We start from the raw sequence: 51,582 nt of genomic DNA on the forward strand, positions 1-51,582 counted from the left end.
AGGCCGAGGTGTTCGGCTCGACCGATGGCAACGCGTTCTTCGTGCGTGAGTTCGTGAAGGCCTGGGACAAGGTGATGAACGCCGACCGCATGGACGTCGGCCATCCCGCCGACACCTTCAGTCAGAAGCTGTCGGCGTAACCGCAGGGGCGGTCGGCGCTTTCCGGCCGGCCGCCGATGCGGCTTGCATGATGTTTCGTCTGGCGGCCGAGGGGCCGTCACTCACGAGGCGGCTGCATCAGCGGATGCCGCTGGAAGAGCAGCGCGACGGTCACCGCGATCAGCGTGGCAAAGGTGCAGAAGGTGCACAGCGCGGCGCTCATGCCCCAATGGTCGGCAATCCAGCCGATGCCCATCATCGGCACCATGCTGCCGATGTAACCGATCACCAGGTAGCTGGAAAACAGGCCGGCGCGGGTATCCGGTGTGGCGATGCGGCCCACCATGTTCATGCCGGCCAGCTGGCTCAGGCCGTGGCCGATGGCGGTGAGCGCCACACCCAAGGCAAACAGACTGGCCGATCCCGCCCACAGGTTCGCCATCAGCAGAAGATTGCTCACGCCCAGTGCGACCAAACCCAGGCTGCCGCCCCAGTGGGTGGACAGGCGCCCGCTGAGAATCTGGGTAAACGCCGAGCCGAACAGGATCGCGGCGATGGCGGTGCCGCTGACCACCGGGCCGTGCCAGGGCACCAGCTGGTCAAGGAATAGCGGCGACAGGGACGCGTACAGGCCGAAGCTGGCGAAGGCCAGGAAGGCCAGGCAACTGGTGAGGATGAAGGCGAAGGAAGCGCTGGGGGCGGGCCAGGTCAGCCGCGGCAGGGCGTCTCGCCACTGGAAGGGCTGGCCGGCGTCATCAGGCAGTTCCAGGCGGAGGAAGATGGCCAGGGCCAGGCTGCCCAGCACCAGGGTGGGCAGGTAGGTGGTGATCAGCGGATGCGGCACCCACTGCCCGAACAGGCCGCCCACCAGCGGCCCCAGGCCGAAGCCGAACACCATCACGATGCTGGTGATCATCGCCAGGCGCGGCTTGCGGTGCGCCGGCACTAGCCGGGCCAGGCCCAGCGTGGCGCTGGTGGTCAGCAGGCTGGACGCGATGCCGACCACGAAACGCCCGGCGCACAGGCTGACCAGGTCCCAGGCGGCGAGGGTGATGAGGGTGCCCAGCAGGGCGAGGATCAGCCCCAGCCGCAGCATGGGGCGAAAGCCCAGGCGATCGGGCAGGCGCCCCAGAAACAGCAGGCCACAGAGCGCGCCGGCCATGTAGATCACATAGATCAGCGAGATATCGCTGGCCTTGAGCTGCCAGGCGTCCTGGTAAAGGGCGTAGAGCGGGCTGATGAGCGCGGTGCCCATCACACCCACGACCATGGCGAAGCTGACCCAGAAGAAGGGTGAAGCCTTTACTCTCATTGGCGATCCGTGGCGGCTGATCTGTTTGCGTGCGAATTATTGTGCGCCTAATCACTGCACCGAAATAGCCAGCTTCGCGTCGCGGCCGTACGCCGTTACAGCGGCTGGCTGATGAACAACGCGTAGCTCTCGATGCCCTCGTTGGGCATCTTCAAGCCGGCGTTGGAGTAGTGGATGGCCCGCACGCCCAGACGGGTACCGCTGGCCAGCTGCACGCCGGCGCCCAGGCGGTCTTCGAAATGGAAGCCCGAGCTCATGTTGCGGTGACCGACCCGGGTGCTGGAAAACAGCGAGACACCCACACCCGCTTCGATGAACGGGCGGGCGCCTTCGCCGGTGAACTGGTAGACGAACACCGGGCTGAAGGACAGGGTATGCGCTGCGCGGTGCTCGCCGGCTGACCAGTGGGTGTAGCCGGCATCCCAATAGCCGGTCAGGGACCCCGTTTCGCTGGCCAGCCATTGCCGATTCCAGTCCCGGGACATGCCCAGGCGATAGGTCAGCTCGCCCTGCGCGGTGGTGCCCAGGGCAGCGGACAGGTCCAGCGCGAACGCCGACGGCGCGAGCAACGTGGTGGCCAGGGAGGCGGACAAAAGCAGGCGGGTCATTTCGGCTCCTTCACATCGCAGCGCCGAGGCGCAAGCATGTATCACTATGCAGGTCGCTGTATCATGATGCGGAATTTAATGACCCGGATGGCCGAGCGTCAACCGCCTGCTCTGCGCCGAGGGTTTGCCGGAACGCCTGAAGGGTTATTACAGTAGGCGCCCTATCAGTACCCGTATGTGAACCAGCATGAATGTTTCCGATGAGGCCTCGGACTGCGGCCGGCAGTCTGGGATCCAGGTCATCGCACGCTCCGCAGCCATCATGCGCGCCCTCGGCGAAAACCCGCAGGGGCTCAGCCTGGCCGCCATCGCCCAGCGCGTGGGGCTGCCGCGCTCCACGGTGCAGCGCATCATCAACGCGCTGCAGGAGGAACTGCTGGTCGAGCCCATGGGACCCGCCGGCGGCTTTCGCCTGGGCCCGGCGCTGGGGCACCTGATCAACAAGACCCAGTGCGACATCATCAGCCACACCCGGCCCCTGCTGGTGGAGCTCTCCGACCAGTTGGGCGAAACGGTCTGCCTGTGCCGGCGTTCCTACGATCAGGTGCAGATCATCGAGCGCATCGTGGCCGAGCGGGAGTTGCGGGTGGTGGTACCCATCGGCGCCCATGGCCCGGCGGTGCAGACCGCCTCCGGCCAGGTGTTGCTCGCCCTGGAAGCGCCTGAATGCGTGGAAGCGCTGGTCGGCGACATGAACGTGGAGTGGCGAGCGCGGCTGGGCACCATACGCGCCCAAGGCTGGGCCAGCGGGTTCGATGAGGTGGTGCCCGGCATCAGTTCCTGCGCCATGGCGGTGGATACCTACCTGGGCATGTTTGCCATTGCGGTGGTTGCGCCGACGGTGCGGGCCCGTGATCACCAGGACGCCTTCCGCGCTGCGCTGCAGGCCTGCAAGCGCGGCATCGAGCGCGCCATAGGCCGCCAGGGCTGAGCAGCGAATCACCCCGGCGCAAGGCCGGGGTTGTCCATTACGACTTGCGCACCGTCCATTCCACCAGCTTGCCGACGATGGGACGTACCAGCAGTACGCTGCAGAACGCCACTGGCATGGTCATCGCGTACACCTTCAGCACCGTTTCCAGGTAACCCGCGCCGAGGCCGCGGTTCAGCGCGGTGATCACGCAGGTCATCACCGCAGCCATCAGGCCAGACATGTAAAAGGCGAACACATAGGGGGCAAGGCGCAGGGGAAGCTTGGGAAGTTTCATGGCGGACAGCTACGTGAAAAAAGGCGCGACAGGGTAGCAGAAGCTCGCCCCGAGCCGAGCAGTCAGGGGACGTCGAAGGACGGGAGAGGCGGCAGGCGCCGATCGAAGCGCCTGCCTGGAAGGGATTACTCGATGGTCAGCTGCTGGGACGAGCCGTTCTGCTTTTTCGGCAGGCTCAGCTTCAGCACGCCATTCTCGTAGCGCGCCTTGCACTGGCTCGTGTCAATCTCCGCCGGCAGCTGGAAGCTGCGCGACACCGAGCCGAAATAGCGTTCCGAGCGCAGTACCTTCTCGCCTTCCTTCTGCTCGTCGAGCTGCTGGACCTCGGCGCGCAGGCTGACCTGGTTGCCTTCCACGGACACCTGGATGTTGTCCTTGCTGACGCCGGGAATCTCCGCCTCGACGTTGTAGCCTTCGGCGGTCTCCTTCACGTCGACCTTGATTTGCGAGGGGGAGGGGAGCGCGTCCCCGTGCAGCGGCTGGACGAAGTAGCCGGGGGATGCGAACTCCTTGAAGAACTCATCGAACAGGTTTCCGCGTGTCATCAGTGATTTCATGCTGGAGCCTCCTCTGTCGGTGGGATGCGGCCCGCTCGCTGAACAGTCCGGGCCTGCATTCCATATGAGCCTGGTTTGGCGCAATTCAAGGGCCGATCCGACGGGCGACCCGACCCCACCAGAATGGAGTGAACCTCAGTCCAGCCCCAGCTTCTTCAGCCGGTAGCGCATCGAGCGGAAGGTCAGGCCCAGGCGCTGGGCGGCGGCGGTGCGGTTCCAGCGGGTTTCCTCCAGGGCCTGGAGGATCAGGGTGCGCTCGATGGTTTCCAGGTAGTCTTCCAGGTCGGTCACCTGGGCCAGACTGCCGCCGACGGGGTCCGTCGCGGCGGGGGCGTCGGCGAAGCGCAGGTCGCTGGCGCGGATCGCATCGGCCTCGCAGAGGGTGTAGGCGCGCTCGAGGATGTTCTCCAGTTCGCGCACGTTGCCCGGGAAGCGATAGCCGCGCAGTTTTTCCAGCGCGTCCGGATGCAGGCGCGGGGGCTGGCCGCTGCCTTCGGCCAGGCGCTGCAGCATGCTGTCGGCCAGCAGGCCGATGTCCTCGCGGCGCTCGCGCAGGGGCGGCACGCGTTGTTCGATGACGTTGAGGCGGTAGTACAGATCCTGGCGGAAACGTCCGGCGGCGACTTCGGCGGCCAGGTCCTTGTGGGTGGCGCTGAGGATACGCACGTCCACCGCGATCTCCTGCTGGCCACCCACCGGGCGCACGGCCTTTTCCTGGATGGCGCGCAGCAGCTTGACCTGCATGGCCAGCGGCAGGTCGGCCACTTCGTCGAGGAACAGGGTGCCTCCGTTGGCGGCCTGGAACAGGCCCTGTTTGTCCTCGATGGCACCGGTGAAGCTGCCCTTGCGATGGCCGAAGAATTCACTCTCCATCAGCTCGCTGGGGATGGCGCCACAGTTGACCGGCACGAACGGCCGGTCGGCCCGCGGCCCCAGGTCGTGGATCTGCCGGGCCACCAGCTCCTTGCCGCTGCCCGATTCGCCGCTGATGTACACCGGCGCCTGGCTGCGCGCGAGTTTTTCGATCTGCCGGCGCAAGGCCTTCATGGGCGGCGAATCGCCGAGCAGGCGGGTGTCCACCGGGCGCTCGGCCGGGGCGGCCTGCAGGCGAAGCGCAGTGTTCACCAGCTCGCGCAGGCGAGCCAGGTCCACCGGCTTGGTCAGGTAGTCGAAGGCACCGGCCTTGAGGGCGTTGATGGCGGTGTCCAGGCTGCCGTAGGCCGTGATCATGGCTACCGGCACCTGCGGGTGACGCTGCTGGATGTACTGCACCAGCTCCATGCCGGTGCCGTCCGGCAGGCGCATGTCGGTCAGGCACAGGTCGATCCGCTCGCGGGCCAGGCAGTCGCGGGCTTCCTTGAGGTTGCGCGCACTGCAGGTGTCGAGCTTCATGCGCCCGAGGGTGATCTCGAGCAGCTCGCGGATATCGGGTTCGTCGTCGACGATCAGGGCTTTCTGGCGACTCATGGACTGGTCTGGCTCTTGTTGTTAAGGCTGGGCGTTGGCGTCCAGCTCATCTTGCGGGGATGGGCAAAGGTGATTCGGAAACAGCTACCCCCCTCGGGGCGCGGGTAGTAGGCGAGGTGGGCCTGGTTGCTCTCGCAGAGTTCGCGGGAGATGTACAGGCCCAGCCCGGTGCCCTTGCTGTCGGTGGTGAAGAAGGGTTCGAAGATGTGCAGTTGCTGGTCGCTGCCCACGCCGGGACCGTCGTCGAGCACGTCCAGCACCGGCAGGTCGCTGTCCGGGTCGCGGTACAGGCGCATCCACACCTGGCCCTGCGGGTTGTGCCGGGCACTGTAGCGCAGGCCATTCTGCACCAGGTTACTGAGGATCTGTGTCAGTTGATGGGGATCGAAGCGGGTCTGGATGCTGCCGCTGGCGGTTTGCAGGTGCAACTGCTGTTCGGATGTAGCGCTTTGGCGGAATTCGCTGGCGAAACGGTGCAGCCAGTACTTGAGGTCCAGCAGCTGCGGCGCGGCCTGGCGGCGCCGCGACAGCTGCAGCACGTTCTCGATCACGTGGTTCATGCGCCGCGACTGGTCCTGGACGATCTGCGCCAGGCGTCGGTCGGGCGGCGGCAGCTCCTCGGATTCGAGCAGCAGTTGCGCGGCGTGGCTGATAGCACCCAGCGGATTGCGGATCTCGTGGGCGATGCCGGCGGTCAGGCGGCCGAGGGAGACCAGTTTCATTTCCTGGGCGTGCTGGGTGATCTCGGAAATGTCCTCTATGAACACCAGGGTGTTCAGCGCCTGGCCGTGTTGCAGGCTGGCGAAGCTCGGCTGCAGGGTGCGTGCGTCCTCGCCGAGGCACAGGCTCTGCGGGCGGCGGGTGGGGTTGTAGCTCCACTGGCGAAGGCGTTCCAGCAGCTCGGGGCAGATATCCGCCAGGGGCTGGCCGGCGGCTGACTGGCCGAGCATCTGCGTGGCGGCGGGGTTGGCCAGCAGCACCTGATGCTGTGGGTCGAGCACCAGGATGCCGGTGCGCATGCGTTGCAGGATAAGACTGTTGAGCGCTTCCAGGTTGGCCACGTCGTCGGCGCGCTGGCGGGCCAGCCGTTCGCTGATCTGCAGGCGGCGGACCAGGCTTTGCACGGTGAGCGCAACGGCGAAACACAGGGCGCCCAGCGCGCCGGCCTGGATGAACTGGCTGCTGGCCGCCGGCTGGCTGAGGCTCAGCTGGAAGGTCAGGAGCACGGTGGACAGCGCGGCCACGGCGGCGATCAGCAGCCCGCTGCGGCCATTGAGCAGCAGGTTGGCGATGGCCACGGCGATGATCATCAGGCTGGCCAGGCCGCTGGGCATGCCACCGGCGGCGTAGAACAGCGCCCCCAGCAGCAGGATGTCGAGCAGCGCCAGGGCAAAGAACTGCTTGCCCCGGGCACGTTGGATCAGCAACGTGGCGACGATGTTGATGATCAGGTAGGTCCAGCTGCCGAAGCGGAACAGCCGCACGTGGGCCAGGTCCAGCAGACGGTCGTCCAGGTTGCTGGAGATCAGCAGCACCAGCAGCAACCCGACGCTCAGGCGATAGAAGTGGTACAGGCGTAGCGCCCGTTGGCCGGGGTCAAGGCCAAGCGTGACGCCAAGCGCAATCACGGCTGACGGCGATCCTGTTCCAGGTGGGCCTGGCTGCAGAACCAGCGGTCACCGTCCTGCAGCGCCTGGGACTGCGGCACATGCGTCTGGCAATGGGCGCAGCGCACCATGGGGCGGGGATCGGGAGAAGGCGGCGTCTGCTTCTGTGCACGCAGGGCGGGGCGGATGTAGCGACGCCACAGCCAGAAGGCCGCGATGAGCAGGGCAACGAACAACAACAGGCGAACCAGACCCATGAACTTTCTCGATGAACGCGGAAGGCGTGAAGTGTATCCAAGCTGAAGGTGCAGGCACAGCGGCCAATGGCCACGTTGTGCGTTGTTTCCAGGGTCGGCGTTGCGGGACAATGCCGGCCACGGCGCCGGCCGGTGCCGGGATCTTTGGATGGAGACGGCCATGAGCCAAACCCTGCGGGTCGTGATGGCCCAGCTGAACCTGCGCGTGGGTGATATCCACGGCAATGTCGAACGCATCATCGAGGCGGCAATCAGCGCCCGCGACCAGCGTCAGGCGGACGTCATCCTGTTTCCCGAGCTGACGCTGTGCGGTTATCCGCCGGAGGACCTGCTGCTGCGCTCGAGCATGCAGCTGCGCATCGAGGCGGGCCTGCGCCGCCTGCGCGACGAGGTGCGCGGCATCTACCTGGTGGTCGGTTATCCCTGGCTGGAAGACGACAAGCGCTACAACGCGGCGGCGGTGATCGCCGACGGCGAGCTGCTGGCCACCTACTACAAGCAGCAGTTGCCCAATTACCGGGTGTTCGACGAGAAGCGCTACTTCGAACCGGGCCAAGAGGCCTGCGTGGTGGACATCAAGGGCGTGCCGGTGGCCGTCAGCATCTGCGAGGACATCTGGTTCCCGGAGCCAATGGCCCAGGCGCGCGAGGCCGGCGCGCAGCTGATGCTCAGCCTGAATGCCTCGCCGTTCCACCTCGACAAGCAGCGCGAGCGCGAGGAGATCCTCGCCCAGCGCGCCCGCGAGGGTGGCATGCCGGTGGTCTATGTGAACCAGGTGGGTGGCCAGGACGAGCTGGTGTTCGATGGCGGCAGCTGCGTGGTGGATGCCGATGGTCGCGTCTGCCAGCGCGCGCAGATGTACGAGGAATGCCTGTTCCCGGCGGACCTGCGCTGGGACGGCACCGGCGTGGCGGTGCACCAGAGCCATCCGGCGCCGCTGCCGGAGCTGGAGGCCAGCGTCTACCAGGCACTGGTGGTCGGCGTGCGCGACTACGTGGCCAAGAACGGTTTCAAGGGCGTGGTGCTGGGGCTGTCGGGCGGCATCGACTCGGCGCTGACCCTGGCGGTGGCGGTGGACGCGCTGGGCGCCGAGCGGGTCGAGGCGGTGATGATGCCCTACCACTACACCGCGCAGATGAGCCTGGAGGACGCCGAACAGCAGGCGCGCACCCTGGGCGTCACCTATCGCGTGCTGCCCATCGCGCCGATGGTCGAGGCCTTCATGGCTGGCCTGGCACCCGTGTTTGCCGGGCTGGGTCGCGACACCACCGAGGAGAACCTGCAGGCGCGTTGTCGCGGCACGCTGCTGATGGCGATCTCCAACAAGAAGGGCAGCCTGGTGTTGACCACCGGCAACAAGAGCGAGGTGGCGGTCGGTTACTGCACGCTGTACGGCGACATGGCCGGCGGTTTCGATGTGCTCAAGGACGTGCCCAAGACCCTGGTGTTCCGCCTGTGCGAGTACCGCAACAGTCTGGGGCAGGGCGAGATCATCCCGCAGCGGGTCATCGACCGGCCGCCGTCAGCGGAGCTCGCGCCCGGGCAGAAGGACGAGGATTCGCTGCCGCCCTATCCGGTGCTCGACGAGATCCTCAAGCTGTACATCGAGTACGACCTGTCGGCCAACGCCATCATCGCCGAGGGCTTCGACGCCGACACGGTGCGGCGCGTGCTGCGCCTGGTCGACCTCAACGAGTACAAGCGCCGTCAGGCCGCCGTCGGCCCGCGCATCACCCAGCGCGGCTTCGGCCGTGACCGGCGTTACCCGATCACGTCGGGGTGGCGGCTGGGGGATTAGTCGCCCAGAAGCTCGCGAATGAATTCGCTCCCACAAGGTGCCGGTTCTGTTCCTGTGGGAGCGAGGGCCTGCCGTCAGGCCCAGTTCGCCTTGTCGTTGACCACATCCAGCAGCTCGCGCAGGCGGCCGTGGTCGCGGGCGTTGAAGGTGAACACCAGGCGCGGCAGGCGGCACAGCTCGGCGTCGTCCTCGTCGGTCTGGCAACCGTCCTGCTGTTCGAAGCCGCCGCTCAGGCACAGGTCGGCGAACTCCTCGTGCAGGCGGCCCAGCGCCGCGTCGCTCAGGGCGTGGTTCATGCGCAGGATGTACTGCCCCTTGAGCCAGCGGCTGGAATGGTAGTTGCCGTAGAAACGGGCGATTTCCTCCACCGCGTCCTCGGCACTGTGCACCAGGCGCATCAGGTGCATGTCGCTGGGCAGGATGTAGCGATGCCCCAGCAGCTGGCGCTGCATGAAGCCCATGGCGTCCTGCCAGTAGGTACCGCCCGGCTCGTCGAGCAGGATCACCGGCACCAACGGGCTCTTGCCGGTCTGGATCAGGGTGAGCACCTCCAGCGCCTCGTCCAGGGTGCCGAAGCCGCCGGGGCAGAGCACCAGTGCATCGGCTTCCTTGACGAAGAACAGCTTGCGGGTGAAGAAGAAGTGGAACGACAGCAGGTTGTCGGTGCCATCCACCGTAGCGTTGGCGTGCTGCTCGAAGGGCAGGGTGATGTTCAGGCCAATGCTGTTTTCCAGCCCGGCGCCCTCATGGGCAGCGGCCATGATGCCGCCGCCGGCGCCGGTGATCACCATCAGGTCGCGCTTGGCCAGCAGCTCGCCCAGCTTCACCGCCAGGGCGTACAGCGGGTGGTCGACCGGCGTGCGCGCCGAGCCGAACACGGTGACCTTGCGGCGTCGCTTGAACTTGTCCAGCACGCTGAACGAGCGCTCCAGCTCACGCAGCGTCTGGGCCATGATCTTGGCGTCCCAGCGGTTGCGGTCGGCCTGCGCCATGCGCATCACGGTGGTGAGCATGCCCTTGTACAGCTCCAGGTTGGGACTGGACTCGGGCACGATCAGGCGGGTCAGTTCATCCACCTTGGCACTCAGGTCGATGCCGCTGGCGCGGAACGGGCGGGACAGGTAATCGTCCGATTCGAAAGCCATTGAAACTCTCCGTTGCGAATTCGGGTGGGGCCGTTAAAGGGCGATGCGGTCGCCGGGTTCGGGAATGCTGGCCTCCCAGCCCAGGCGATGACGCAGCGCGCCCTGTAGGGCCAGCATCTTTTCCAGCTCGCCGTGCACCAGGTGCAGTTCCGGCCGCTGGCTGAAATGGCTGGCCCAGTTCAGCAGTTGCGACTGGCCGGCGTGGGCGGAGAAGCCGCCCAGGGTGTGTACCTTGGCCTTGACCATGATTTGCTGGTGCAGCAGGCGCACGCGGTCGGCGCCGTCGACGATGGCGCGACCCAGGGTGCCGCGCGCCTGGAAGCCGGTGAACACCACGTGGCATTCCGGGCGCCAGAGGTTGTGCTTGAAGTGGTGCAGGATGCGTCCGCCGTTGCACATGCCGCTGCCGGCGATGATGATCGCGCCGCTGGTCACTCGGTTGATGGCCATGGACTCCTCGGGCGTGGCCGTCGAGCGCAGGATCGGCAGCAGATCGGCGACCTTGTGCACGCCCATGCCACGCAGGCGCTCCAGTTCTACGGGGTCGAGCTGTTCGAGGTAGCGACTGTAGATGGCGTTGGCGCGGATCGCCATCGGGCTGTCGAGGAACACCGCCTGCTGCGGCAGGCGGCCTTCGTGGTAGAAGCGCCCCAGGTGGTAGATCAGGTCCTGGGTGCGGCCGATGGCGAAGGCCGGGATCAGCACGTTGCCGCCATCCTTGTGGGCCTGTTGCAGGACGCCGAGAAATTCTTCGAGCGTGTCGTCGCTGCAGCGGTGGTCGCGGTCGCCGTAGGTGGACTCCATCAGCAGCACGTCGGCCTGTTCGAGAACCGCCGGGCTGCGCATCAGCGGCGTGCAGTCGTTGCCCAGGTCGCCGGAGAACACCAGGCGCCGAGTGCGGCCCAGGTCGTTGACATCCAGCTGGACGATGGCCGAGCCGAGGATGTGGCCGGCGTCGTGAAAGGTCAGGCGCACGCCGGGCACCACCTCCTCGCTCTGCTGGTAGCTCAGCGGGCGGCACTGGCGCAGCACCTGGTCGGCGTCATCGCCGGTGTACAGCGGGGCGATGGGCTTCTGGCCGCGCCGGGCGCGCCACTTGTTCTCCCACTCGGCGTCCTTTTCCTGCAGGTGCGCGGCATCGTGCAGCATCAGCTCAAGCAGCGCGCAGCTGGCCTCGGTGGCGAAGATCGGGCCGCGATAGCCTTCCTTGGTCAGGCGCGGCAGCAGTCCGCTATGGTCGATATGGGCGTGGGAAATCACCACCGCGTCGATGTCTTTCGGACGAAAGGGAAAGGCTCGCCGGTTGTTGCTTTCCTCCTCGCGCCTGCCCTGGTGCATGCCGCACTCAAGCAGGACACGCTTGCCTTCGTGGGTTTCCAGCAGGTAGCAGGAACCGGTGACCTGCCGGATGGCGCCGAGAAAACTGAGTAAAGCCATGATGTGAACCTATTCCTTGCCTACAGGGTTACAGTCTGTGCGGAGCGAGGCCGGGCGGTCTTGATACATGTCAGCCCCTCCGGCGCGGGCGCCCCTTACACTAACCGAACTTGACGAGATGACGGAGCCTGTTGCCATGCATCAACTTCTGCCGAGCCCTGCCGAGCTGGCCGAGCATGCCCGGAACGAGCCGGAATTCGCCCGCTGGAGCGAGGGTTATGGTCCCTTCACGCACAGCGATGAAACCCGCGCAGCGGCCTTCCGGATGGCCCATCAGCTGGTGCAGGCCGGCCTGCAGCCGGACCTGGCCAGCGTATACCGGCTGCTGCAGGGCCTGGACCGGCTGAGCGCCGCCGGGCTGTGGCTGGTGGTGCACATGACCTACGCCCGCCGCGTGCGCCTGGACGGTACGCCGCTGGGCGAGGACGATTTCAAGGCGCAGCCCGAAGGCCATACCGGCGGCGCGCTGAACATGGTGCCGGCCTATGCCGGCTATCTGGGCCTGAACGCGCTGACCGGCCAGACCCGCGGCTGGATGATGGGCCAGGGCCACTGCGTGGCCGCCATCGAGGCGATAAACCTGCTGGTGGGCAACCAGCACCCCGAGCAGGCCGAGCGCTACAGCTTCGACGAGGCGGGCATGAGCCGTCTGGCTGCCGACTTCTACAGCTATGCGCAGACCCCCGAGGGCCTGCCGGGCGTGCCGCTGGGCAGCCACGTCAACCCGCACACTGCCGGCGGCATCGCCGAGGGCGGCTACCTGGGCTTTGCCGAGCTGCAGTACGCGCACATGCCGCTGCCGGGCGAGACGCTGGTGACCTTCCTCTCCGACGGCGCCGCCGAAGAGCAGCGCGGCAGCGACTGGATTCCGCGCTGGTGGCGCGCCGAGGACTGCGGCACCGCCCTGCCGGTGATGATCGCCAACGGCCGGCGCATCGAGCAGCGCACCGAGCTGGGCACCCACGAGGGCCTGGAAGGCTTCGTCCAGCACCTGCGCCGCTGCGGCTTCGACCCCATGCGCCTGGACGGCCGCGACCCGGCCGCCTTCGTCTGCACTCTGTGGGAAATGGAGCAGCGCCTGGCGCGCCGCGTGGACGAGAAGAACCGGGGCATCCTGCGCTACCCGCTGCCGATTCCCTATGCCATCGCCGAAACCACCAAGGGCTTCGGTTTCTACGGCGCGGCCAGCAACGCGGCCCACAACCTGCCGTTGCCGGGCAACCCATCCCGCGACGAAGCCGCCCGCGCGCTGTTCAACGCGCATGCCGCGCCGCTGCATGTGCCCTTCGACGAGCTGGACCAGGTCCGCGCACTGTTCGCCGCACGTGGCCAGCGCCCGCTGGAGCGCGACCACGCCCTGGCAGTGCGCCATCCGGCGACCCCGACGATCCCCGAATTGCACTACCGCGACGACACCTGTTCGCCGATGGCCGCGCTGGATCGCTTCTTCGTCGACCTGACCGCCGCCAACCCGCAGCTGCGCCCGCGCGTCGGCAACCCGGACGAGCTGGCCAGCAACCGCCTGGGCGGTGTGCTCAAGGCGCTCAAGCACCGGGTCAGCGAGCCGGAAGGCGAGCTGGAGGCGGTGGACGGCAAGATCATCACCGCCCTCAACGAGGAGGCCGTGGTTTCCGCCTGCCTGGCCAACCAGGGCGGCCTGAACCTGGTGGCCAGCTACGAGGCGTTCTGCGTGAAGATGCTTGGCGCGGTGCGCCAGAGCCTGATCTATGCGCGCCAGCAGAAGGAAATCGGCCGCCCCGCCGGCTGGCTGGGCTTCCCGGTGGTGGCCACCTCGCACACCTGGGAAAACGGCAAGAACCAGCAATCGCACCAGGACACCACCTTCTGCGAGGCGCTGCTGGGCGAGATGAGCGACGTGTCCCGAGTGCTGTTCCCGGCCGATCACAACAGCGCCCTGGCGCTGCTGCCCGGCATCTATCAATCGCGTGGCCAGCTGGCCTGCATGGTCATTCCCAAGCGTGACCGGCCGACCTACTTCAGTCGCGCCCAGGCCGAGCAGTTGGCCCGTGACGGCGCCATCGTCGTCGAGGAGGTTACCGGCAACGATCCGCTGCTGCTGATTGCCAATGGTAGCTACCAGCTGGGCGAGATGCTGCGCGCCTGCCAACGCCTCAAGGAAGCGGACTGCGCCTATCGGCTGGTCTATCTGCAGGAACCGGGACGCTTCCGCGCGCCCAGGGATTCCTGGGAACTGGAGGCCATGGCCGACGCCGAGCTGTTCGAGCAGCTGTTCCCGGAAAGTCACCCGCGGCGCATCCTGCTCACCCACATGCGCCCGGAAGTGGCGCGCGGGGTACTCTGGCCGCTGTTCCCGGACACCCGCCTGAGCGGCGTGCTGGGCTACCGCAACCGCGGCGGCACCTTCGACGAGCCCGGCATGCTGTTCGCCAACCGCAGCACCTGGGCCAACGTGCTGGCCTCCTGCGCCCGGGTGCTGAACATGCCGCGTACCGCACTGCTGACCAGCGAGGAAGCGGCGACCCTGGCCGGCAAGGGCGATCCGCAGGTGCTGCGCCCGAACTGATGCACGACCTGCAGGAGCGGTCAGCCGCGATGCCTTTTGGCCGCGCGGCTAACGCCCCTCCTGCCGATCGGCGCAATCCTCGGCCATGAAGCTTTCGCTGGCCACCGGCCAGTTGCTGCCGTCCTCGCTGAACTGGTAGCGCAGCACGGCGCCGTGGGACAGCAGCAGGCGGAAGTTGGCATTGGTGCAGACACTGGTCGCCAGCTGGCGCCGCACCGCGGCCGGATTGCGGCGCATCTGTTCGGCATGCGCCGGACGCACACTCAGGTGGTTGATCAGCGTGCGCCCGTCCACGGTGAAGCCCTGGTCGGTGATGTCCGGACTGATCACCCGCGGTGTGCCCTGGTTGCTGTCGCGGGCAATGCGCTGCAAATCGCGGATCAGGCGCTCCTCCGCAGGCGTGGCGGCCTGGGCAGGCAACCACGCGGCCAGCAGCAGAACCATCAGCAGGACAGGCATCGCACAGCTCCTCGACCGGACCCGCTCATTCGACCCGGGCGGACAACGGGCGTTCGGCACCATCTGGTAGACTGCGCGCCCTTCGAACCCAGCGATAGCCGATCCCCACCCATGCATGCCGTAGCCCGACTGCGTGCCGAGCGCCTGGCGCGCAGCCTGAAACCCTTCGTCGCGCGCGGCTCGCGCATCGAGCGCTGCCCGCGCTGCCGGGTCGCCCCCGCATACTGCCTTTGTCCCTGGACGCCGCACGTCGCGACCCAGGCCGGCATGTGTCTGGTGATGCACGACATCGAGGCGCTCAAGCCGACCAACACCGGCTGGCTGATCGCCGACGTGGTGCCGGACACCTTTGCCTACGGCTGGTCGCGGGTGGACGTGGATGCACGCCTGGAAGCGTTGCTGGCCGATCCCCAGTGGCAACCCTACGTGGTGTTCCCCGGTGAATATGCCGAGCCGGGCAGGGTGGTCGAGGCGGTGGAGCTGCAGCCCGGCAAGCGACCGCTGTTCATCCTGCTGGATGCCACCTGGACCGAGGCGCGCAAGATGTTCCGCAAGAGCCCGTATCTGGACCACCTGCCGGTGCTCAGCCTGCAGCCGGAGCAGCTGTCACGCTACCGGCTGCGCCGTTCGACGCGCGCGGAGCACCTGTGCACCGCCGAGGTGGCGGCGCTGTGCCTGGAACTGTCCGGGGATTCGGCGGCCGCCGAGGCGTTGGGCGACCACTTCGAGCTGTTCACCGAGCATTACCTGGCGGCCAAGCATCACCGGGGGGTGAACCCCGATGATGCGTTGCATCGCCGCCTGCGCGAACGCTAGCGGGCGTCGGCCGTACCGGCGATGGCTTGCTGCGGCTTGTGGTGCGGCCAGAGCTGTGCCAGCAGCATGCCGGCCAGCATGATGGCGGCACCCAGGTAGCTCTTGAGGGTCAGGCTTTCATCCAGGAACAGCCAGCCGGCAATGGCGGCGAACACCGCCTCCAGTGACAGGATGATGGCCGCGTGGGAGGGAATCGCGTCCTTCTGCGCCACCACCTGCAGGGTGTAGCCGACGGCGACCGCGAAGCAGCCGCCATACAGTACGGCCGGCGCGGCGGCGACGATGGATGCCCAGACGATCGGCTCCAGCGCCAGGGCCAGCAGCAGGCTGACCACGGCACAGACCAGGAACTGCAGGATGGACAGGCGCAGCGGGTCGTAGCGGCTGGCGAAGAAGCCCACCAGCAGCACGTGCACGCCCCAGACGAAGGCGCCGGCCAGTTGCAGCCAGTCGCCGGAGGCCACTTGGAAGTCCTCGCCTACGCTGAGCAGGAACATGCCGAACACGGCCAGCAGCGCGCCCAGCCAGATGCCCAATCCGGCGCGCTGGCCAATGAACAGGCCGAGTAGCGGGACCACGATCACGTACAGCCCGGTGATGAAGCCGGAGTTGGTCACCGAGGTGAACAGCAGGCCGACCTGCTGCAGGTTGATGCCCACAGTCAGGGCCAGGCCCATCAGCACACCGCCCAGCAACAGTGGCCGGTGTGCGAAACCCGGCCCCCGGACCTGGCCGAGCGATCGCCGTTGCAGAAGCAGCAGGGGCATCAGCACCAGCGCCCCCAGCAGGAAGCGCAGGCCGGTAAAAAGGAAGGGTCCGATGTTGTCCATGCCCACGCGCTGTGCGACGAAGGCGGTTCCCCAGATCATGGCAGTGATCAGCATCAACAAATCGGCGCGCAGGGCTTTGGATTGCATACGGACATCTCGAAAAAAAAGGCGCAAACTTTGCCGCAAAGTGTGACGCTTGACCACTCCCCCCGGGGGCGGCATGCTTCCCGCCTGCCCGAACCAGCATAAAAAATAGGGACTTGCAGTGGCTGCCTACGACATTCTCATTGCTGATGATCACCCGCTGTTCAGGAGCGCACTGCACCAGGCTCTTTCGCTCGGACTGGGTAGCGAGGCCCGGCTGGTGGAGGCGGCCAGCATTGCCGAGCTGGAAGCCCAGCTCTCGGCCAAGTCCGACTGGGATCTGGTGCTGCTCGATCTGAACATGCCCGGCGCCTATGGCTTCTCCGGTCTGGTGCTGCTCCGCGGCCAATACCCTCAGGTGCCTGTGGTGATGATTTCCGCGCAGGAGGAGGCCGCCGTGGTTGCCCGCTCGCGCGAGTTCGGCGCCAGCGGCTTCATCCCCAAGTCCAGCTCCCTGGAAACCATCCAGGAAGCCGTGCGTGCGGTCCTTGATGGCGATGTGTGGTGGCCGAACCTCGGCGAGGAGCCGGTGGCCGTCTCCGCCGAGGAGCGCGAGGCCAGCGCCGGCCTGGCGAGCCTGACGCCCCAGCAGTTCCGGGTGCTGACCATGGTCTGCGAAGGCCTGCTGAACAAGCAGATCGCCTACCAGCTCAACGTTTCCGAGGCCACGGTGAAGGCCCACGTCACCGCCATCTTCCGCAAGCTCGGCGTGCGTACCCGCACCCAGGCGGCGCTGTTGCTGCAGCAGCTGGAAACCCTGCCGGGACAGTAGTCCGGCGACTCCTCGCCTCAGGCGACCGGCGGCAGCTGAATCAGGTCGCTGCGGGCCACGCCTTCGGTCAGCTCTCGGCACTGCTCGATGAATTCGCGCATCGCCGCGCTCTGGTGCTTCTGGCGATGCCAGACGAAGCAGAACTGCCGGCGCAGGTCCAGCTCCGGCACCTCCACCGCCACCAGGCTTCCGCGCCGGAAGGCATCGCGCAGGGCCAGGCGCGAGATGCAGCCGATGCCCAGCCCGGATTCCACCGCGCGCTTGATCGCCTCGGTATGTTCCAGCTCCAGGCGCACGTTCAGATTGCCGTGCTGCTGGCGCAGCGCCCGGTCGAAGCTGGTGCGCGTCCCCGAGCCCTTTTCGCGCAGGATCCACGCCTCGCCGCGCAGGTCTTCCAGCGTGGCCTGGCCGCGGCGCGCCAGCGGGTGGCTGGGGGCGCAGAACACCACCAGCTCGTCCTCTACCCAGGGAGTGACTTCCAGGTCCGGGTGTTGGCAGTCGCCCTCGATCAGGCCGAGATCCAGCTCGAAATGGGCGACCATCTGCACGATCTGCACGGTGTTGTGCACGTGCAGGGCCGCGCGGCATTCCGGATGGCGCTGCAGGAAGCGCCCGAGCAGCAGGGTGGCCAGGTAGTTGCCGACCGTCAGGGTGGCGCCCACCTCCAGCGAGCCGAAACCGGTGTTGCCGTTGAGCAGGCTCTCGATTTCCTGCGCGCGCGAGAGCAGCGCCACCGCCTGGGGCAGCAGGGTGTGGCCCAGGGCATTGAGTTTCAGGCGTTTGCCCAGGCGGTCGAACAGCTGACAGTCGAACTGGCGTTCCAGCTCGGTCAGCGAGGTGCTGGCCGCCGACTGGGACAGGGCCAGCGATTCGGCTGCACGGGACACGCTCTCGTGCTGGGCAACCGCCACGAAGACTTCCATTTGCCGCAATGTGAAGCGCATATCTATATAACCAATAAGGGTTATCTCGATAATCAATTTAACAGATATTTGCGGCGTCGCTAGAATCCCGCGCATTCCTGCCCGCCTGGCTGTCGGCATCACTTCGAGGAAGACCATGAGCAATCTGAACGTCGAGCGTGTGCTCAGTGTTCATCACTGGAACGAAACCCTGTTCAGCTTCAAGACCACCCGTGACCCCGGGTTGCGCTTCGAGAACGGCCAGTTCGTGATGATCGGCCTCGAAGTGGAGGGCCGCCCGCTGATGCGCGCCTACTCCATCGCCAGCCCCAACTACGAGGAGCAGCTGGAGTTCTTCAGCATCAAGGTGGAAAACGGCCCGCTGACCTCGCGCCTCCAGCATCTGAAGGAAGGCGACAGCATCATGATCAGCAAGAAGCCGACCGGCACCCTGGTCCTCGATGACCTGCGCCCCGGCAAGCACTTGTATCTGCTGAGCACCGGCACCGGCCTGGCGCCGTTCATGAGCGTGATCCAGGACCCGCAGACCTACGAGCGTTTCGAGAAGGTCATTCTGGTGCACGGCGTGCGCTACGTGAGCGAAGTGGCCTACGAAGACTTCATCACCCAGCAACTGCCGGAGAACGAGTACTTCGGCGATGCCGTGCGCGAGAAGCTGATCTACTACCCCACCGTGACCCGCGAGCCGTTCCGCAACCAGGGCCGCCTGACCGACCTGATGCGCAGCGGCAAGCTGTTCGCCGACATCGGCCTGCCGCCCATCAATCCGCAGGATGACCGCGCGATGATCTGTGGCAGCCCGAGCATGCTCGAGGAAACCAGCCAGGTACTGGACAGCTTCGGCCTGCAGGTTTCCCCGCGCATGGGCGAGCCCGGCGACTACCTGATCGAGCGTGCCTTCGTCGAGAAGTGACGGACGCGGCGGCCCTCGCCGAGGGCCGCCACGCCTGCCTACAGCGGGGCGCGATCCAGCGCCGAGAGCTCCACGTTCACCTCGAACAGCTTGGCGTTGATCTTCACGAAGCCTTCGGCGGCGAGCCGCTCGCGGTGTTTCTCCAGGTACATCTCCGCCGCATCCAGCGTCTCGAACAGGTAGATGCCGCCGGCCTCGCCCAGCTCGCGACTCTCCGTCCATATCTTCCACTTCAGGCCCGGCTCGACCGAGATGTTCTCCGCCATGTGGCGGAAGTCGGCGGTCATTTTCGCGCCCCAGGGGCCGGGGTAGGGAAAGTCGATCTGCAGCAGCACGGGCATGGGGACATCCTCCGGAAACGGGTTGCCCCCCAAGCGTAGTCGCTACGCCGTGGGTACCACCTCGAGCACCCGGATCAGTCCTGGTTGCGGGTAATGCCAGCGCACCTGCACGTCCCACAGGCCCACGCCGTAAAGCCGTTCGGGCTGGGGCTGCTGGTAGGCGGGGCGGGGGTCCTGTGCCAGGCACTGCTCGATCAGCGCCGCCAGCGGTTCCGCCAGGCGCTGCCCGTGCCATTCGGCCTGCTGGCGCGCTTCGGGCGTCCAACGCACTTCGATGGTGGCGGGCGCGTCGGCGGCAATGGCGTTCACCGCTTCGGGCCGGCTGTCGGCGTAGGGTACGTAGGGTTTGATGTCCAGCACCGGCGTGCCGTCCAGCAGGTCGATGCCGGACAGCCACAACCGCCCTGGCTCCACCTTGTCCAGTCGCACTACCGACTGACCGATGCCGTTGGGGCGGTGCGTGGCGCGCGTGGCGAACACGCCGAGGCTGCGGTTGCCGCCCAGGCGTGGCGGTCGCACCTTCAGGCGCGGCGTGTCTTCCAGCGCCTGATGGAACAGGAACAGCAGCCAGACATGGCTGACCTGTTCCAGGCCATCGACCGCTTCCGGCTGATCGAACGGCGGCAGCAGCTCCAGCACCCCGCGGGCAGCCGGCGCCAGGTGGGGCTGGCGCGGAATGGCGAATTTCTCCCGGAAGCAGGAACGCAGGATGCCGACGGGGCTGACCTGGTAGGACATGGGCGGACTCATCGCGTCGGATAGGGCGCCGCGCGACAGGCGGCGTTGCGGTAGGGTCCGGCGACCTTGCGCCAGGCTGCGCCCGGACTGGTCTGCGCACAGACCCGGTGCTCACTGGACGGGCTGGCCCAGACGTACCAGGGCGCCGGAGCAGCCTCGACGGGCGGGACCGCCAGGGCGAAGAGCAAGGACAGGGCGAACAGCATGACGGTATCCGGTGGGTGCGACCGGGCGATGATACCAGCCGGCTCGCCCGGACCGTTCGCCCCATGCCGGGAATTCCGCGCGCCGGCGAGGCTCTGAGCTGAACCCGCCAGGCCGATCCGACCTGCGGTCATCGTTCCGAATGCCGGGAGGAGGGCGTCATGATCCTGAACCGTTTTCCGCCAGTGACCCTGGGCGATCCGGAGGAACCTGGCAAGCCGCCGTTGCCCAACCAGCCGGGGGAGCCCGGCGAGCCGACCCTGCCCGACCGCGCGCCGCCCGACCCGGTGGCCTGACAGTCCGGCGGGAGCAACTAGTCTTGTCAGGCATCCTGTCGTGCATCCACCAAGGAGATCTGCCATGACACGTTGGGTCATCACCTACAACAAGGACAACAACACCTCGACGTTGGAAATCGAAAGCCCGAACAAGCCCAGCATGGAACAGGCCGTGCGCCACACCCTGAAGATGGCCCGCCAGCGCTATGAAGAACAGGAGCCCAGTGAAGTGGATGAGGACCTGCGCGGGCCTGCCGTACTCCTGGCTGAACGCTTCGGCATCACCATAACCGGCATTACCCAGGCGTGACCCGCCGACCGGCTCCTGCCCGTGCGGGAGTCGGCCGGATGCGGGTGCGGCCACTGACGAGGAGTCGTGCATGTTCGGTCTGGATGCACTAGAGCTCGCGCGAATCCAGTTCGCGTTTACCGTGTCCTTCCACATCCTGTTCCCCGCCATCACCATCGGTCTGGCCAGCTACCTGACCGTCCTCGAGGCGCTGTGGCTGAAGACAGGACAGACCGTCTATCGCGACCTCTATCATTTCTGGCTGAAGATCTTCGCGGTGAATTTCGGCATGGGCGTGGTGTCCGGCTTGGTCATGGCTTACCAGTTCGGCACCAACTGGAGCGTCTTTTCCGACTTCGCCGGCAGCATCACCGGACCGCTGCTGACCTACGAGGTGCTGACCGCCTTCTTCCTCGAAGCCGGCTTCCTGGGCGTGATGCTGTTCGGCTGGAACCGCGTGGGGCCGGGGCTGCATTTCTTCTCGACCGCCATGGTGGCGCTGGGCACGCTGGTGTCCACCTTCTGGATCCTGGCTTCCAACAGCTGGATGCACACGCCCCAGGGCCACGAGATCGTCGATGGTCGGGTGATTCCGGTGGACTGGCTGGCGGTGATCTTCAACCCTTCGTTTCCCTACCGCCTGACCCACATGGTCATTGCCGCCTTCCTGGCCACCGCCTTCTTCGTCGGCGCCTCGGCCGCCTGGCACCTGTTGCGCGGCAACAACACCCCGGAAACCCGCACCATGCTGTCCATGGCCATGTGGATGGCACTGATCGTCGCCCCGATCCAGGCGTTGGTAGGCGACTTTCACGGCCTCAATACCCTGGAGCACCAGCCGGCCAAGATCGCCGCCATCGAGGGCAACTGGGAAAGTACGCCGGGCGAGCCCTCCGGCTTGGCGCTGATCGGCTGGCCGGACATGCAGCGCGAGGAAACCCGTTTCAAGGTCGAGGTGCCCTACCTGGGCAGCCTGATCCTGCGCCACAGCCTCAGCGAGCCGATTCCGGCGCTCAAGGACTACCCGCCCGAAGACCGCGCCAATTCCACCCTGGTGTTCTGGACGTTCCGGCTGATGGTAGGCCTCGGCGTTCTGATGATCGTTGCCGGCGTGTGGAGCCTGGTCCTGCGCCGGCGCGGGCGGCTCTACGATTCGCGTCCCTTCCTGCGCTTCGTGCTCTGGATGGGCGCGTCCGGGCTAGTGGCCATCCTGGCCGGCTGGTTCACCACGGAGGTGGGGCGCCAGCCGTGGGTCGTGCAGGGACTGCTGCGCACGGCGGATGCCGTGTCGCCCCACGGCGTGGCGCAGATGAGCCTGTCGCTTGCCCTGTTCGTCGTCATTTATTTCGCGGTGTTCGGCGTGGGCTTGCTGTACGTGCTGCGCCTGGTGGCGCGCGGCCCGGTCAGCGACACGGGCCGCCCGGCCGAGGGCGGTGGCCCCGGCCGGCCCCGCACGCCGGCGCGCCCCTTGTCGGCCGCCGACCAGGCCTTGCCGGGCGGGCGCGATCAATTGGGCGAGGGGGGCTGAATCATGGGTATCGATTACTCGCTGATCTGGGCGGTGATCATCATCTTCGGCGTGATGATGTACGTGGTGATGGACGGCTTCGACCTGGGCATCGGCATCCTCTTCCCGTTCGTACCCGGCAAGCAGGACCGCGACCTGATGATGAACACCGTGGCACCGGTCTGGGATGGCAACGAGACCTGGCTGGTCCTTGGCGGGGCGGGCCTGTTCGCGGCCTTCCCGCTGGCCTATGCGGTGGTGCTGTCGGCCCTTTATTTGCCCATCGTGTTCATGCTCATCGGTCTGATCTTTCGGGGTGTGGCCTTCGAGTTCCGTTTCAAGGCGGACGAACGGCATCGGCCTTTCTGGGACTGGGCCTTCATTGGCGGCTCGCTGACCGCGACCTTCTTCCAGGGGGTGGTACTGGGCGCCTTCATCAGTGGCTTGCCGGTGGAAAACCGCGGCTACGCCGGTGGCCCGCTGGACTGGCTGACCCCCTTCGCGGTGTTCTGCGGGCTGGGGTTGATCGCCGCCTATGCGCTGCTGGGCTGCACCTGGTTGATCATGAAGACTGGCGGCGAACTGCAGCGGCGCATGCACGACATCGGCATCCCGCTGCTGGGCGTGTTGCTGGCGGTGATCGGCATAGTAAGCCTGTGGACGCCGCTGGCCCATGAGCGCATCGCGGAGCGCTGGTTCAGCCTGCCGAACCTGTTCTGGTTCCTGCCGGTGCCAATCCTGGTGCTGTTGTGCAGCTGGGCGTTGTATCGGGCGATCCAGCGTTACGCCCACTACTCGCCGTTCCTGCTTACCCTGGCGCTGATCTTTCTGGGTTACAGCGGGCTGGGCATCAGCCTGTGGCCGAACATCATTCCGCCAGCGATCAGCATCTGGGACGCCGCCGCGCCGCCGCAAAGCCAGGGCTTCGCGCTGGTGGGCGCGCTGTTCATCCTGCCGTTCGTGCTGATCTACACCGCCTGGAGCTACTACGTGTTCCGCGGCAAGATCACCCCGGACAGTGGTTACCACTGATGGCGGAGCGTGCCTGGTGGCGGCGTCTGGCCTGGCTGGCCGGCCTGTGGACGGCCAGCGTGCTGGCGCTGGCGCTGCTGGCCTGGCTGCTGCGTCTGTTGATGAGCGCGGCGGGGTTGAGTACGCCGTAGCGTGCCGGTGGCCTTAGCGGCAATCGCGCGCACTCGCCTCGCGGTACTCGAGCACTTCTTCAAGGTGGAGGCTGCCGGGGAAATCGCGGCACCAGGGACAGTCCAGCGCGGGGCCTACCGTACCGCGCACCCGGGCGAAGGCTTCTTCGCCGGGCTCATCCACCAGCTCGGCGTAACGCGTCTCCAAGCGCTCGCGCAGGGCATCGTCCGCCACGACCCACAACGGTTCCTCGGCCTGGCAGCCAATGAACACCTGCATGCGTGGGGCCATCACCAGATGACCCGCCAGCGTGTCGGCGGGCTGTTGCGGGGGCGGTGCGGCGCAACCGGCCAGCGCGCCGAGCAGCAGGGCGAGTGACGAGCGTTGCATGGGCAGCTCCGTAAGGCCGGTCAGGCCGGATCAGAAGGAGAAGTTGACCCCGAAGCTCATCAGATCGACCTCATCCACCAGGTTGATCCATTCCATGCTGGCGCTGAGATTCGGTGCCAGGTGCAGATCGACCCCCAGGCCGGCGCTGAAATCGTGTTCGGACCAGGTATGCACCGGGCTGACGCGGTTGTAGATCTTGCCTTCCGCACGGGAATAACCACCGATGATGTAGGCGGAGAACTGTGGGTTGAAGGGCATGAGCAGCTTGGCGTAAGCACCGACGTAGTTGTCGATCTCGTAGGTCAGGCCGTTGATGCTGTCATCGGTCAGGCCGGTACCCAGGCGGGCTTCCAGGGCGAGGTTCTGGCTGGCCTGGAAGCCCAGCTTGTAGCCGAGGGAGGTCAGGTCGGTATGGTCGATTTCCGCGCGGGAAATCATCACCCCGCCGTAGGGGCCGATCTGGGCCTGGGCAAGGGTGGTGGCGGCGAATGTCGACAGCCCGACAGCGAATACGGCGACTTTCAAAGCGCTTTTCATAACGGCCTCATGAATAGAAAACCCGCGGATCATAGCGTGGGGCCATTAAGCGCTTCAATGAACGGCTGCCGATTCGCTCAGGTCAGCACCCGATAACGGTTCTGTACAAAGCCGAATGGATAGGATTGCGAGGCTTCCAGCTGCAGGCTGGCCGCCACACCGGAGCGTCCGAACAGCGAAACGCCATTGCCCAGCAGCACGGGCACGGTGGTGAGGGTGATGGTGTCGATGAGCCCCTGACGCAGGCAGCCGCGAATCAGCGATTCGTCGTCCAGAAAGGCGTGGCCGAAGCCCTGCTTTTCCAGTAGCCGCGCCAGCTCCCTGGGTGAACGATTGGTCAGCGACACGCTGGCCGGCACTCCGTCGGGCAGGCTCGCCCACTCCGGACACACCACGAAGACCGGCTTGACGCCGTAGGGCCATTCGGGGAAGCACAGCGCCTGCTCCAGGGCGCGGCGCCCGAAGACCAGCGCATCCATGCCGGCAAGAAACTCCTGATAACCGCAATCTTCACCCTCCGGCACCTGGCGGGTGAGATCGAGCAGCCAGCCGATGCCGCCATGGGCATCGGCGACGTAGCCATCGAGACTGGTGGCAACAAAGACGGAAAATTTCACGATCACTCCCCGGTGGGTGGACACGCGAATCAGCGTAGCCGTCGATTCGCCAGGGAGCGTTCGCCGAAAGGCGGGGCGCATCAGGGGACCGTCGGACGGCCCCCGAGATCCATTACAGACCCAGCTTCTGCGCCACGTAGTCGGCGTCCTTGTCGCCGCGACCCGAGAGGTTGACCAGGATGTGCTGGTCCTTCGGCAGCTTCGGTGCGGCGCGCATGGCCCAGGCCACCGCGTGTGCGCTTTCCAGCGCCGGGATGATGCCCTCGGTACGCGACAAGGTCATGAAGGCGTCCAGGCATTCCTGGTCGGTGACCGATTGGTAGTCCACCCGGCCGATGTCCTTCAGGTAGCTGTGTTGCGGGCCGACGCCGGGATAATCGAGGCCGGAGGCGATGGAGTGCACGGCGGCCGGGTTGCCCTCGGCGTCTTCCAGGACGTAGCAGGCCATGCCGTGGATCTCGCCGGGCTTGCCGACCGACAGGGTGGCGGCGTGCCGACCGGGCTTGTCCACGCCTTCACCGGCCGGCTCGACGCCTACCAGATGCACGCCCTCGTCACCCAGGAAGGCGGTGAACAGGCCCATGGCGTTGGAGCCGCCGCCGACACAGGCGGCCGCATGATCGGGCAAGCGGCCATGCTTGGCGAGGAACTGCTCGCGGGCCTCGCGGCCGATGATCGACTGGAAGTCGCGGACCATCTTCGGGAACGGGTGCGGGCCAACCACCGAGCCAATGGCGTAGATGTAGTTCTGCGGGTCCTTGAGGTATTCCTCGAAGGCGCTGTCCACGGCTTCCTTGAGGGTCGCGGCGCCACGGGTCACCGGCACCAGCTTGCAGCCGAGGATCTTCATCTTGGTGACGTTGGGGTGTTCCTTCTCGATGTCCACCTGGCCCATGTGGATCTCGCAGGGAATGCCCACCAGCGCGCAGGCGGTGGCCAGGGCCACGCCGTGCTGGCCGGCGCCGGTTTCGGCGATCACCTTCTTCTTGCCCATGAACTTGGCCAGCAGCGCCTCGCCCAGGCAGTGGTTGATCTTGTGCGCGCCGGTGTGGTTCAGGTCTTCGCGCTTGAGGTGGATCTGCGCGCCGCCCAGTTTTTCCGACAGGCGCCTGGCATGGAAGATCGGGCTCGGCCGGCCGACGTAGTCGGCGAACAGGCTGGCCAGTTCCTCCTGGAAGTCCGCGCGCTGGCGGATTTCCTCGTAGGCGGCGTCGATGTCGTCCATCGCCTGCTTGAGGTGCGGCGGCACCAGTTGGCCACCGTAGGGGCCGAAATAGCCGCGGGCGTCGGGCATGGGGGCGAAGCGCGAGTCTTGGGTCATTGGCAGAGGTCCAGGTTGAGGTCGTATGGGTGTGGCAGTTTATCGGGCGAGCTGCCGCGCCGGTCTGCGGCAAATCAGCATGCGGGCAACTCCTGCGCATCGGCGCTGGCGATTGCCAGGCCGCGCGGATCGTCCGGCAGTGAACGCAGGCTGACCGGCATCCGGCTCAGCCGCTCCAGCAGCCGGCTTTCGCGGCGCAGCGGCCACCAGTCGTACAGGTACATTTCCACCGGGCGCCAGAGCGCGACCCAGCCGATCACCATCAGCCCTTCGGCGAGGGTCTGGGCCAGCAGGTTGTCGAGGACGCCGATCAGGTTGTACAGCAGCATGCACACGGCCATGAAACACAGGCCCAGCAGGGTGGTGCGGTGGGCCATGCGCAGGTGCTCGCGCAGGCGGCGCTGGCTGTTCTCGGCTTGCCAGGCGAAGTGGAAGCACACGGTGTGGCGCGCGCGCTCCGCAGTTTCGGCGGACAGCTCGTGGGCGGGCAGCCAGAGGTTCAGGGCCAGCGGTTCATGCGCCGGCAGCTCGCGGCAGGCGTCGAGGATGTAGCGTTCGGCGTCCGGGGCCAGGTCACGCCGGCTGAAGGGCGACGGATCGCGCGTATCGGCCAGCTGTTGCAGGCGATCCAGGCGCAGGTCGATCTGCCAGGTGTCGCCTTCGCGGCGATAAGGCGTGTTCATGGAGGGTTCCGGTCGGGGGTCTGGGTGAATTCTACGTCGGCGGACCCCGGCCACAGCAATTCGCGGATGGTCAGAGGCAATCCTGATGCGCGCGATTGCCCATGAAAAAGCCCCGCACAGGCGGGGCTTCCTTGTAGCGGCGACGCTTAGATTCGCTCGGCCCACAGGTCATATTCATCAGCATCGACCACCCGTACGCGCACCTTGTCGCCGGGCTTGAGGGTCGGGTCGGCGATGAACACGCTGCCATCGATCTCCGGCGCGTCGGCCCAGGAGCGCGCCACCGCGCCTTCATGGTCGACCTCATCGACCAGCACCTCGATCTCGGTGCCGATCTTGCGTTGCAGGCGTGCGGCGGAGATTGCCTGCTGGTGCGCCATGAAGCGCTCCCAGCGCTCCTGCTTGACCTCGTCCGGCACCGGCTCCAGGCCCAGTTCCTCGGCTGGCGCGCCTTCCACGGGCGAGTACTGGAAGCAGCCAACACGGTCGAGCTGGGCTTCGGTCAGCCAGTCGAGCAGGTACTGGAAGTCTTCCTCGGTCTCACCGGGGAAGCCGACGATAAAGGTGGAGCGGATGGTCAGCTCGGGGCAGATCTCGCGCCAGGCCTTGATGCGCGCCAGGGTCTTGTCCTCGAACGCCGGGCGCTTCATGGCCTTGAGCACCTTCGGGCTGGCGTGCTGGAAGGGGATATCCAGGTAGGGCAGCAGCTTGCCGGCGGCCATCAGCGGGATCACGTCGTCGACGTTCGGGTACGGGTAGACGTAATGCAGGCGCACCCACACGCCCATCGCCGAAAGCGCCTCGCACAGCTCGAGCATGCGGGTCTTCACCGGGCGGCCGTCCCAGAAGTCGGTCTTGTACTTGAGGTCCACGCCGTAGGCGCTGGTGTCCTGGGAAATCACCAGGATCTCCTTGACGCCGGCCTTGACCAGGCGCTGCGCCTCGGACAGCACATCGCCCACCGGGCGGCTGACCAGCTTGCCGCGCATGGACGGGATGATGCAGAAGCTGCAGCTGTGGTTGCAGCCTTCGGAAATCTTCAGATAGGCGTAGTGGCGCGGGGTGAGCTTGATGCCCTGCGGCGGCACCAGGTCGACGAACGGATCGTGGTCCTTCTTCGGCGGGATCACCTCGTGCACGGCATTGACCACCTGCTCGTACTGCTGCGGACCGGTGACGGCCAGCACGCTGGGGTGCACGTTGCGAATGCTGTCCTCGTTGACGCCCATGCAGCCGGTGACGATCACCTTGCCGTTCTCGGCAATCGCCTCGCCGATGGTGTCCAGCGACTCGGCCTTGGCACTGTCGATGAAGCCGCAGGTGTTGACCACCACCACGTCGGCGTCTTCGTAGGTGGGCACGATCTCGTACCCTTCCATGCGCAGCTGGGTAAGGATGCGTTCGCTATCGACGGTTGCTTTCGGGCACCCGAGCGACACCCAACCTACACTAGGATTCTTTTGTGACATAGTAGGGGCTCCCCCCGGGTGCAGAGCTCTGAGACGTGGAAAAAAAAGGCGCGCGAGTATACAGCTATTTGCGGTTTTCCGACCCTCGGCAATCGTCGGGTCACAGTGCTGAAAGGCAGGTGCAATATGCCCGCACCTGGGCAGCCGACCGGGGGCTGCAACTGGATGAGTCGCTATCGCTACGCGACGAGGGTCTTTCGGCCTACCACCAGCGGCACGTCAAACAGGGCGCCCTGGGTGTCTTCCTCAAGGCGGTGGACGAAGGCCGCATCCCGCCAGGCTCCGTCCTGGTCGTCGAAGGCCTCGACCGTCTCAGCCGCGCAGAGCCCATCCAGGCGCAGGCGCAGCTCGCGCAGATCATCAACGCCGGCATCACCGTGGTCACGGCCAGCGATGGCCGCGAGTACAACCGCGCCTCCCTCAAGGCCCAGCCGATGGACCTGGTCTACTCGCTCCTGGTGATGATCCGCGCCCACGAGGAAAGCGACACCAAGAGCAAGCGCGTGAAGGCCTCGATCCGCCGCCAGTGCGAAGGCTGGGTGGCCGGCACCTACCGGGGCCTGATCCGCAATGGCAAGGATCCGCAGTGGCTACGCTGGACGGGCGAGGACTGGGAGCTGATCCCGGAGCGCGTCGAAGCAGTGCATTACGCGCTGCGGCTGTACCGCCAGGGCATGGGCGCAGTGCGCGCGTACCGGCTGATGCGTGACGAGGGTTATGTGCTCAGCGACTGGGGCATCAGCGGCCAGCAGATCTACCGTCTGGTGCAGCTGCCCGCGCTCAAGGGCGCCAAGCGCATCGAGGTCGATGGCGAGCCATTCCTGCTTGAGGACTACTATCCGCGGCTGCTCAGCGATGCTGACTTCGACGAGCTCCAGGACCTGGTCGGCCAGCGCTTCCGGCGCCGTGGCAAGGGCGAGATCCCCGGCATCGTCACCGGCATGGGCATCACCTGGTGCGGCTACTGCGGCACGGCCATCGTCGGGCAGAACATGATGGGTCGGGCCAAGGCCGACGGAAAAATCTCGGATGGCCACCGCCGCCTGCACTGCACCGCCTACAGCACAAACGCCGGTTGCAAGGCGGGCGGCACCTGCAGCGTGGCTCCGATCGAGCGGGCCCTGATGTCGTACTGCTCCGACCAGATGAACCTGCAGCGCCTGCAGGAGCCCACCTCGGACGGTCAGCTGCTGCGCGATCGCGTGGCCAGTGCCCGGCAGCGTGTGGCCGACACCGACCAGCAGTTGGCCCGGGTCACCGACGCCCTGCTGGCCGACGACAGCGGTGCCGCGCCGCTGGTGTTCGTGCGCAAGGCCCGCGAGCTCGAGCAGCAACTGGCGGAGCGGCAGGCCGACCTGCAGCAGGCCGAGCGGGAGCTGGCCAGCGCCGCGACGATTCAGGCGCCGGCCGATGCTCATCGCTGGGCCGAACTAGCCGCCGGTGTCGAGGCGCTGGATACCGAGGCGCGCGACCAGGTGCGGCAATTGGTCATGGATACCTTCGAGCGCATCGTGATTTATATGCGGAGTATCAGTGCGCAAGACCGATCCAGTGAGTTCATTGATGTCCTGTTGGTATCTAAAGCCGGGCAACGTAGATTGCTGCGTATCAATCGACGAACGGGTGCATGGGAAGCAAGTGAGGAAATGGCTGATGTTTAAAGATAGATCTGGCATCTTTTTTGCGGTAGGAGTGTGGGGGTATGTGGCTCTAGGATGTGTTCTTGGATTGGTGGTCTCTCCGTTATTAGGCTCGGACGATTTGGATAGTATTGCGGGTATTGTCAGTGCTCTCTCGGCGCTAACTGTTTCGGTGTGTGCGATGTGTGCATTGGGGGACTGGAAGCGTTCCCTGCAGTATGGACGGAGACTAGATCATGTGCAGAAGGTGAAGCTTTTGGTAATGAGGCTTCAAGACGAAATTCAAGCCTATTTATCATGGCAAAGCCGACGCACAAAAGTTCAAGCTTCACTCGAGTCGGTTAAAGCAATCGGCGGTGTAGCGGTTGGGTATTTTAAGGCAGAGGCTAAGGAGATTGATTTAAGTATAGTGGAAGTGCGGAAGAATATTGAATTGACTCTGGCTGAGTATAAAGCTGCTTTTGAGCTGGTGAAGCCATTGCTTACTGATCGTGAATCCAATTCTATAGCTCATGGAAGGGTTTCTGGAATTTGGCTTAACATTAGTAATGAAATCACCAAATGCAAAGATCCCGGGGATTTCTGGGCTTTTAATAAGGAAGCAGTGGTTGCTCCACTTGACGATGTACAAAAGGACATAGATGCCCTGCTGTAGCCAGGGCGGTAACTTGCGGACCGTTCGGCCACTTGTCATACTGGATTTATATCCAGTAGTACAGGGATGCACCCCCCGATGTCGCAGCACGCAGTACCCCTCCAGACCTCCTACGAACACCTGTTCCTTCGCGTCCTTCGCCAGATCAACCGACCGTCGTCGCAGTTGCAGCGCCGGACGGTGATCGAGCGCGGGCCTGACGAATCCCTGGACGATTGGGATCAGCTGCTGTGCATGCTGGAGGAGGACGAGAACGTGCAGGTGGTGCGGCTGGATGATGGTGTCGTCCAGTTGAGCTGGAGAAATCAGCATCCGACGTTTTAAGCGCGGCTAACGATATTAGCCGGCGGCGTTGACATGAAATTAGCCATCGGCTAATTTGCTCTTCGTAGCGATTCATCGCAGAACGGAGAGCGCCATGCCCACCATCACCCTCGCACCCGATTCCCGCGACCTGCTGGTCGCCCAGGTTGCCCAGAACGGCACCTTTATCCATGGCCTGTGCAATGCCCAGGGCCTGACCGTCGCCATCGTCTATGTGCTCATCGAGCAGTGCGACGCCGCCGTCCACCTGCGCGTGGAGCTGGGCGACAGCCGCAACACCCTGACCCTGGCCCGCCGCGCCGACAACGCCGAGTGTGTGGCCCGCTTCATCGAAGAGCTGGCCAACGGAGTCAGCCCGGTGAGCGTGCCGACCATCGATGAGATCGAATGGGTCAGCGCGCGGGAGATCCTGCTGCGCGATGCCGTGCGCCTGGGGCAGGGCACCTTTCACTTGCCGGATGACCAGGACCTCGACCTGGACCTGGTGGTCCATCCGGCCACCACCGATCCGCTTCGCTCCGTCTTCTACTTCGAAATGCACGGGCGGTGCGTCACCCTGCCGGTGCTGTTGCCGAAAGACCGGGAACAGGCCTACCGCCTGCTGGCCGACTGCGTACCGGAGCTGATGGCCAACTACCGCTCCTGGGCGGCCTGAGCCATGCGGGCCTACACCATGCCCGCCTGGGCTCGCTGGGTGTTGCTGATCATTGCGGTCGCGCTGGGCAGTGTTACCGCGCTGTCGGTGTCCACGGCCGTGGGCGCGCTGATCGCCGACCCGCTGCTGTCTCGCGTGTACGCCGGCGCCGCCGTGCTGCTCGATGCCTACAAGTACCTGGCCTGGCCCATCGCTCTGGGCCTGTCCGGCGCCGGCCGTAAGGGCTATGCGTTCCTGATGATCGCCACTGCCCTGGTGCTCGGCGCGGTATCGGCCTGGGCCACCTACGACCGCGCGCTCACTGCGGTGCTGACGGATCAGGCGCGCAAGGTAGCCATTGTCGAGCAGCGCATCGCTGACCTGCAGACGGTACGTGCCGATGCGCTGACCCGGCTCGCCACCCTGGACGATGAGGCGCGCTCCATTGGCGAGCAGGCCCGCCAGTTGCGCGAGCGCGACATCGTCACCAAGGCCCAGTTGCTGGAGAACGCCGCGTTGCCGCGTATCGCCGCCCAGCGCGAGCAGGCGTTGCTGCGACTGGACCGTGTCTCCCTGGAGCTGACTGAGCTGCGCTCGCAACCGCAGGCCGCTGCCGGGCTGACCGAGCTGCTGGCCATGGTGCTGTGCGGTTTCTTCGCTCTGGCCCTGGAGGTGGTGCCGGCCCTGATCGGTGCCGTGTTGCGCCTGTCCGCGCCGCTGGCAACGGCATCGGCAACGCCTGTTGCCCAGGTGCCGGCTACTCCCGTGATGCGCCCGGCAACAGCCGATGCGGGACCGGTGGCGACAGCGGCAACGCCTGTTGCTGTCGAGTCGGCAACGGATGAGGCACTGCTGCAGACGATTCGGGAAATGGCCCAGGGTGCGCCACCCGGTACCGCACTCACCGTCCGCGACGTTGCGGCCAGCGCCCGGGTGGGCACTCACCGCGCCACGAAATTGCTACGCGCCGCCGTCGAGCTGGGCGAGCTGCGCAAGACCACCAGCGGCTATGTGACCGCGTAAGGAGGCCAATGATGAATATCCAACTGAGTGAGCTGGGCTCGGAGGAAATGAGCCGCCTGTTGCCGGAGTTCACCGAAGCGAACGCAGCGGTTGACCGTGCGCTGGATGCCAACGACAGGGAAGCCTTTGCGTCGGCAACGATCCACAAGCATCGGCTCTCCGTGCGCATCGCCAACCTGGTACTGGCAACGGTATCGACTGCGCAATGGGTTGAAGGGGTAACGCAATGATCGGCATCCCCGAGACCGGCACCCTGCAGCACGGCTGCATCAGCGCCAATGTCACCACCGGCTACCGGTTCACCACGGCCGATGGCCGCCCGGCGCGTATGGCCCTCATCGATGAGCAGGGCAACGTGATCGAGGCCGGCGACACCGTGGCACGCGAAGCCTGGAACGTGTGCATCAAGGTGCAGAAGAACTTCTGGATCGGCCAGGGCCACCTGGTGGTGCACAGCGCCCCGCCCGGCGTGGCCACTCAAGCGGCCGCACCGGCCGAGCAAACCCCGCGCCGCCGCGCGCGGGGCTGATACCACCAAGGAGCAGTTATGTTTTTCCGGAACCTGTTGATGTACCGGCTGTTGGCCGATTTCCGCCTGGATGTCGAAGCGCTGCCCACGGCGCTGGCCGAGAAGCCGGCGCGGCCCTGCGGCAGCCAGGAGCTGTCCACCTATGGCTTTGTTGCCCCGCTGGGCAAGGGCGAGGAGGCGCCGCTGCTGCACGCCTGCCAGGGCTTCCTTCTGATTGCTGCCCGCCAGGAGGAGCGGATGCTCCCCGGTAGCGTGGTGCGTGATGCGCTCCAGGAGAAGATCGAGGCGATCGAAGCCGAGCAGATGCGCAAGGTCTACAAGAAGGAGCGCGAACAGTTGAAGGACGAGATTGTCCAGGAGTTCCTGCCCCGGGCCTTCACCCGTCGCAAGCAGATCTTCGCCGCCATCGACCCGCAGGCCGGGTTGGTGCTCGTGAATACCAGCAGCCATCGTCAGGCCGAGGATCTGCTCAGCACCCTCCGCGAAGTCCTGGGCAGCCTGCCGGTGCGGCCGCTGAACGTGAAGCACGACCCGAGGCGAGCGTTCACTCAGTGGGTGAAAGACAGGTCCGTCAGCCACGGTCTGCACCTACGCGATCGCGCTGTGCTGATCGATCCCCACGAGGACGGAGGCAAGATCGCCGCCACCCGGCAGGACCTGTCTAGCGACGAGATCCAGAACCACCTCGCGGCCGGCAAGTTCGTGACCACGCTCAGCCTGGCCTGGGAGGACAAGCTGTCCTTCGTCATCGACCACAAGCTGACCATCCACCGCCTGACCTTTGATGACCTGCTGCAGGAGCAGGCCGAGCAGGACGGTGGCGACGACAGCAACGGCCAGTTCGACGCCTCGTTCGTGCTGATGATGCTGACCTTCCGGGAGTTCGTGCCGGCGCTGCTGGAGGCGCTGGGCGGGGAGGAGATCTCGGGCACAGTCAGCGAAGGGGGTGAGGCATGAGAATACGCAGCAGAGGAAGCATCACCATCGACGGCCGAACGTTCAGCGGCGATGTGGTCATCCAGGGGGACGGCACGGTTACGGTGAACGATCAGCAGCAGGGCAGCTTGGTCGGACCTGTGACCATTACGGTGGACGGTAATGTCGAGCATCTGGAAGCCGGTAGCGGCAGCGTCACGGTGACCGGGGCTGCCGGTACGGTCAGAACCATGAGCGGCAATGTTCGCTGCGGTGATGTGGAGGGGGATGTCGGCACCATGTCCGGATCGGTGACCTGTGGTGCGATCCGGGGCAATGTGAAAACCCTTTCGGGCTCGATCAACTGTGGGAGGTAAGGCTCTATGACCGAAGTGACCATTACCGTGCGCTACACCGGGCACACCTACGTGGCCCGCTGCCGTGGTCATAAACCCACCGCCAGCTGCGTGTACGACCCCGCGCTGGCAGCCAAGGCGCTGGCCCGCAAGCTGGAACTGGATGAGGAGAGCGTGGCCAAGACGGCGGGTAGCGGTGACTACCTGGAGTTCACGGCCCTGGCCAGCGTGGAGGTGCTGCATGACTGAGATCACTCAGGATCAACTGCGCGAGCTGCTGCGCCTCTACTTCCGCTCAGTCTACGGAAGCCAAAGAAAGGCAGCTGCAGCGTTGGGTGTGAGTGATGCTTACGTTTCAGCGGTGTTGCTTGGGCGAAGCTCGGTGCCGGCCGGTTGGATGGGGCTGGTGGGTGCTAGAGCTGTGCTGGTTGTGCCAGAGTGTTCGACGAAAGCAGAAAGCCCCGCATGATGCGGGGCTTTCTTCAAGCGGTTTGACTGTGACCAACTAGTTGGGAAAGCCCAATTCCCAGCGCTGAAAGCACAGTCCGGAGCGTATGGAGGCCGGGGTTACCGCCGGTATCGAACTGGCGGTACAGGTTGGTACGGCTCAGGCCGGTGGTCCGAGCCAGCTCGGTAAACCCAAGGCGCGCTTCAATTATGCGTCTTACAGCCTGAAGGAAAACGGCCTCACCGCCTTCCTCATCAATTTCTTCCAGTGCTGCAGAGAGGTATTCGATGGCAAAATCTTGGTCCTCACGGAGCATCTTGAGGACGCTATCTTCGTGATTGCTGACTCTTTTCATTGCCTGAGTTCTCCTTTGAGCGCAAGCCATACCTTTACGGCTTCGTCAATGTCCTTCTGCTGGCTTTTTTTGGTGCCGCCGCCAAGCAGGAGGATTACCTTGGTTCCTTCTACGGCAAAGTAAACCCGGTAGCCGGGGCCGTAGTGAATTTTCAGTTCGCGAACCCCGTGCCCAACTGGCTCGTTGTCCCCGAAATTTCCATTTGCAGCTCGGTCAACTCGAGTGGTGATGCGTGCCTTTGCGCTGCGATCCTGGAGGGAGTCGAGCCACGCTTGGTAGATATCGATACCGTTGTCACTGTGAGCGTGTTCGACTTCGTACATCCGTACCCTTCCCTCGAGCTCAAGTGTACCTTTTAAGGGACAGCTTACTAATTGAAATAATGCATTGGTGTAACCACACCGATTTGGCCAGAGGCGGGGTCAGGCCCCCAGCAGCGCCTGCTGCCATTGCTCCTCGCCCACAATGGCGATCGGAAAGCCTTCCTCGCGCAGCTCCACGGCGCGCAGGATCTTGGTGCCGTAGCTGGTGTGCCGCCACTGCTCGTTGCCGATGCTGCCCACCACCAGGAAGTTCACCTTTCTGCTGACCGAGGCACCGATCTCGCCGCCGCGATCGATCACCAGCTTCTCGCACTCGCGGCGCGGGCCGAAGGCCATGGTGCCGGTGAACAGGAATACGCGGCCTTCGCAGATGATGTCCGGCGCCGGCTGGTTGAGGGGCAGGGGGTTGGGCGCGGTGTAGGCCCTGGCGGTGGGGCTGGCCACAGTGAGGCCAGCGAAGCCGCGCAGGGTATCCAGCAGCTCGGCCGACTCTTCGGCATCGAGCACGCCGTCCTGCAGCATCAGGCTGATGCGCTGGTAAAGCAGGTTGATGACGGGGTCGTCCAGGTGCGCCAGTTGAGTCTCGATCCACTGGCGCAGGAACTGCGCTTCTTCGACCTTGACCACACCATCGGCCGCAATGCCGGCGGCCAGGCCTGCGAGTACATCGGCGCTGCGGCGGTCCATGCGGGCTGCGTTGAAGAAGCGGCTGTTGGCAAACTCGTTGTGCAGATCAGACATTTCTCACGTTCCTTGTGAAGGGGAGGCGTGGACTACAAGCCGGGGATCTTCGCGTCGATCACCCGGCCGATGATTTCCCAGGTGCCGTCCATGGGGATGGTCTGGTACTGGGGGTTGAGGGGGACCAGGTACTCAATGCCGGCATCCCGGATGTATTGCTTGAAGGTGACGCTGTCGTCGTCATCGCCGCCGCGGCCGTTGAGGTTGCGGGCGATGTAGTACTTGCCGCTGACCAGGTCGAAGTCCTTGCGCACCAGGATGTAGGTGCCTTCCGGGAAGGAGGGCTGCACGTCGCGGGTCATGGAGTGGCCGCGCACGGTCAGCCAGTAGGCGCCTTCGCCGGCGTTCTCGGTGGAGCTCAGCCAGGTGTCGGCGATGCCCTGCGGATAGCAGACCGAGGACTCGCACGCCTCGCCGGCGGCCACCCAACTGATCAGCGGGTACTCGCGGGGTTCGCGGCGTGGCTGCGGTGCGGGGGAAACGTTGCCGTGTTCGGTCGCGGCCGCGAGCTGGGCAATCTCGGCCGCAAGGCGGGGACTGAAACTGTCCACAGGCTCTTCGATAAGGCGAGCAAAGGCTGCGGCAAACCTGGCGTTTAGAGGGTTGGTGCCGTTGAGGTAGTAGGCGACAGACGGGGGCGAAACTCCGATCTCGTCAGCGATTTTTTTCTGGCTGAGCTTGAGCGCGTTTTTCTTTGCCAAGAAAAGCTTCTGCGCTGCATGACATTCAGCCAAAAGCTCTGGACTAAGGGGCTTCTTCTTCGACATGGGCGCAATCATAAACCGTCGGTTAATAAAGTAAATTAGCCGACGGCGTTGCGCTAATCGAAGCCGCCGGCTAATATCCCTGCGTCCTAAGGTTGCAGGGGCCAGTCATGCAGAAAATTCAGTTATCAGAGCTCGTCTCTACAAAGGGGCTTGCTGCGGTTTCCCGGGCCCTTGGTGTGAGTCCGCCCGCCATTCACAAAGCGATAAGTGTCAATCGCAACATCTTTGTCACGGTGCGAGATGACGGCACCTGGGTGGCGGAAGAAGTCCGCCCGTTTCCCTCTCAAAAAAAAACCGCCTGACCCCGCCCTGCGGCCGGTCAGCGGCGCAGGGCAGGCAGGTCGGACTCTAGGAGCCACCGCCCCTCATGACCACGTCCAACCCCCGACATAACCCGTCTGGCCTGCGGGTTTCCCGCGACCAGGTGCTGGTGGCCTACGCCACCCAGATGATCGCCCGCACCCAGCTGAGCCAGGACGATTTCGCCCAGGCGCTCAGCGCCCAGCTGCATCTGCTTATTCCTATCAAGGCCGTCGCGGCCAACGTGCCGGACTTCGAGGCTCTGGCCCGTGGCAACGACACGGCTGCCTTCCTGCGCGCCTCCGGCGCCTGGTTGCGTCGCGTCGGCCGCTGGCTGAGCGGGGAGGTGGAGGTGCCCGGCTGGATCGAGGAGGCCTGGGTGCAGGCCCTGACAGGCGAGTACCAGGAGCGCTGCCTCAACGAGCTGGCCAGCCGCCACGGCCTGACCGGCGCCCGCGCGCTGGAGGGCAACGCCTGCCCAGTGGGTGTGTTCGGCCAACTGGTGGCCCGGCTCGGGCAGACGGTGGAGCTGGGCAGCGAGATCCTTGCCGACGGCAAGATCGACGAGGGCGATCTGCCGTTGCTGCCAGAGTTCATCGATCGCCTGAAGGCGGTGGAGGCCCGCTGCGGCGAGCTGCGCACCAAGGCGCAGATGGCCATGGCCAATGAGTCCACGTCTCCCGTTGCGCCGGTGCGCGCCGTGCGTACCCGGTAGCGATCGATTCGATGCGGTTGAAGCCTTCCCCCAGTTCGCCAGACGCCGGTGCCTACGCCGGGCTGTCGGCCGCCCCGGCGCTCGCCGGGCACGCGGCCGGCCGGCGTCCGCGCGGGCTGTCGGAGAAGCAGCGCCAGCAGCTCGGGCTGCTGGGGTTGGCGGCCGATCGCGTGAACGAGGAGGCGCGCGATCGCGGCCGGCGCTGGCTGCGTCGGTTGGATACCATCCACATATCCGGATGCCGGACCAAGCAGCAGCGCTGGACGTCGCTGGCCGCCCTGGTGGAGCCGATGCTGGCCCGCCTGGACCTGGCCACCCTCTGCCTGGGCTGGCTGGACGATAATGGGGCATTCCGCCTCAACCGCCAGCGTGGCCTGGCGGAGGATGGCGGGCTGACCGAGTGCCGCGTGTCACGCACCCTGTCCGCCCTGGAGGCGGCCGGCTACGTGCGTCGCCGTCGCCGCCGCATCTTCCACAAGGGCAAGCAGTGGATAACCCGGGTGACCCTGCACATTCGCCCGCGCTTCTTCATCGACCTGGGCCTGGGCCATCTGCTGGCCGAGACGCGCACGCACTTCAAGGCCCGCCGCGAGGCGCAGCTGCGACAGGTACGCGTGCGGCAGCAGCAGGACACACTGCAGGAGCTGGCGGACGCGCAGACGCGCCGGCAGTCGCATCGCCAGGCGCAGGCCGTGCGCAAGGCCAAGGTGGTGAAGCTGGAAAAGGCCCGCGAGCTCGAGCGCGGTCGCCTGGAAGCGCAGTTGATCCAGCAGTTGGCTGTGGATAACCCCGACTTGACCCCAGGACAGCTTCGAGCGCTCCTGGCGGAGCACATGCCCCCGGCCTGATCGGCCGCCCGTCGCGTTTCCTGCGGCGCTCCCCTTCATTGGCTACGCTGGGCCGAGGCACTGGAAACGCCTCGGCAGCGGCCTTCTGGGCGCCTTTCCGGGCGCTTTCCCTTCCTTACGCTGCCCCGCACCGGTCTCACCGGCGCGCGCACCCATCCCCTCGCCGGGCGGCCTTCCTCTCTTCTGCAAGTTTTAATGTCCACTGGTACCAGACTGCGTCTGTACAGAGCCGTTTGCCCCCTGCGCGTTACCACCCACGGCATCAGGCTGAGCCCATGGCAGATGATGTCCCCTCACTTCGCGCCTGTCGGCGCGGAGGGTACCCGGTCGAGGTCACCGCATCGGCAGCGCCGGACCGACACCGGGCGCCTTCCAGTCGCTGTACGCCGGGCAAGACCGTGCCAGCGAAACAGCGTGCAACGGCGTTTCGCTCCTTCACGCGCCTGCCTTCGGCATGCCGCGCGGTGCGCGGCGGGTTGATCTCAGCGTGGGGGGCGGTCGAATCCGTTGCGCAAGTCCGCAGCACCGCGTTGGAAAAAAGTGCCGTGGCGGGGATTTTTCCGCATGGAATGGGGCTTTGCGGGGAGGCGGCCAGGGCTCGGCCGGGGCCGGACCGTGCAACGAAAACTTCACGGCGTCGCAATTTCTTTCACAGTGTGCAATTCCGGTTCGCGCGCGCGGCCCCCCGCCGCCGCAGGGCTGGGCCCTAGATTGCATTCGCGCCCCGATTGCACAAAAAACGCACGCAAACCCCGTCGGCGGGAGGGGGATAAGTGCGTTTTCGCCCAGGTTTTTTTCGTCGGAGGGGATTTTCGTGGGGTGGCGAGGGGTGGCCGCGCGCGCGGGCGCCGGCGGGCCGTGGCCGGGCTTGACCAAGTCAGGGGAGGGGCGTAGGGTTCACCCGTCGCGGTCAATCCCGCGACCGACCTTGGCCGGTCGAACTTCTCTAGGCGCACAAGCGCCCCTACCAGCAGCAGGCGCTTTTTTTGTGCCCGCTGTTCGCGTTATGGCGGCTGTGCGTGGGACACCTTCGGGTGTGCCGGGTGCCTAGAGTCCCGGTCGGCCAACCCGCGTACAGCCGTCACCATTCCCTTGCTTGGCCGCAAGCGGTGACGGCTCCAACTCTAGGAGCTGCACCATGAACCAGACCGCCCAGAATCCGTCCGCCCACGCTGCTGCCTGGAAGGCCCGCGCCTTCGCTGCCCTGCGTTCCGATTCGTCCCTGTCCGTCCGGCTGGCCCGGTACCGCGCCGCCATGAGCAAGGCGAAGGCCCTGGAAGCTGAGGCCCGCCAACGGCAGGTCACCCGCACTGGTGACCCGCGTGCCGCCCTGGCTTGGATCCAGTCCGGCCGCAAGGTGCGGATCCAGGCGGTGAACCACCAGGATCTGCTGCGCCACGTGCGCGCTCTGGAAGTGGTGGCCGCGCGAGCTGTCTGATAGTTGTGGCTGTACAGCAGCATTGATAAGCTTAAATTTTGCTCATTGGGTCGAATATGGATGTATTGTCTCTTGTTGTTTCTATCTGCTCGATTGCCTTATTGCTTGCGTATGTAATGTATGCGAGCCCTGAGGCTAAAAGGCGTAGGATTAAAAAGAAGCTAAAGAAGGTTCCTGAGTTTGAGCGCGGAAAGCTTGTATTTAAAAATAAATATCCGAAGTATGATTATGGTGTTGGGACCTATGGTCTTCCTAAAGTCAGTGATTTTGGCGAGGGCACTACTCTAAGGATTGGATCGTATTGCTCTATTGCTGCGGGAGTGCACATCTTCCTTGGTGGACATCATCGAACCGATTGGGTTTCTACGTATCCCTTTCCCGCAAAACTACCAGAGGCGGCTCACATCAAGGATTATGGTGGGTCGAGAGGTGATGTTGTAATAGGGCACGACGTATGGCTTTGTTCCAACTGCACTATTTTGTCTGGTGTAAATATCGGTACGGGAGCTGTTGTAGCTGCTGAGGCTGTTGTTACCCGGAATGTGGAGCCTTATTCGATAGTCGCGGGCAATCCGGCCAAAGTCATAGGTTGGCGCTTCGATGAGGAAACAAGAAAAGAGCTCCTCGCCTCGGAGTGGTGGTCTTGGCCTTACGAGGAGATATTGAGGGCAGTTGAGCTTTTATGTGACAAAGATATTGGTGCGTTTCTTAAATACGCTCGCACTCTCAGGAAATAACTTGCCAGGCTTAAATTTCAAAGAGGGCGCCGATCGGCGCCCTTTGCTTATGCGGTGATGGGGGCCAACTGCCCGTTGAGCTGCTGCGCCGTCGAGGCGTTGGTCGTAAAGGCGGCAGCAGTGCTGGGCGGTGCGTTCAGGGAAGGGTGGCCGTGCCCGGCCAGCTGGGTGTTCATTTGCTGCACCAGGTCGATGAGGTCGAGCAGCACCTGCAGCACGTTGACGCTGTCTGAACCCAGCCAGGTGGTGGGGGCTTCCAGGCGCTGGCCTCCGGCGGCGAGGCTCTGGCGCAGGCCCTCGATCTGCTCCTGGAGGTTGCCGCCGATGGTCGTACTGGCCTCGGCGCCGACCGTGGTCGTGGCCTTGCCGGCGACGGTGGTCTTCAGGTCGCGCGCGGCCGCATGGTTGAGGTCGCGGCCGGTGGCCAGGTTGAGATCGTCCACACCGCCCAGGGTGGCGCTGCCGCCGGACAGCAGCTTGAGTGCGCCCAGGGCTTCGATGCGCTTGATGCCGCCGACCCGCTCGGTGGCGTGGTCGTCGACCTCGATGTCGGTGGTCTGGTAGCGCTCGGCGTTGGCCTGGGCGGACACCTCGCGCTCCAGGGAGTCATCGCGGATCCGGCCGTCGGTTTGCCGCATCCAGTTGCCATCGGCATCGGCCCGCTGCTGGCAGGCCTCGCTGTGCTGCCAGACCAGGTCGCCGTCGGGCACGCGCGGCAGGCTCAGGTTGTGGGCGAGGATCTGCTGGATGAACGGGCGATTGGGCAGGCCGTAGGCGAAGCCGATCACCGCCAGGGTTCCGGGCTCCGGAAAGCCGAACAGGCCGCGCTCCTGGCCGCCGCTCGGTACCGGCAGCGGCAGGGCGTACAGGGTGGGCAGATCCGGGTCGGGTTCACCGTTGGGCAGCAGCACCTGGACGTCCACCGCGTACCGGGGGCGGAAGTCGTTGGCGATCGCGTGTTCGGCCGGCGCGTCGGGCACGCCCACCACCAACGCGAAGCGGGGCAGATGGTAGGCACCGGTCAGCTCGGGGAATTGCCGCTCTACGCTGCGGCGGATTGCTTCTTCCATTTGATGGCCATCGTGTTGCCGGCCAGCGTCACCGTGGTGATGCGCAGGCCGCCGTTGAAGGTGGCGCCCGGCCGCACACCGGGCAGGGCGGGAATCTGGGCACTCTGGTTGCCCTGGTAGTCGTCGAAGATCGAGGCGGGAAGGGGCAGCGGCCGCGAGCTCCAGAAGCTGTCGGCCCAGCTGCCCACGAACATCTCGCCGTTGCCCTGCTGCTGCCAGATCAGATCCGGCACGGCGAACACGTCGGCGAGGCTGTCCAGGGCGTGGTAGCCGTTGCCCAGGTTGTAGAAGTAGGGCGCCGGGGTGGTGCTGTAGGGGCGCTCTGGGCAGTGGAAGGTCAGGCCGGTCAGCTCCTGGAGTGCATCGAGCACGCCGCGCAGGTCGGTGTGGCGCAGGTTCAAGGGCATCGGGTTGGCCAGCACCGCCGCCAGTTCGCGGCAGGCCAGGACCTGCTGGCCATCGCCCGCAGCCGTGCAGCTTTCCACGTAGCCGATGAAGTGGCGTTGCAGGGCCTGGTCGTTGTAGCCGATGTCGAAGGTCACCAGGCCACGCAGTGGCTCGCCGCCCTGGACGGTGAACACCGCCCGGCCGGGGGTGTGCAGATCCAGGCGGATGTTCTCACTGACCACCTGGATGGGCTGGCCGGCTACGCGCAGGGCGCGGTTCAGCTTCATGCCAGAGCCTCGTCCACGCGCTTGAGGACTTTCTCGAAGGCTGTGAGCTCCTGTCCCGGCTCGGTTTCGGAGACCCCGCCAGGGCCTTGCGCGGTTGCGTCACCGTCCGGTCGCCTGGACTCCACGCGCTCGGCGACAGACAGGTGCTCAACGAGCGTGAACGACACCATCCAGGCGCGCAGGCTGTCGTCTTCCCGGGCGCTGAAATTGTCGCTGAAGCGCACCTGACGAATGCCGAAGGCCTGCGCGGTGTCGTTGACGATGCGGTACACCTTGGCCTTGCCGCCGGCGTCGGTGGCTTCGGCGAGGCGCAGCGTGGAACGCAGGTCGGCGCTTTCCTGGAAGCGCACCTGCATGGCGACGGTGAGGGTCTTGGGCTTGAAGCCCTTATGGGCCGCCGCGCTGTTGCTGGACTGGCCGGACAGGTCGTCCTCCTCGATGCGCAGGTTGGCGGTCACCTTGATGTTTTTGCCGCGGATTTGCTCGCCGTCGAGTAGCAGGGTCATGCGCCGAACAACTCCTTCAGGTAGGTCACGGCCGATTGCGGGCCGGCCAGCAGCACGCCGGCGCACAGGCCCCATTCATGGCCGGGGGCATCGCCCTCGAGCAGGGCATCGCGAAGCTCGGCCGGCTCGCCTTCACCCAGCCAGTGGGCGCGCAGGGTGGTGCCGCCGCCGGCGAGTTCGGCCTGCAGGGTGGCCAGGTGCTGGGCCTGGGCTTGCAGGCGTACCGCCTTCCGGTCCGCCAGGGCGACCAGTTCGGCGACGGGTTGGGTGTCGACCGCGTAGCCTCCCAGTGCGGCCACCTGGGCGGATATCGCCTGCTGCGCCTGACGTGGCCATGTGCTGCGTTGCAGTCCTCGAGCACGCCATTTCGGCGCGGTGTCGCTGGCCGGCATCAGCCACTTTTCGCCTTCAAGGCGGGCCAGCTGCCCCGCCCGGCGTTCGGCCCGTTGCAGGGCCGGCAGCGGCAGCACGGCGTTCAGCACAGCCAGGGACTGGGCCAACTGGCCGAGCTCGGTACCGAGCACCAGGATGGCCAGCCCGTGTTGCCGGCCGATCGGTCGATGCGGATCCCCACCGGTGGTGAGCTGGCCAGCCATGTGCTGCAGCAGGTTGGGCGCCGACAGGTGCCGTTGGATGCCGCTGCCTTGGCCGACACCATGCTGAAAGGGCGTCACGGTCAGCACCGCCACATCAGCCAGCAGGCCGGTCAGGCCCTGGCGGCTACTGGCGATCGCGCCGGATGCGGCCGCGCCTGTCGGGTTCGGCTCGGTGCTGGCTTTGCCAGCAAGTGCATCCAGTCGTCCGGCCGCCGCGTCCAGCTCGCCACCGGCTTGGGCCAGCGGAGCGTTCAGCGCGGCCAGCCACTGGGTGGATTGGGCCGGCCAGGTGAGGGATAGGGGAAACCAGGTCATGCGACCTCTGGCTCAGGGGCCGCCGGCAGCGGGTAGCGGGCTTTGATCGCAGCGACGGCAGCGAGCCAGGCGGTGTAGTCGGGGGCGGTGCCGTTCACCAGGGCGTCGTAATCTGCCTCGTTCTTGATCGGGTCGGATTCTGAAATGTAGGCAATGCGGCGAAGCTCTTGAATTTGATTCAGCGTAAAGGGGACATGCTCCGGCTCAACATACGGGGCAATATCCCCGAAATCTCCAGCCACGATCCGCTCATACAGCTCGCGGCCATGCTTCTCTGGATCATCTGGCGACGCAGTGAATGGGATCCAGCCAAAGTCCGGGTGCTCTAGTTCACAATCGACAGAGCCGTACTTGTTGAAACGCAGCTCACGAGCATCCATTAAGCAATCCTCTTACATAGAGTGACACTGTTTTGCCCGCCCCCGTCCGCGTCGCCTGCCCATCCCATAACACTCCACGTTCCAGCCGGACTGGTGCTTCCGGTCCCGTCGACAGCGGTGTACCTGCAACCAGAACCTGCAACAGTTGATCCCGGCTCTTTTCGTACTCCGGTCGATTGACCGCCGAGCAGCAAGAATGCATAGGTTCCTACTGCTCCTACGGCAGCGGCGGCATTTGCGGCCATTACGGATGCTGATGTTGCTTCTGCAGTAATAGTTGCATTCGAACCCGCGTTAACTTTCACGCCATTAATGGTGATGTCGGTGGCCAGCTTGGTTGCCGTCGCCGCGTTTCCGGTTGTGCTTTGGTTCAGGGTCGGCACCCGCGCGGCCGGGATCGTGCCCTTGGTCAGGTTGCTCGCATCGTCCGCGCCAAGGGTTGCGCGCGCGGCTGCTGCGGTAGCGGACTGCAGCAGCAGGCTGACGATGTTGGGCAACGCGCCGCTGCCTTCGGTCACCACGCCGGATGCGTCGGTGAACAGGTTCAGTGCCGTCCGCTGGGCCGCCTGGGTAGAGGCGGCCAGGAAGGTCCGGGCCGCTGCAGTCAGAACGGCCAGGGACAGCGCGCCGGCGCCGGTGAAATAGGGCATGCGATCGGCGGCGCCGGTGAGGCCAGCCAGTGCCGCCAGGTTCGCGTGGGCCGCCTGGGCACCGATTTCGGCCAGAGTCCAGCTCAGGGGTGCTTCGCCATTGAACGCCTTGCCCGTCGCGCCCACGGTCAGGGTGCGCGCCGTTTGCAGCTTGGTTGCGGTGCCGGCGTTGCCGGTGGTGGACTGGTTCAGGATCGGCACCCGCGCGGCCGGGATCGTGCCCTTGGTCAGGTTGCCCGCATCGTCCGCGCCAAGGGTTGCGCGCGCGGCCGCTGCGGTAGCGGACTGAAGCAGCAGGCTGACGATGTTGGGCAGCGCGCCGCTGCCTTCGGTCACCACGCCGGATGCGTCGGTGAACAGGTTCAGTGCCGTCCGCTGGGCCGCCTGGGTAGAGGCGGCCAGGAAGGTCCGGGCCGCTGCAGTCAGAACGGCCAGGGACAGCGCGCCGGCGCCGGTGAAATAGGGCATGCGATCGGCGGCGCCGGTGAGGCTGGCCAGCGCTGTCAGGTTTTCGTGGAGTGGCTGTCTTGCGCGCAGCGCCTCGGTGAAATCATGCTGCCAAGTCGCGGCATCAATGGTGATCGCCGTCAGAGCCTGGGCGCCATCGAACGAGACTAGGAAGTTGCGCGTGACGTTGTTGCCGGTCTGCAGCGGCGGGATGTTGCGGCGTTTCTGTTGCACCGGCACGTAGGACACAGCGAACAGCACGCCTTCGGCCGTCTGCAGGCCGATCCAGTTCCAATCGAAGTCGCCGATGTCGCTGCCCAGCATCAGGCTGTAGACCACCTGGTTGGGGTTTACATAGCCCTTCTGGGTGTACGGCCAGGATCCGACAATCTGGTCCGCCGGGGGCATGCCTGCGGCGCGATCGACCGGGCTGTTGGGATCCAGGCCGGGCACCATGGCCAAGACGAACCGATTGATGTCCAGGACTTCCCGGGCATCCTGCTTCTGGGCGATCAGGCTTTCGCCGGCGAGGGTAATGCTTGCAGCCATGAGTGCTCCTACAGGCTGGCGACCAGCGTCTGCTGGTCGTCGTTGAAATCCACCAGGGCCATATGCAGGCGCACCGGGGTGATGGTTACAAAGTCGTAGCGGCGGCAGGTGCGGCCGTATTGCTGCACCAGGACGCGCAGCAGCTCGGGATTGGCGGATAGCTGGCCGTCGCTCAGGTGCAGCAGCACGACATCCCAATCGCGTCCGTCAATGCGTTCCTCGATATCGACGTAGCCGATGCCGAGGCGCTGCAGCACCCGCTTGAGCCCGGCTGTAGTGCCTGCGTCCAGAGAGTTGATGAAGGCGTGCTTGACCCGCAGGCGGTAGAGGTTTTCGGGCTCGCCGTTGAAACGGGTGATGTCGCGCTGCCAGGCCAATAGATCGAGGATGGTTGGGTGGCAGGTGTCGGGATCGATCTGTTGCAGTGGCCACTGCAACCAGCCCTGCGCCCGGGTCCACCAGGCTTCGGCCGCGCGTCGCAGCTTCGAGATCTCCGGGCCGCTCAGCCACACCGGCAGATCAATTTTCATTGGCGAACTCCACAACCAGCATCCTGATGCGCGGGATGGCCAGGGCGGACACGATGTCGTCGGTGGCGAACTTCAGCGAGGCAATGCGCGGGAACTGGGCGTGCAGCTCCTCAGTCAGCCGGCTGAAACTGAAGCGGGAATTCGGGTAGGTAAGGGTTGGCTGGTAGTCGTGGGCGCTGCTTTCGCGGAAGGCCGCGCGGATGAACTGCTCGATGCCGCCACGCAGCTCCATGCGTTGCAGCTCGGTCAGGTTCTGCACCGGCCATACTTGCAGGGCGATGTCATGCAACGTCTCGGGCATGGTCATCGCTTGCATGTCGTCGCCCAGCCCGTGGTTGCCGGAATCGCGAATGTGGGCATTAATCTGCTGCAGGTAGGCTGCGGCCGGGGCGTTCGCTTCGAACAGCACATAAGCCGTGGCGCTGCCTGGGCCACGCGGTGCGCTGTGGTCGAAGAAGATGCCGTCCGCGCGCACGCCCGGGAAAGAGGCAATCATGGCGCGGTACACCGCGTCGGTGTGCCATTGGTTCACGGCGCTGAATTGGTTGCGCACTCGCAGGCGCAGTTCGTCATCCGGTTCGGCGTCGGCGCCCGGCTTGGCCAGCCATCCATCCGTGTTGATTACCAAGGTGATGCCTGGTACCGGTGCCGGCAGGATCGAGTAATAGCCCGGGGCGAGGTTGTGCCCGCTTCCAGCTTCTGTGGCCACCACCGGGATCTCTAGTTGGACCTGGCCGTCAGCGAACGTGCGCGACTCGCGCGTGACCAGCTCGTACACCCGGCCGTTGATGCTGGGCGACTGCACGCGGGTTCCGGCCGCGACTTCCAGCGTGCCGCTGCTGCCGGCCCGGCTGAACAGCAGCGTGCCCTGTGCCTTGGCGGCGGCCTTGCGTTCGATGTCGTAGGCCCAGGCCAGCATATCCAGCCAGGCACCCGTGGCGGTCTTTACAAACAGGTTCGGCAGCAGCGTGTTGCTGACAAAGCCCAGCATCCATAGCACCGGCTTGGTGACCAGGGCGGTGATGATGCGCCAGAACGGCGACCAGGCGCTGGTGTTGCTCAGGGTGCTGCCTTGGGCCTTCACTTCCTTTTCCCACTCGGCGCGCAGTTCGGCGTCGGTGGTGGGAATGCCTGCGTCGCGCAGCACCTGGTTGAAATCAACGCTCACAGTGTTACCTCGATAGGTCCGAAATCAACGGTGCGCGCGGTGACCAGGTAGAGGCCGCCCTCGCGCTCCATAATCTCCGCTGTACCCGGTACCAGGCGCACGTCAGCCTCCAGCAGCAGCTCCATCTGCGACAGGCAGTCTCGCCGGCGAAAGCGGTCGCGCTCGGCCACCAGCTTCACCATCAGCCCGCTGTCGCGGAGCATGTGGACGATGTCCTGAGCGATGCTGGCCCGGCCGTCCACCAGTTGCGGCAGGCTGCCGGCATCAAGCACCAGGTCGTTGCCCTGAATCAGAAGGTCGACGTACATCAGCCCACCGCCATGCTGAGCATTTGTTCCAGGGCCAAGGGGCTCATTTCCTTGCCTGTATGGATCTCCACCCGCTCGACGTGGGTGCCCTTGCTCTGGTTGTTGGTGGTGTTCTGGATGCTGCTGAGCAAGCCGCCTTTGGGTACGGCTGTGGGCCGCTCAGGCGACAGGCTGGCTGGCTGTTCCGATTCCAGCGCACCCATGGAGGGCTCCATTTGCAGAGCCGCTGCCGGTATTTCCGGTACCGCCGGCAGCGGGTCGATAGCGGTGCCGATACGCAGGGTGGCCTCCGGCAGTTGCGGCGCCGCGAATGCACCCATGGCGGGCTCGACCTGGATGACCTGCGCGGGCATGTCCGGTACTGCCGGCAGCGGGCCGATGGCCGTGGTGATGCCGAGGGTGGTTTCCGGCAGCGTCGGCGCTGCGAGCGCACCCATGGTCGGCTCGATCGGGAGGGCCTGCGCTGGCATGTCCGGTGCTGCCGGCAGCGGGTCGATGGCTGTGGCGATGCCGAGGGTGGTTTCCGGCAGCGCCGGCGCCGCGAGTGCGCCCATGGCGGGCTCGATGTTTAGTGCCTGCGCCGGCATTTCCGGTACCGCCGGCAGCGGGTCGATGGCGGTGCCGATACCCAGGGTGGTCTCCGGCAGTTGCGGCGCCGCGAATGCACCCATGGCGGGCTCGACCTGGAGGACCTGCGCGGGCATCTCCGGAATTGCAGACAGCGGATCGATGTCCGGCGCGAGGACGCTTTCCCCGGGTTGAGGCTGGGTCAGATCCGCGCCGGGGATCTTTGGAGCTCCACCGAAACTCGTGTCGATGTTCACGCCCGGGATCTTATTGAGCAGGCCAATCAGGCCTTTGATGGCATCGCCCAGCAGCGCGAAAGGGGAAATGTTGGTGAGCGCCCAGACGAAGCCGTCCCAGATCGCTTTGGCAGCGGTGGTGACCGCCTCCAGTTGCAGTAACCAGGCCACGAATTGAATGCCGTAAGCGACGACGGCAACCAGCCCGTCCCATAGACCGCCCAGCAGCGCGCCGAACAGACGGAACAGCAGCACCACCGGCGTCAGCACAGTGATCAGGGCCTGGAACCAGGCAGTGTCGCCAAACGAGGCCACCAGTGAATCCCAGCGGCTGATCAGCCAAACAACCGCTGCCGCTACCGCGACGATGCCGATCACGATCCAGGTCAAAGGGTTGACAAGCAGGCCTGTCGAAAACGCAAGCCAGGCCGTCTTCGCCAAGGCCACGGCAAATGTCACAGCGCCGATCGCACCCGCCATTCCCAGCATCGCCAGAGCCACCAGACCAACCGCGCGGGTAATGTTGGGGAACAGTCCGGTCCAGCGGGTAACAGTGGAGGCAATGCCTGTCAGCCGCTCCATCAGCGGCGTCAGGATCGGCATCAGCGCCTGGCCTATGGCGATGCGCAGTGCCTGAACCGCCGCGGCGAACTGCTGCCATGGATCGACCATGCCCTTGGCCATCTGCTCAGCCGCTTCCAGCCCGCGCACCTGGCCCAGCTTGTCCATGCCGTTGCGCAGCCGGTCGGTATCGCCCATCAGACGAGTCAGCAGCATCGCCGCCTCACCGCCAAATGCTTGCGCCAGTGAGTCGGAGTTCGCCGCCACGCTCAGGTCGCCGAAGCGGCCCTTGAGCTGTTCGACGATGTCCAGCATTGGTAGCAGCCGGCCGGTGCTGTCGGTGAATGACATGCCCAGGGTTTCCGAGGCGGCGCCCACGTTCTCGAAAAACGCCTTGTAGGCCCCGCCGGCGGTACCGGCGTCCATGGTGCTGGCAGCCGTACCCAGCACGGCCATCTGCTCGGCCAGCGACACGCCTGCCGTGCTGGCCAGCCCGCCGGCCGCGTTGAAGGCTTCGCCGATCTGCTCGCCGCTGGTGCGGAACAGCTGCACCGCGAGCGCGGTCTGGCCGGCCAGCGCGTTGACCCAGGCGCCTTTGCCCATGGCATCGGCCTGGTTCTTGTGCAGGTTGTACATGGTGCCGACGTAGCTGGTCATGGTGGCCGCATCGGCCTTGGTGGCCTTGGCCAGCACGTTGGAGGCATGGGTGAAGGTGGCCAACTGGCTGCCGGTCAGTCCCTTGATGGCCCCCTCGACCTGGTAGGCCGAGGCGACGAATGCCTGGGCGTTCTCGCCATAGGCCACCGAGAACGCCAGCGCCTTTTTGTTGAGCGCGTCCAGGGCGTCCTCGGCAACGCCAAGCGATCGCACGTCCGCCAGCGCACGGTTCATCTCCAAGGCAGGTTGCATCGCTTCGGTGATGGCCACGCCGGCGCCCACCATCCCGGCTAGGCCTACGCCCATCTGGGTGATGTTCTGCTGGCCTTTTTCGGCCAGTTCGCTGAAACCCATCTTCACCTTGGCCAACGGGGCGCTGACCATGTCGTTGAGGTGCAGGATGAAGTCCAGCCTGGTGCTGCGATCTGCCATCGGTTCCTACCCGTTCAGCGCCCTGGCGATGCCGTTGGCCACGGCATACTCCATGCGCTTCCAGTACTCTTCTTCCAGCCACTTGGCGGTGCCCATGTTTTCCACGGTGGGCTGCTGGCCGGGTAGCCAGCGAGTGGTCAGTGCCACCAGCTGGCTCAGCCCGCTTTCGCTCAGTCGTTCAGCGTGGGCGAGGGCTTTTTTACGGTGATCTCAACGTCCGGGCTGTACTCCTCCAGGAGCGCGCCGGCCAGTTGCATGGCCAGTACGGGGTTCTTCAGCAGGCCCTTGAGGGGGGCGCGCTGGTCCTGATGCACGGTGTTGCTCAGCAGGTTGGTGGCCGGAGCGACCTTGCTGGTCTGGGTGATGCTGTTGAAGTACTTGGTGACGTCGGCGGCATCCACGGTGAATTGGAAGTCGGCGTCGCCCACGGTCAGGGTGATTTCGCGGCGTTCGGTCATGGGGTATTCCTCGGGTCGGTGATGTGAAAAGCGGTGCACAGGCGTGCATAGTCCTGCAGGCCGAGGATCATCTGGCGGCTCAGCGCGAGCTCGTCGCGGAGGGCGAGATAATCCTGTCGAGCCTGGGCAGTGAGTTCGGGGGTTCCTGCATCAGCCACGCCGGCGGCGCCGGCAGGCTGGCAGGTGGCGTTGACGAGCAGCCGCTGCTGGCCAGCAGCAACAGCAGCGCGCAGACGGTCGTTTTCGGCCTTGGCATGGGTCAGTTCCCGGGTGTGTTGGTTGTCCAGCGCGGCAGCCTCGGCCGCGAGGGCGCGCTGCAGGCGCAGGGTTTCGGCCAGGCTGGCGGCACGGGCCGTGGCCTGCTGGTGTTTTTCCT

Annotated in this window: 65 protein-coding genes and 2 pseudogenes (2 of these 67 running past the window's edge); 28 read left to right on the forward strand and 39 right to left on the reverse strand. The window is 65.5% G+C overall.

Translation table 11 applies throughout. From position 1 onward, the window contains the following. Positions 1-140 (forward strand): annotated as a pseudogene (gene katG, locus SF06_RS03120) (catalase/peroxidase HPI) (its annotated part extends 1,878 nt beyond the left edge of the window); the annotation flags it as partial. Positions 141-217: 77 nt separating this feature from the next. On the opposite strand, the gene SF06_RS03125 reads toward katG, so the two are convergent. Then, the gene (locus SF06_RS03125) at positions 218-1,411 is read right to left on the reverse strand and encodes an MFS transporter (protein ID WP_052199689.1); all 1,194 of its coding nucleotides are present in this window, start codon (positions 1,409-1,411) and stop codon (positions 218-220) included. 95 nt (positions 1,412-1,506) lie between these two features. After that, positions 1,507-2,019, reverse strand: a complete 513-nt coding sequence (locus tag SF06_RS03130; RefSeq protein ID WP_039559934.1) for an acyloxyacyl hydrolase — start codon at positions 2,017-2,019, stop codon at positions 1,507-1,509. 187 nt (positions 2,020-2,206) lie between these two features. Here SF06_RS03130 and SF06_RS03135 point away from each other — a divergent pair, with 187 nt between their 5' ends. Beyond that, entirely contained in the window at positions 2,207-2,950 is a 744-nt protein-coding gene (locus tag SF06_RS03135) for an IclR family transcriptional regulator (RefSeq protein WP_039559936.1), read from the forward strand. 37 nt (positions 2,951-2,987) lie between these two features. Here the strand turns inward: SF06_RS03135 and SF06_RS03140 are convergent, their stop codons facing one another. The 5 genes from SF06_RS03140 to SF06_RS03160 all read right to left on the reverse strand — a co-directional run bounded on the left by SF06_RS03140 (position 2,988) and on the right by SF06_RS03160 (position 7,115). Continuing rightward, positions 2,988-3,227 (reverse strand): DUF2798 domain-containing protein, encoded by a 240-nt coding sequence (locus SF06_RS03140; protein ID WP_037008699.1) that lies wholly within the window; start codon positions 3,225-3,227, stop codon positions 2,988-2,990. Positions 3,228-3,352: 125 nt separating this feature from the next. Then, positions 3,353-3,784, reverse strand: coding sequence for an Hsp20/alpha crystallin family protein (locus tag SF06_RS03145; protein ID WP_027590047.1), 432 nt, complete (start codon positions 3,782-3,784; stop codon positions 3,353-3,355). Positions 3,785-3,919: 135 nt separating this feature from the next. After that, positions 3,920-5,251: a sigma-54-dependent transcriptional regulator gene (locus SF06_RS03150; RefSeq protein ID WP_039559938.1), complete on the reverse strand. Its 1,332-nt coding sequence runs from the start codon at positions 5,249-5,251 to the stop codon at positions 3,920-3,922. Beyond that, complete coding sequence (locus tag SF06_RS03155; protein ID WP_052199690.1) at positions 5,248-6,879, reverse strand: sensor histidine kinase; 1,632 nt, start codon at positions 6,877-6,879, stop codon at positions 5,248-5,250. Before SF06_RS03155 ends, SF06_RS03150 begins: the two co-directional genes overlap by 4 nt. Next, positions 6,876-7,115, reverse strand: coding sequence for a PP0621 family protein (locus SF06_RS03160; RefSeq protein WP_039559939.1), 240 nt, complete (start codon positions 7,113-7,115; stop codon positions 6,876-6,878). The genes SF06_RS03155 and SF06_RS03160 overlap by 4 nt, the downstream gene beginning before the upstream one ends. Before the next feature lie 160 nt (positions 7,116-7,275). Between SF06_RS03160 and SF06_RS03165 the strand changes: the two genes are divergently transcribed. Further along, on the forward strand, positions 7,276-8,913 hold the full coding sequence (locus SF06_RS03165) for an NAD+ synthase (RefSeq protein ID WP_039559941.1): 1,638 nt from the start codon (positions 7,276-7,278) through the stop codon (positions 8,911-8,913). Positions 8,914-8,987: 74 nt separating this feature from the next. Here SF06_RS03165 and SF06_RS03170 read toward each other — a convergent pair whose 3' ends face one another. Both SF06_RS03170 and SF06_RS03175 read right to left on the reverse strand, forming a co-directional pair. Continuing rightward, entirely contained in the window at positions 8,988-10,058 is a 1,071-nt protein-coding gene (locus SF06_RS03170; protein ID WP_027590043.1) for an LOG family protein, read from the reverse strand. Positions 10,059-10,091: 33 nt separating this feature from the next. Beyond that, positions 10,092-11,495 (reverse strand): MBL fold metallo-hydrolase RNA specificity domain-containing protein, encoded by a 1,404-nt coding sequence (locus tag SF06_RS03175; RefSeq protein WP_027590042.1) that lies wholly within the window; start codon positions 11,493-11,495, stop codon positions 10,092-10,094. A gap of 136 nt (positions 11,496-11,631) precedes the next feature. On the opposite strand from SF06_RS03175, the gene SF06_RS03180 reads away from it, so the two are divergent. Further along, positions 11,632-14,040 carry a phosphoketolase family protein gene (locus SF06_RS03180; protein WP_027590041.1) on the forward strand — a complete coding sequence of 803 codons (2,409 nt, stop codon included), beginning with the start codon at positions 11,632-11,634 and terminating at the stop codon, positions 14,038-14,040. Between the two features lie 48 nt (positions 14,041-14,088). Here the strand turns inward: SF06_RS03180 and SF06_RS03185 are convergent, their stop codons facing one another. After that, positions 14,089-14,499 (reverse strand): PA3611 family quorum-sensing-regulated virulence factor, encoded by a 411-nt coding sequence (locus SF06_RS03185; protein WP_027590040.1) that lies wholly within the window; start codon positions 14,497-14,499, stop codon positions 14,089-14,091. Between the two features lie 111 nt (positions 14,500-14,610). Between SF06_RS03185 and SF06_RS03190 the strand changes: the two genes are divergently transcribed. Then, a complete protein-coding gene (locus tag SF06_RS03190) occupies positions 14,611-15,315 on the forward strand; it encodes a tRNA-uridine aminocarboxypropyltransferase (RefSeq protein WP_039559942.1) in 705 nt (234 codons plus the stop codon). On the opposite strand, the gene SF06_RS03195 is transcribed toward SF06_RS03190, so the two are convergent. Next, positions 15,312-16,232 (reverse strand): DMT family transporter, encoded by a 921-nt coding sequence (locus SF06_RS03195; protein WP_027590038.1) that lies wholly within the window; start codon positions 16,230-16,232, stop codon positions 15,312-15,314. The two genes, SF06_RS03190 and SF06_RS03195, sit on opposite strands and share 4 nt — an antisense overlap. 118 nt (positions 16,233-16,350) lie before the next feature. On the opposite strand from SF06_RS03195, the gene erdR reads away from it, so the two are divergent. After that, positions 16,351-17,001 carry a response regulator transcription factor ErdR gene (erdR, locus tag SF06_RS03200; protein WP_027590037.1) on the forward strand — a complete coding sequence of 217 codons (651 nt, stop codon included), beginning with the start codon at positions 16,351-16,353 and terminating at the stop codon, positions 16,999-17,001. A 17-nt stretch (positions 17,002-17,018) separates the two neighbouring features. Here erdR and SF06_RS03205 read toward each other — a convergent pair whose 3' ends face one another. Next, positions 17,019-17,945, reverse strand: a complete 927-nt coding sequence (locus SF06_RS03205; protein ID WP_027590036.1) for a LysR family transcriptional regulator — start codon at positions 17,943-17,945, stop codon at positions 17,019-17,021. Positions 17,946-18,060: 115 nt separating this feature from the next. On the opposite strand from SF06_RS03205, the gene fpr reads away from it, so the two are divergent. Further along, the gene (fpr, locus tag SF06_RS03210; protein WP_027590035.1) at positions 18,061-18,837 is read left to right on the forward strand and encodes a ferredoxin-NADP reductase; all 777 of its coding nucleotides are present in this window, start codon (positions 18,061-18,063) and stop codon (positions 18,835-18,837) included. Between the two features lie 38 nt (positions 18,838-18,875). Here fpr and SF06_RS03215 read toward each other — a convergent pair whose 3' ends face one another. The 3 genes from SF06_RS03215 to SF06_RS18635 are packed head-to-tail and all read right to left on the reverse strand — an operon-like array spanning position 18,876 to position 20,254. Further along, on the reverse strand, positions 18,876-19,178 hold the full coding sequence (locus tag SF06_RS03215) for a monooxygenase (protein WP_027590034.1): 303 nt from the start codon (positions 19,176-19,178) through the stop codon (positions 18,876-18,878). Between the two features lie 42 nt (positions 19,179-19,220). Beyond that, positions 19,221-19,916, reverse strand: a complete 696-nt coding sequence (tsaA, locus tag SF06_RS03220; protein WP_139326723.1) for a tRNA (N6-threonylcarbamoyladenosine(37)-N6)-methyltransferase TrmO — start codon at positions 19,914-19,916, stop codon at positions 19,221-19,223. Positions 19,917-19,924: 8 nt separating this feature from the next. Then, the gene (locus SF06_RS18635) at positions 19,925-20,254 is read right to left on the reverse strand and encodes a hypothetical protein (RefSeq protein ID WP_234703291.1); all 330 of its coding nucleotides are present in this window, start codon (positions 20,252-20,254) and stop codon (positions 19,925-19,927) included. 27 nt (positions 20,255-20,281) lie between these two features. Here SF06_RS18635 and SF06_RS18820 point away from each other — a divergent pair, with 27 nt between their 5' ends. The 5 genes from SF06_RS18820 (at position 20,282) to SF06_RS17895 (ending at position 23,357) form a co-directional block, all read left to right on the forward strand. Then, positions 20,282-20,416 (forward strand): hypothetical protein, encoded by a 135-nt coding sequence (locus tag SF06_RS18820; RefSeq protein WP_256214718.1) that lies wholly within the window; start codon positions 20,282-20,284, stop codon positions 20,414-20,416. A 64-nt stretch (positions 20,417-20,480) separates the two neighbouring features. Next, entirely contained in the window at positions 20,481-20,708 is a 228-nt protein-coding gene (locus SF06_RS03230) for a hypothetical protein (RefSeq protein WP_027590031.1), read from the forward strand. Between the two features lie 70 nt (positions 20,709-20,778). Further along, complete coding sequence (locus SF06_RS03235; protein WP_039559946.1) at positions 20,779-22,215, forward strand: cytochrome ubiquinol oxidase subunit I; 1,437 nt, start codon at positions 20,779-20,781, stop codon at positions 22,213-22,215. Positions 22,216-22,218: 3 nt separating this feature from the next. After that, entirely contained in the window at positions 22,219-23,226 is a 1,008-nt protein-coding gene (gene cydB / locus SF06_RS03240) for a cytochrome d ubiquinol oxidase subunit II (RefSeq protein WP_039559948.1), read from the forward strand. Continuing rightward, positions 23,226-23,357 (forward strand): DUF2474 family protein, encoded by a 132-nt coding sequence (locus SF06_RS17895; RefSeq protein ID WP_076380878.1) that lies wholly within the window; start codon positions 23,226-23,228, stop codon positions 23,355-23,357. The genes cydB and SF06_RS17895 overlap by 1 nt, the downstream gene beginning before the upstream one ends. A 13-nt stretch (positions 23,358-23,370) precedes the next feature. Here the strand turns inward: SF06_RS17895 and SF06_RS03245 are convergent, their stop codons facing one another. From SF06_RS03245 to rimO, 6 genes are all read right to left on the reverse strand, one after another. Then, entirely contained in the window at positions 23,371-23,727 is a 357-nt protein-coding gene (locus tag SF06_RS03245; protein ID WP_234703292.1) for a hypothetical protein, read from the reverse strand. 30 nt (positions 23,728-23,757) lie between these two features. Beyond that, on the reverse strand, positions 23,758-24,264 hold the full coding sequence (locus SF06_RS03250) for an outer membrane protein (protein WP_027591856.1): 507 nt from the start codon (positions 24,262-24,264) through the stop codon (positions 23,758-23,760). Positions 24,265-24,341: 77 nt separating this feature from the next. Then, positions 24,342-24,881, reverse strand: a complete 540-nt coding sequence (locus tag SF06_RS03255; protein WP_051587535.1) for a dihydrofolate reductase family protein — start codon at positions 24,879-24,881, stop codon at positions 24,342-24,344. A 112-nt stretch (positions 24,882-24,993) separates the two neighbouring features. Then, entirely contained in the window at positions 24,994-26,202 is a 1,209-nt protein-coding gene (gene trpB, locus SF06_RS03260; RefSeq protein ID WP_027591858.1) for a tryptophan synthase subunit beta, read from the reverse strand. 74 nt (positions 26,203-26,276) lie between these two features. Further along, positions 26,277-26,885, reverse strand: a complete 609-nt coding sequence (locus SF06_RS03265) for a hypothetical protein (protein WP_027591859.1) — start codon at positions 26,883-26,885, stop codon at positions 26,277-26,279. Between the two features lie 146 nt (positions 26,886-27,031). After that, complete coding sequence (rimO, locus tag SF06_RS03270; RefSeq protein WP_039559949.1) at positions 27,032-28,354, reverse strand: 30S ribosomal protein S12 methylthiotransferase RimO; 1,323 nt, start codon at positions 28,352-28,354, stop codon at positions 27,032-27,034. A 35-nt stretch (positions 28,355-28,389) separates the two neighbouring features. Between rimO and SF06_RS03275 the strand changes: the two genes are divergently transcribed. The 11 genes from SF06_RS03275 to SF06_RS18225 all read left to right on the forward strand — a co-directional run bounded on the left by SF06_RS03275 (position 28,390) and on the right by SF06_RS18225 (position 34,899). Further along, positions 28,390-30,015 (forward strand): recombinase family protein, encoded by a 1,626-nt coding sequence (locus SF06_RS03275; RefSeq protein WP_039559950.1) that lies wholly within the window; start codon positions 28,390-28,392, stop codon positions 30,013-30,015. Next, positions 30,008-30,649, forward strand: a complete 642-nt coding sequence (locus tag SF06_RS18215; RefSeq protein WP_139326724.1) for a hypothetical protein — start codon at positions 30,008-30,010, stop codon at positions 30,647-30,649. The genes SF06_RS03275 and SF06_RS18215 overlap by 8 nt, the downstream gene beginning before the upstream one ends. A gap of 78 nt (positions 30,650-30,727) precedes the next feature. Further along, positions 30,728-30,973 carry a DUF1654 domain-containing protein gene (locus tag SF06_RS03280; protein WP_039559951.1) on the forward strand — a complete coding sequence of 82 codons (246 nt, stop codon included), beginning with the start codon at positions 30,728-30,730 and terminating at the stop codon, positions 30,971-30,973. A gap of 94 nt (positions 30,974-31,067) precedes the next feature. Next, complete coding sequence (locus SF06_RS03285) at positions 31,068-31,628, forward strand: hypothetical protein (protein ID WP_039559953.1); 561 nt, start codon at positions 31,068-31,070, stop codon at positions 31,626-31,628. An 18-nt stretch (positions 31,629-31,646) separates the two neighbouring features. After that, on the forward strand, positions 31,647-32,630 hold the full coding sequence (locus tag SF06_RS03290; protein ID WP_039560075.1) for a hypothetical protein: 984 nt from the start codon (positions 31,647-31,649) through the stop codon (positions 32,628-32,630). A gap of 11 nt (positions 32,631-32,641) precedes the next feature. After that, complete coding sequence (locus tag SF06_RS03295) at positions 32,642-32,860, forward strand: hypothetical protein (protein ID WP_139326725.1); 219 nt, start codon at positions 32,642-32,644, stop codon at positions 32,858-32,860. Further along, positions 32,857-33,159, forward strand: a complete 303-nt coding sequence (locus SF06_RS03300) for a hypothetical protein (RefSeq protein WP_039559956.1) — start codon at positions 32,857-32,859, stop codon at positions 33,157-33,159. Before SF06_RS03295 ends, SF06_RS03300 begins: the two co-directional genes overlap by 4 nt. A gap of 18 nt (positions 33,160-33,177) precedes the next feature. Continuing rightward, positions 33,178-34,116, forward strand: coding sequence for a recombination-associated protein RdgC (gene rdgC / locus SF06_RS03305; protein WP_039559958.1), 939 nt, complete (start codon positions 33,178-33,180; stop codon positions 34,114-34,116). Continuing rightward, positions 34,113-34,451, forward strand: coding sequence for a hypothetical protein (locus SF06_RS03310; protein WP_039559959.1), 339 nt, complete (start codon positions 34,113-34,115; stop codon positions 34,449-34,451). The genes rdgC and SF06_RS03310 overlap by 4 nt, the downstream gene beginning before the upstream one ends. 6 nt (positions 34,452-34,457) lie before the next feature. Then, complete coding sequence (locus tag SF06_RS03315) at positions 34,458-34,679, forward strand: hypothetical protein (protein WP_039559960.1); 222 nt, start codon at positions 34,458-34,460, stop codon at positions 34,677-34,679. Further along, the gene (locus SF06_RS18225) at positions 34,672-34,899 is read left to right on the forward strand and encodes a helix-turn-helix domain-containing protein (protein ID WP_139326726.1); all 228 of its coding nucleotides are present in this window, start codon (positions 34,672-34,674) and stop codon (positions 34,897-34,899) included. The genes SF06_RS03315 and SF06_RS18225 overlap by 8 nt, the downstream gene beginning before the upstream one ends. 13 nt (positions 34,900-34,912) lie before the next feature. Here SF06_RS18225 and SF06_RS03320 read toward each other — a convergent pair whose 3' ends face one another. The 5 genes and pseudogenes from SF06_RS03320 to SF06_RS18640 all read right to left on the reverse strand — a co-directional run. Next, entirely contained in the window at positions 34,913-35,233 is a 321-nt protein-coding gene (locus SF06_RS03320; protein WP_039559962.1) for a helix-turn-helix domain-containing transcriptional regulator, read from the reverse strand. Further along, on the reverse strand, positions 35,230-35,556 hold the full coding sequence (locus SF06_RS17900) for a type II toxin-antitoxin system RelE/ParE family toxin (protein ID WP_039559963.1): 327 nt from the start codon (positions 35,554-35,556) through the stop codon (positions 35,230-35,232). The genes SF06_RS03320 and SF06_RS17900 overlap by 4 nt, the downstream gene beginning before the upstream one ends. A gap of 99 nt (positions 35,557-35,655) precedes the next feature. Then, on the reverse strand, positions 35,656-36,297 hold the full coding sequence (locus SF06_RS03330) for a BRCT domain-containing protein (protein WP_039559965.1): 642 nt from the start codon (positions 36,295-36,297) through the stop codon (positions 35,656-35,658). Between the two features lie 32 nt (positions 36,298-36,329). After that, a complete protein-coding gene (locus SF06_RS03335; RefSeq protein ID WP_234703294.1) occupies positions 36,330-36,848 on the reverse strand; it encodes a LexA family protein in 519 nt (172 codons plus the stop codon). A gap of 9 nt (positions 36,849-36,857) precedes the next feature. Next, positions 36,858-37,076, reverse strand: a pseudogene (locus SF06_RS18640) (helix-turn-helix domain-containing protein); the annotation flags it as partial. A gap of 95 nt (positions 37,077-37,171) precedes the next feature. Here SF06_RS18640 and SF06_RS17905 point away from each other — a divergent pair. The 5 genes from SF06_RS17905 to SF06_RS17910 all read left to right on the forward strand — a co-directional run bounded on the left by SF06_RS17905 (position 37,172) and on the right by SF06_RS17910 (position 41,102). Then, entirely contained in the window at positions 37,172-37,366 is a 195-nt protein-coding gene (locus tag SF06_RS17905) for a Cro/CI family transcriptional regulator (protein WP_076380880.1), read from the forward strand. Positions 37,367-37,431: 65 nt separating this feature from the next. Then, complete coding sequence (locus SF06_RS03340) at positions 37,432-38,079, forward strand: DUF8585 domain-containing protein (protein WP_039559967.1); 648 nt, start codon at positions 37,432-37,434, stop codon at positions 38,077-38,079. 11 nt (positions 38,080-38,090) lie between these two features. After that, positions 38,091-38,927, forward strand: coding sequence for a hypothetical protein (locus SF06_RS03345; RefSeq protein WP_039559968.1), 837 nt, complete (start codon positions 38,091-38,093; stop codon positions 38,925-38,927). A 1,138-nt stretch (positions 38,928-40,065) separates the two neighbouring features. Further along, entirely contained in the window at positions 40,066-40,365 is a 300-nt protein-coding gene (locus tag SF06_RS03350) for a hypothetical protein (protein WP_039559970.1), read from the forward strand. Positions 40,366-40,421: 56 nt separating this feature from the next. Further along, complete coding sequence (locus tag SF06_RS17910; protein ID WP_081993388.1) at positions 40,422-41,102, forward strand: CatB-related O-acetyltransferase; 681 nt, start codon at positions 40,422-40,424, stop codon at positions 41,100-41,102. A gap of 47 nt (positions 41,103-41,149) precedes the next feature. Here the strand turns inward: SF06_RS17910 and SF06_RS03355 are convergent, their stop codons facing one another. The 13 genes in view from SF06_RS03355 to SF06_RS17695 are tightly spaced (at most 20 nt apart) and all read right to left on the reverse strand, a layout consistent with a single transcriptional unit that may run on beyond the window. Continuing rightward, positions 41,150-42,172: a hypothetical protein gene (locus SF06_RS03355; RefSeq protein ID WP_039559971.1), complete on the reverse strand. Its 1,023-nt coding sequence runs from the start codon at positions 42,170-42,172 to the stop codon at positions 41,150-41,152. Next, positions 42,145-42,846, reverse strand: coding sequence for a hypothetical protein (locus SF06_RS03360; protein ID WP_039559972.1), 702 nt, complete (start codon positions 42,844-42,846; stop codon positions 42,145-42,147). Before SF06_RS03360 ends, SF06_RS03355 begins: the two co-directional genes overlap by 28 nt. Continuing rightward, on the reverse strand, positions 42,843-43,352 hold the full coding sequence (locus tag SF06_RS03365) for a baseplate complex protein (RefSeq protein ID WP_039559974.1): 510 nt from the start codon (positions 43,350-43,352) through the stop codon (positions 42,843-42,845). The genes SF06_RS03360 and SF06_RS03365 overlap by 4 nt, the downstream gene beginning before the upstream one ends. Continuing rightward, positions 43,349-44,263, reverse strand: coding sequence for a hypothetical protein (locus SF06_RS03370; RefSeq protein ID WP_039559975.1), 915 nt, complete (start codon positions 44,261-44,263; stop codon positions 43,349-43,351). Before SF06_RS03370 ends, SF06_RS03365 begins: the two co-directional genes overlap by 4 nt. After that, positions 44,260-44,643, reverse strand: coding sequence for a hypothetical protein (locus tag SF06_RS18230; RefSeq protein WP_139326727.1), 384 nt, complete (start codon positions 44,641-44,643; stop codon positions 44,260-44,262). The genes SF06_RS03370 and SF06_RS18230 overlap by 4 nt, the downstream gene beginning before the upstream one ends. Further along, a complete protein-coding gene (locus SF06_RS03385) occupies positions 44,643-46,289 on the reverse strand; it encodes a phage tail-collar fiber domain-containing protein (protein ID WP_039559976.1) in 1,647 nt (548 codons plus the stop codon). Before SF06_RS03385 ends, SF06_RS18230 begins: the two co-directional genes overlap by 1 nt. 8 nt (positions 46,290-46,297) lie before the next feature. Then, on the reverse strand, positions 46,298-46,819 hold the full coding sequence (locus SF06_RS03390) for a phage tail protein (protein ID WP_039559977.1): 522 nt from the start codon (positions 46,817-46,819) through the stop codon (positions 46,298-46,300). Next, positions 46,809-47,987 carry a baseplate J/gp47 family protein gene (locus tag SF06_RS03395; protein WP_039559979.1) on the reverse strand — a complete coding sequence of 393 codons (1,179 nt, stop codon included), beginning with the start codon at positions 47,985-47,987 and terminating at the stop codon, positions 46,809-46,811. The genes SF06_RS03390 and SF06_RS03395 overlap by 11 nt, the downstream gene beginning before the upstream one ends. Continuing rightward, on the reverse strand, positions 47,984-48,295 hold the full coding sequence (locus SF06_RS03400; RefSeq protein ID WP_039559980.1) for a DUF2590 family protein: 312 nt from the start codon (positions 48,293-48,295) through the stop codon (positions 47,984-47,986). The genes SF06_RS03395 and SF06_RS03400 overlap by 4 nt, the downstream gene beginning before the upstream one ends. Beyond that, on the reverse strand, positions 48,295-50,748 hold the full coding sequence (locus SF06_RS03405) for a phage tail tape measure protein (RefSeq protein WP_039559981.1): 2,454 nt from the start codon (positions 50,746-50,748) through the stop codon (positions 48,295-48,297). The genes SF06_RS03400 and SF06_RS03405 overlap by 1 nt, the downstream gene beginning before the upstream one ends. Positions 50,749-50,754: 6 nt before the next feature. Next, positions 50,755-50,898 (reverse strand): DUF6890 family protein, encoded by a 144-nt coding sequence (locus SF06_RS18495; RefSeq protein WP_437123610.1) that lies wholly within the window; start codon positions 50,896-50,898, stop codon positions 50,755-50,757. Positions 50,899-50,918: 20 nt separating this feature from the next. Continuing rightward, positions 50,919-51,206 (reverse strand): putative phage tail assembly chaperone, encoded by a 288-nt coding sequence (locus tag SF06_RS03415; RefSeq protein ID WP_039559984.1) that lies wholly within the window; start codon positions 51,204-51,206, stop codon positions 50,919-50,921. Continuing rightward, positions 51,203-51,582 carry the 3' portion of a lysis system i-spanin subunit Rz gene (locus SF06_RS17695; RefSeq protein WP_052199693.1) on the reverse strand. It continues 100 nt past the right edge of the window, so 380 of the gene's 480 nt are visible here — the last part of the coding sequence; its start codon lies beyond the right edge, outside the window — the gene reads right to left on this strand; it ends in the stop codon at positions 51,203-51,205. Before SF06_RS17695 ends, SF06_RS03415 begins: the two co-directional genes overlap by 4 nt.

Source organism: Pseudomonas flexibilis (assembly GCF_000802425.1).
In the GTDB taxonomy this organism is placed as follows: domain Bacteria; phylum Pseudomonadota; class Gammaproteobacteria; order Pseudomonadales; family Pseudomonadaceae; genus Serpens; species Serpens flexibilis.

Coding starts and splice junctions, on each gene's coding strand:
- SF06_RS03125 (WP_052199689.1), bottom strand. CDS start 1,411: ATGAGAGTAAAGGCTTCACCCTTCTTCTGGGTCAGCTTCGCCATGGTC.
- SF06_RS03130 (WP_039559934.1), bottom strand. CDS start 2,019: ATGACCCGCCTGCTTTTGTCCGCCTCCCTGGCCACCACGTTGCTCGCG.
- SF06_RS03135 (WP_039559936.1), top strand. CDS start 2,207: ATGAATGTTTCCGATGAGGCCTCGGACTGCGGCCGGCAGTCTGGGATC.
- SF06_RS03140 (WP_037008699.1), bottom strand. CDS start 3,227: ATGAAACTTCCCAAGCTTCCCCTGCGCCTTGCCCCCTATGTGTTCGCC.
- SF06_RS03145 (WP_027590047.1), bottom strand. CDS start 3,784: ATGAAATCACTGATGACACGCGGAAACCTGTTCGATGAGTTCTTCAAG.
- SF06_RS03150 (WP_039559938.1), bottom strand. CDS start 5,251: ATGAGTCGCCAGAAAGCCCTGATCGTCGACGACGAACCCGATATCCGC.
- SF06_RS03160 (WP_039559939.1), bottom strand. CDS start 7,115: ATGGGTCTGGTTCGCCTGTTGTTGTTCGTTGCCCTGCTCATCGCGGCC.
- SF06_RS03165 (WP_039559941.1), top strand. CDS start 7,276: ATGAGCCAAACCCTGCGGGTCGTGATGGCCCAGCTGAACCTGCGCGTG.
- SF06_RS03170 (WP_027590043.1), bottom strand. CDS start 10,058: ATGGCTTTCGAATCGGACGATTACCTGTCCCGCCCGTTCCGCGCCAGC.
- SF06_RS03175 (WP_027590042.1), bottom strand. CDS start 11,495: ATGGCTTTACTCAGTTTTCTCGGCGCCATCCGGCAGGTCACCGGTTCC.
- SF06_RS03180 (WP_027590041.1), top strand. CDS start 11,632: ATGCATCAACTTCTGCCGAGCCCTGCCGAGCTGGCCGAGCATGCCCGG.
- SF06_RS03185 (WP_027590040.1), bottom strand. CDS start 14,499: ATGCCTGTCCTGCTGATGGTTCTGCTGCTGGCCGCGTGGTTGCCTGCC.
- SF06_RS03190 (WP_039559942.1), top strand. CDS start 14,611: ATGCATGCCGTAGCCCGACTGCGTGCCGAGCGCCTGGCGCGCAGCCTG.
- SF06_RS03195 (WP_027590038.1), bottom strand. CDS start 16,232: ATGCAATCCAAAGCCCTGCGCGCCGATTTGTTGATGCTGATCACTGCC.
- SF06_RS03205 (WP_027590036.1), bottom strand. CDS start 17,945: ATGCGCTTCACATTGCGGCAAATGGAAGTCTTCGTGGCGGTTGCCCAG.
- fpr (WP_027590035.1), top strand. CDS start 18,061: ATGAGCAATCTGAACGTCGAGCGTGTGCTCAGTGTTCATCACTGGAAC.
- SF06_RS03215 (WP_027590034.1), bottom strand. CDS start 19,178: ATGCCCGTGCTGCTGCAGATCGACTTTCCCTACCCCGGCCCCTGGGGC.
- tsaA (WP_139326723.1), bottom strand. CDS start 19,916: ATGTCCTACCAGGTCAGCCCCGTCGGCATCCTGCGTTCCTGCTTCCGG.
- SF06_RS18635 (WP_234703291.1), bottom strand. CDS start 20,254: ATGACCGCAGGTCGGATCGGCCTGGCGGGTTCAGCTCAGAGCCTCGCC.
- SF06_RS18820 (WP_256214718.1), top strand. CDS start 20,282: ATGATCCTGAACCGTTTTCCGCCAGTGACCCTGGGCGATCCGGAGGAA.
- SF06_RS03230 (WP_027590031.1), top strand. CDS start 20,481: ATGACACGTTGGGTCATCACCTACAACAAGGACAACAACACCTCGACG.
- SF06_RS03235 (WP_039559946.1), top strand. CDS start 20,779: ATGTTCGGTCTGGATGCACTAGAGCTCGCGCGAATCCAGTTCGCGTTT.
- cydB (WP_039559948.1), top strand. CDS start 22,219: ATGGGTATCGATTACTCGCTGATCTGGGCGGTGATCATCATCTTCGGC.
- SF06_RS17895 (WP_076380878.1), top strand. CDS start 23,226: ATGGCGGAGCGTGCCTGGTGGCGGCGTCTGGCCTGGCTGGCCGGCCTG.
- SF06_RS03245 (WP_234703292.1), bottom strand. CDS start 23,727: ATGCAACGCTCGTCACTCGCCCTGCTGCTCGGCGCGCTGGCCGGTTGC.
- SF06_RS03250 (WP_027591856.1), bottom strand. CDS start 24,264: ATGAAAAGCGCTTTGAAAGTCGCCGTATTCGCTGTCGGGCTGTCGACA.
- trpB (WP_027591858.1), bottom strand. CDS start 26,202: ATGACCCAAGACTCGCGCTTCGCCCCCATGCCCGACGCCCGCGGCTAT.
- SF06_RS03265 (WP_027591859.1), bottom strand. CDS start 26,885: ATGAACACGCCTTATCGCCGCGAAGGCGACACCTGGCAGATCGACCTG.
- rimO (WP_039559949.1), bottom strand. CDS start 28,354: ATGTCACAAAAGAATCCTAGTGTAGGTTGGGTGTCGCTCGGGTGCCCG.
- SF06_RS18215 (WP_139326724.1), top strand. CDS start 30,008: ATGTTTAAAGATAGATCTGGCATCTTTTTTGCGGTAGGAGTGTGGGGG.
- SF06_RS03280 (WP_039559951.1), top strand. CDS start 30,728: ATGTCGCAGCACGCAGTACCCCTCCAGACCTCCTACGAACACCTGTTC.
- SF06_RS03285 (WP_039559953.1), top strand. CDS start 31,068: ATGCCCACCATCACCCTCGCACCCGATTCCCGCGACCTGCTGGTCGCC.
- SF06_RS03290 (WP_039560075.1), top strand. CDS start 31,647: ATGCCCGCCTGGGCTCGCTGGGTGTTGCTGATCATTGCGGTCGCGCTG.
- SF06_RS03295 (WP_139326725.1), top strand. CDS start 32,642: ATGAATATCCAACTGAGTGAGCTGGGCTCGGAGGAAATGAGCCGCCTG.
- SF06_RS03300 (WP_039559956.1), top strand. CDS start 32,857: ATGATCGGCATCCCCGAGACCGGCACCCTGCAGCACGGCTGCATCAGC.
- rdgC (WP_039559958.1), top strand. CDS start 33,178: ATGTTTTTCCGGAACCTGTTGATGTACCGGCTGTTGGCCGATTTCCGC.
- SF06_RS03310 (WP_039559959.1), top strand. CDS start 34,113: ATGAGAATACGCAGCAGAGGAAGCATCACCATCGACGGCCGAACGTTC.
- SF06_RS03315 (WP_039559960.1), top strand. CDS start 34,458: ATGACCGAAGTGACCATTACCGTGCGCTACACCGGGCACACCTACGTG.
- SF06_RS18225 (WP_139326726.1), top strand. CDS start 34,672: ATGACTGAGATCACTCAGGATCAACTGCGCGAGCTGCTGCGCCTCTAC.
- SF06_RS03320 (WP_039559962.1), bottom strand. CDS start 35,233: ATGAAAAGAGTCAGCAATCACGAAGATAGCGTCCTCAAGATGCTCCGT.
- SF06_RS17900 (WP_039559963.1), bottom strand. CDS start 35,556: ATGTACGAAGTCGAACACGCTCACAGTGACAACGGTATCGATATCTAC.
- SF06_RS03330 (WP_039559965.1), bottom strand. CDS start 36,297: ATGTCTGATCTGCACAACGAGTTTGCCAACAGCCGCTTCTTCAACGCA.
- SF06_RS17905 (WP_076380880.1), top strand. CDS start 37,172: ATGCAGAAAATTCAGTTATCAGAGCTCGTCTCTACAAAGGGGCTTGCT.
- SF06_RS03340 (WP_039559967.1), top strand. CDS start 37,432: ATGACCACGTCCAACCCCCGACATAACCCGTCTGGCCTGCGGGTTTCC.
- SF06_RS03345 (WP_039559968.1), top strand. CDS start 38,091: ATGCGGTTGAAGCCTTCCCCCAGTTCGCCAGACGCCGGTGCCTACGCC.
- SF06_RS03350 (WP_039559970.1), top strand. CDS start 40,066: ATGAACCAGACCGCCCAGAATCCGTCCGCCCACGCTGCTGCCTGGAAG.
- SF06_RS17910 (WP_081993388.1), top strand. CDS start 40,422: ATGGATGTATTGTCTCTTGTTGTTTCTATCTGCTCGATTGCCTTATTG.
- SF06_RS03355 (WP_039559971.1), bottom strand. CDS start 42,172: ATGGAAGAAGCAATCCGCCGCAGCGTAGAGCGGCAATTCCCCGAGCTG.
- SF06_RS03360 (WP_039559972.1), bottom strand. CDS start 42,846: ATGAAGCTGAACCGCGCCCTGCGCGTAGCCGGCCAGCCCATCCAGGTG.
- SF06_RS03365 (WP_039559974.1), bottom strand. CDS start 43,352: ATGACCCTGCTACTCGACGGCGAGCAAATCCGCGGCAAAAACATCAAG.
- SF06_RS03370 (WP_039559975.1), bottom strand. CDS start 44,263: ATGACCTGGTTTCCCCTATCCCTCACCTGGCCGGCCCAATCCACCCAG.
- SF06_RS18230 (WP_139326727.1), bottom strand. CDS start 44,643: ATGGATGCTCGTGAGCTGCGTTTCAACAAGTACGGCTCTGTCGATTGT.
- SF06_RS03385 (WP_039559976.1), bottom strand. CDS start 46,289: ATGGCTGCAAGCATTACCCTCGCCGGCGAAAGCCTGATCGCCCAGAAG.
- SF06_RS03390 (WP_039559977.1), bottom strand. CDS start 46,819: ATGAAAATTGATCTGCCGGTGTGGCTGAGCGGCCCGGAGATCTCGAAG.
- SF06_RS03400 (WP_039559980.1), bottom strand. CDS start 48,295: ATGTACGTCGACCTTCTGATTCAGGGCAACGACCTGGTGCTTGATGCC.
- SF06_RS03405 (WP_039559981.1), bottom strand. CDS start 50,748: ATGGCAGATCGCAGCACCAGGCTGGACTTCATCCTGCACCTCAACGAC.
- SF06_RS03415 (WP_039559984.1), bottom strand. CDS start 51,206: ATGACCGAACGCCGCGAAATCACCCTGACCGTGGGCGACGCCGACTTC.